Origin of the sequence: Streptomyces sp. NPDC058701 (assembly GCF_042715295.1) — a bacterium.
In the GTDB taxonomy this organism is placed as follows: domain Bacteria; phylum Actinomycetota; class Actinomycetes; order Streptomycetales; family Streptomycetaceae; genus Streptomyces.
In genome coordinates this window covers 113,790-170,148 of record NZ_JBHXSY010000005.1, presented here as the reverse complement: position 1 = coordinate 170,148, position 56,359 = coordinate 113,790, and the positions used below count along the sequence as shown (strand labels likewise).

At 74.6% G+C, this 56,359-nt stretch carries 47 protein-coding genes, 1 pseudogene and 1 riboswitch (2 of these 49 only partly in view); of the genes and pseudogenes, 27 read left to right on the top strand and 21 right to left on the bottom strand.

The features are described 5' to 3' along the window. Nucleotides 1-638: the 5' portion of a beta-ketoacyl-ACP synthase III gene (locus tag ACFWW8_RS07135; protein WP_386524747.1), read on the bottom strand. Its footprint begins 304 nt before the window's first position; 638 of the gene's 942 nt are visible here — the first part of the coding sequence; it begins with the start codon at nt 636-638; the stop codon falls past the left edge of the window. A gap of 204 nt (nt 639-842) precedes the next feature. On the opposite strand from ACFWW8_RS07135, the gene fdhD reads away from it, so the two are divergent. After that, on the top strand, nt 843-1,673 hold the full coding sequence (gene fdhD, locus ACFWW8_RS07130; RefSeq protein WP_386524744.1) for a formate dehydrogenase accessory sulfurtransferase FdhD: 831 nt from the start codon (nt 843-845) through the stop codon (nt 1,671-1,673). 32 nt (nt 1,674-1,705) lie between these two features. On the opposite strand, the gene ACFWW8_RS07125 is transcribed toward fdhD, so the two are convergent. Further along, nucleotides 1,706-2,137, bottom strand: coding sequence for a (2Fe-2S) ferredoxin domain-containing protein (locus ACFWW8_RS07125; RefSeq protein ID WP_386524741.1), 432 nt, complete (start codon nt 2,135-2,137; stop codon nt 1,706-1,708). Between the two features lie 9 nt (nt 2,138-2,146). Beyond that, complete coding sequence (locus ACFWW8_RS07120) at nt 2,147-3,181, bottom strand: bile acid:sodium symporter family protein (RefSeq protein ID WP_386524738.1); 1,035 nt, start codon at nt 3,179-3,181, stop codon at nt 2,147-2,149. Nucleotides 3,182-3,316: 135 nt separating this feature from the next. On the opposite strand from ACFWW8_RS07120, the gene ACFWW8_RS07115 reads away from it, so the two are divergent. The 7 genes from ACFWW8_RS07115 to ACFWW8_RS07085 all read left to right on the top strand — a co-directional run bounded on the left by ACFWW8_RS07115 (nt 3,317) and on the right by ACFWW8_RS07085 (nt 12,654). Further along, complete coding sequence (locus ACFWW8_RS07115; protein WP_386524735.1) at nt 3,317-4,168, top strand: LysR family transcriptional regulator; 852 nt, start codon at nt 3,317-3,319, stop codon at nt 4,166-4,168. A 199-nt stretch (nt 4,169-4,367) separates the two neighbouring features. Next, complete coding sequence (locus tag ACFWW8_RS07110; protein ID WP_386524732.1) at nt 4,368-6,191, top strand: AMP-dependent synthetase/ligase; 1,824 nt, start codon at nt 4,368-4,370, stop codon at nt 6,189-6,191. A 113-nt stretch (nt 6,192-6,304) separates the two neighbouring features. Next, nucleotides 6,305-7,570: an ABC transporter substrate-binding protein gene (locus ACFWW8_RS07105; protein WP_386524730.1), complete on the top strand. Its 1,266-nt coding sequence runs from the start codon at nt 6,305-6,307 to the stop codon at nt 7,568-7,570. Between the two features lie 15 nt (nt 7,571-7,585). Further along, the gene (locus ACFWW8_RS07100) at nt 7,586-10,486 is read left to right on the top strand and encodes an ATP-binding cassette domain-containing protein (protein WP_386524727.1); all 2,901 of its coding nucleotides are present in this window, start codon (nt 7,586-7,588) and stop codon (nt 10,484-10,486) included. Further along, complete coding sequence (locus ACFWW8_RS07095; RefSeq protein WP_386524724.1) at nt 10,483-11,253, top strand: ABC transporter ATP-binding protein; 771 nt, start codon at nt 10,483-10,485, stop codon at nt 11,251-11,253. The genes ACFWW8_RS07100 and ACFWW8_RS07095 overlap by 4 nt, the downstream gene beginning before the upstream one ends. Nucleotides 11,254-11,365: 112 nt before the next feature. Continuing rightward, nucleotides 11,366-12,214, top strand: a complete 849-nt coding sequence (locus tag ACFWW8_RS07090; RefSeq protein WP_386524721.1) for an aldo/keto reductase — start codon at nt 11,366-11,368, stop codon at nt 12,212-12,214. Nucleotides 12,215-12,234: 20 nt separating this feature from the next. Then, complete coding sequence (locus tag ACFWW8_RS07085) at nt 12,235-12,654, top strand: RICIN domain-containing protein (protein ID WP_386524718.1); 420 nt, start codon at nt 12,235-12,237, stop codon at nt 12,652-12,654. A gap of 194 nt (nt 12,655-12,848) precedes the next feature. Here ACFWW8_RS07085 and ACFWW8_RS07080 read toward each other — a convergent pair whose 3' ends face one another. Further along, nucleotides 12,849-13,154 (bottom strand): 4a-hydroxytetrahydrobiopterin dehydratase, encoded by a 306-nt coding sequence (locus tag ACFWW8_RS07080; RefSeq protein WP_386524715.1) that lies wholly within the window; start codon nt 13,152-13,154, stop codon nt 12,849-12,851. A gap of 181 nt (nt 13,155-13,335) precedes the next feature. On the opposite strand from ACFWW8_RS07080, the gene ACFWW8_RS07075 reads away from it, so the two are divergent. Then, nucleotides 13,336-14,127, top strand: a complete 792-nt coding sequence (locus tag ACFWW8_RS07075; RefSeq protein ID WP_386524712.1) for a helix-turn-helix domain-containing protein — start codon at nt 13,336-13,338, stop codon at nt 14,125-14,127. Here the strand turns inward: ACFWW8_RS07075 and ACFWW8_RS07070 are convergent. Beyond that, entirely contained in the window at nt 14,113-14,535 is a 423-nt protein-coding gene (locus ACFWW8_RS07070) for a hypothetical protein (RefSeq protein ID WP_386524709.1), read from the bottom strand. The two genes, ACFWW8_RS07075 and ACFWW8_RS07070, sit on opposite strands and share 15 nt — an antisense overlap. Nucleotides 14,536-14,911: 376 nt before the next feature. Here ACFWW8_RS07070 and ACFWW8_RS07065 point away from each other — a divergent pair, with 376 nt between their 5' ends. Then, the gene (locus tag ACFWW8_RS07065) at nt 14,912-17,071 is read left to right on the top strand and encodes a PIG-L family deacetylase (protein ID WP_386524706.1); all 2,160 of its coding nucleotides are present in this window, start codon (nt 14,912-14,914) and stop codon (nt 17,069-17,071) included. 87 nt (nt 17,072-17,158) lie between these two features. On the opposite strand, the gene ACFWW8_RS07060 is transcribed toward ACFWW8_RS07065, so the two are convergent. Then, the gene (locus tag ACFWW8_RS07060) at nt 17,159-18,649 is read right to left on the bottom strand and encodes a hypothetical protein (protein WP_386524704.1); all 1,491 of its coding nucleotides are present in this window, start codon (nt 18,647-18,649) and stop codon (nt 17,159-17,161) included. Nucleotides 18,650-19,059: 410 nt separating this feature from the next. Between ACFWW8_RS07060 and ACFWW8_RS07055 the strand changes: the two genes are divergently transcribed. The 5 genes from ACFWW8_RS07055 to ACFWW8_RS07035 all read left to right on the top strand — a co-directional run bounded on the left by ACFWW8_RS07055 (nt 19,060) and on the right by ACFWW8_RS07035 (nt 25,282). Beyond that, nucleotides 19,060-20,667, top strand: coding sequence for a hypothetical protein (locus tag ACFWW8_RS07055; RefSeq protein WP_386524701.1), 1,608 nt, complete (start codon nt 19,060-19,062; stop codon nt 20,665-20,667). A 222-nt stretch (nt 20,668-20,889) separates the two neighbouring features. Then, a complete protein-coding gene (locus ACFWW8_RS07050) occupies nt 20,890-21,915 on the top strand; it encodes a hypothetical protein (protein ID WP_386524699.1) in 1,026 nt (341 codons plus the stop codon). Next, nucleotides 21,912-22,478, top strand: a complete 567-nt coding sequence (locus ACFWW8_RS07045) for a toxin-antitoxin system, toxin component (RefSeq protein WP_386524696.1) — start codon at nt 21,912-21,914, stop codon at nt 22,476-22,478. Before ACFWW8_RS07050 ends, ACFWW8_RS07045 begins: the two co-directional genes overlap by 4 nt. A gap of 84 nt (nt 22,479-22,562) precedes the next feature. After that, nucleotides 22,563-24,089 (top strand): NAD(P)/FAD-dependent oxidoreductase, encoded by a 1,527-nt coding sequence (locus ACFWW8_RS07040; protein ID WP_386524694.1) that lies wholly within the window; start codon nt 22,563-22,565, stop codon nt 24,087-24,089. Continuing rightward, a complete protein-coding gene (locus ACFWW8_RS07035; RefSeq protein WP_386524691.1) occupies nt 24,086-25,282 on the top strand; it encodes an MAB_1171c family putative transporter in 1,197 nt (398 codons plus the stop codon). The genes ACFWW8_RS07040 and ACFWW8_RS07035 overlap by 4 nt, the downstream gene beginning before the upstream one ends. Nucleotides 25,283-25,365: 83 nt before the next feature. Here the strand turns inward: ACFWW8_RS07035 and ACFWW8_RS07030 are convergent, their stop codons facing one another. Continuing rightward, on the bottom strand, nt 25,366-26,211 hold the full coding sequence (locus ACFWW8_RS07030; RefSeq protein WP_386525101.1) for a bifunctional 5,10-methylenetetrahydrofolate dehydrogenase/5,10-methenyltetrahydrofolate cyclohydrolase: 846 nt from the start codon (nt 26,209-26,211) through the stop codon (nt 25,366-25,368). A 61-nt stretch (nt 26,212-26,272) separates the two neighbouring features. After that, nucleotides 26,273-26,366, bottom strand: a riboswitch (ZMP/ZTP riboswitch). A gap of 90 nt (nt 26,367-26,456) precedes the next feature. Between ACFWW8_RS07030 and ACFWW8_RS07025 the strand changes: the two genes are divergently transcribed. Then, complete coding sequence (locus ACFWW8_RS07025; RefSeq protein WP_386524688.1) at nt 26,457-27,218, top strand: class I SAM-dependent methyltransferase; 762 nt, start codon at nt 26,457-26,459, stop codon at nt 27,216-27,218. Nucleotides 27,219-27,433: 215 nt separating this feature from the next. Next, nucleotides 27,434-29,020 (top strand): RNA polymerase sigma factor, encoded by a 1,587-nt coding sequence (locus ACFWW8_RS07020; protein ID WP_386524686.1) that lies wholly within the window; start codon nt 27,434-27,436, stop codon nt 29,018-29,020. Here the strand turns inward: ACFWW8_RS07020 and ACFWW8_RS07015 are convergent. The 4 genes and pseudogenes from ACFWW8_RS07015 to ACFWW8_RS07000 form a co-directional block, all read right to left on the bottom strand. Continuing rightward, nucleotides 29,008-29,430 (bottom strand): annotated as a pseudogene (locus ACFWW8_RS07015) (hypothetical protein); the annotation flags it as partial. The gene ACFWW8_RS07020 and the pseudogene ACFWW8_RS07015 sit on opposite strands and share 13 nt — an antisense overlap. 13 nt (nt 29,431-29,443) lie before the next feature. Further along, nucleotides 29,444-30,886, bottom strand: coding sequence for an amino acid permease (locus ACFWW8_RS07010; protein WP_386524683.1), 1,443 nt, complete (start codon nt 30,884-30,886; stop codon nt 29,444-29,446). 75 nt (nt 30,887-30,961) lie between these two features. Next, nucleotides 30,962-33,142: a phage holin family protein gene (locus ACFWW8_RS07005; protein WP_386524681.1), complete on the bottom strand. Its 2,181-nt coding sequence runs from the start codon at nt 33,140-33,142 to the stop codon at nt 30,962-30,964. Between the two features lie 148 nt (nt 33,143-33,290). Continuing rightward, complete coding sequence (locus ACFWW8_RS07000; protein WP_386524678.1) at nt 33,291-33,695, bottom strand: hypothetical protein; 405 nt, start codon at nt 33,693-33,695, stop codon at nt 33,291-33,293. Nucleotides 33,696-33,832: 137 nt separating this feature from the next. On the opposite strand from ACFWW8_RS07000, the gene ACFWW8_RS06995 reads away from it, so the two are divergent. Both ACFWW8_RS06995 and ACFWW8_RS06990 read left to right on the top strand, forming a co-directional pair. After that, nucleotides 33,833-34,609 (top strand): MBL fold metallo-hydrolase, encoded by a 777-nt coding sequence (locus ACFWW8_RS06995; protein WP_386524675.1) that lies wholly within the window; start codon nt 33,833-33,835, stop codon nt 34,607-34,609. Further along, nucleotides 34,606-35,250 (top strand): DedA family protein, encoded by a 645-nt coding sequence (locus ACFWW8_RS06990; RefSeq protein ID WP_386524672.1) that lies wholly within the window; start codon nt 34,606-34,608, stop codon nt 35,248-35,250. Before ACFWW8_RS06995 ends, ACFWW8_RS06990 begins: the two co-directional genes overlap by 4 nt. 61 nt (nt 35,251-35,311) lie before the next feature. Here ACFWW8_RS06990 and ACFWW8_RS06985 read toward each other — a convergent pair whose 3' ends face one another. From ACFWW8_RS06985 to ACFWW8_RS06975, 3 genes are all read right to left on the bottom strand, one after another. Next, a complete protein-coding gene (locus ACFWW8_RS06985; protein ID WP_386524669.1) occupies nt 35,312-36,724 on the bottom strand; it encodes an amidase in 1,413 nt (470 codons plus the stop codon). 200 nt (nt 36,725-36,924) lie between these two features. Further along, the gene (locus tag ACFWW8_RS06980; RefSeq protein WP_386524666.1) at nt 36,925-38,142 is read right to left on the bottom strand and encodes an aminotransferase class I/II-fold pyridoxal phosphate-dependent enzyme; all 1,218 of its coding nucleotides are present in this window, start codon (nt 38,140-38,142) and stop codon (nt 36,925-36,927) included. 150 nt (nt 38,143-38,292) lie between these two features. Next, nucleotides 38,293-38,862, bottom strand: a complete 570-nt coding sequence (locus tag ACFWW8_RS06975) for a TIGR03086 family metal-binding protein (RefSeq protein ID WP_386524664.1) — start codon at nt 38,860-38,862, stop codon at nt 38,293-38,295. 192 nt (nt 38,863-39,054) lie between these two features. Between ACFWW8_RS06975 and ACFWW8_RS06970 the strand changes: the two genes are divergently transcribed. Then, nucleotides 39,055-39,873: a methyltransferase domain-containing protein gene (locus ACFWW8_RS06970; RefSeq protein WP_386524662.1), complete on the top strand. Its 819-nt coding sequence runs from the start codon at nt 39,055-39,057 to the stop codon at nt 39,871-39,873. A gap of 294 nt (nt 39,874-40,167) precedes the next feature. Here the strand turns inward: ACFWW8_RS06970 and ACFWW8_RS06965 are convergent, their stop codons facing one another. Together ACFWW8_RS06965 and ACFWW8_RS06960 are read right to left on the bottom strand one after the other, a co-directional pair. After that, on the bottom strand, nt 40,168-41,067 hold the full coding sequence (locus tag ACFWW8_RS06965) for an arginase family protein (RefSeq protein ID WP_386524660.1): 900 nt from the start codon (nt 41,065-41,067) through the stop codon (nt 40,168-40,170). 25 nt (nt 41,068-41,092) lie between these two features. Further along, on the bottom strand, nt 41,093-41,647 hold the full coding sequence (locus ACFWW8_RS06960) for a GNAT family N-acetyltransferase (RefSeq protein ID WP_386524659.1): 555 nt from the start codon (nt 41,645-41,647) through the stop codon (nt 41,093-41,095). A 35-nt stretch (nt 41,648-41,682) separates the two neighbouring features. On the opposite strand from ACFWW8_RS06960, the gene ACFWW8_RS06955 reads away from it, so the two are divergent. Then, nucleotides 41,683-42,423: a hypothetical protein gene (locus ACFWW8_RS06955; RefSeq protein ID WP_386524656.1), complete on the top strand. Its 741-nt coding sequence runs from the start codon at nt 41,683-41,685 to the stop codon at nt 42,421-42,423. 59 nt (nt 42,424-42,482) lie between these two features. Here ACFWW8_RS06955 and ACFWW8_RS06950 read toward each other — a convergent pair whose 3' ends face one another. The 4 genes from ACFWW8_RS06950 to ACFWW8_RS06935 all read right to left on the bottom strand — a co-directional run bounded on the left by ACFWW8_RS06950 (nt 42,483) and on the right by ACFWW8_RS06935 (nt 47,317). Continuing rightward, complete coding sequence (locus ACFWW8_RS06950) at nt 42,483-44,471, bottom strand: prolyl oligopeptidase family serine peptidase (protein WP_386524653.1); 1,989 nt, start codon at nt 44,469-44,471, stop codon at nt 42,483-42,485. Nucleotides 44,472-44,484: 13 nt separating this feature from the next. Continuing rightward, a complete protein-coding gene (locus ACFWW8_RS06945) occupies nt 44,485-45,843 on the bottom strand; it encodes a M20/M25/M40 family metallo-hydrolase (protein ID WP_386524650.1) in 1,359 nt (452 codons plus the stop codon). Next, on the bottom strand, nt 45,836-46,669 hold the full coding sequence (locus ACFWW8_RS06940; protein WP_386524649.1) for a M55 family metallopeptidase: 834 nt from the start codon (nt 46,667-46,669) through the stop codon (nt 45,836-45,838). The genes ACFWW8_RS06945 and ACFWW8_RS06940 overlap by 8 nt, the downstream gene beginning before the upstream one ends. A 204-nt stretch (nt 46,670-46,873) precedes the next feature. Continuing rightward, nucleotides 46,874-47,317, bottom strand: coding sequence for an SRPBCC family protein (locus tag ACFWW8_RS06935; protein WP_386524646.1), 444 nt, complete (start codon nt 47,315-47,317; stop codon nt 46,874-46,876). A gap of 190 nt (nt 47,318-47,507) precedes the next feature. Between ACFWW8_RS06935 and ACFWW8_RS06930 the strand changes: the two genes are divergently transcribed. Next, a complete protein-coding gene (locus tag ACFWW8_RS06930; RefSeq protein WP_386524643.1) occupies nt 47,508-48,569 on the top strand; it encodes an Rv2578c family radical SAM protein in 1,062 nt (353 codons plus the stop codon). Between the two features lie 112 nt (nt 48,570-48,681). Next, the gene (locus tag ACFWW8_RS06925) at nt 48,682-50,253 is read left to right on the top strand and encodes an alpha/beta hydrolase (RefSeq protein ID WP_386524642.1); all 1,572 of its coding nucleotides are present in this window, start codon (nt 48,682-48,684) and stop codon (nt 50,251-50,253) included. A gap of 32 nt (nt 50,254-50,285) precedes the next feature. Here the strand turns inward: ACFWW8_RS06925 and ACFWW8_RS06920 are convergent, their stop codons facing one another. Then, nucleotides 50,286-50,837, bottom strand: coding sequence for a HEAT repeat domain-containing protein (locus tag ACFWW8_RS06920; RefSeq protein ID WP_386524639.1), 552 nt, complete (start codon nt 50,835-50,837; stop codon nt 50,286-50,288). Nucleotides 50,838-51,229: 392 nt separating this feature from the next. On the opposite strand from ACFWW8_RS06920, the gene ACFWW8_RS06915 reads away from it, so the two are divergent. From ACFWW8_RS06915 to ACFWW8_RS06900, 4 genes are all read left to right on the top strand, one after another. Next, the gene (locus tag ACFWW8_RS06915; protein ID WP_386524636.1) at nt 51,230-53,026 is read left to right on the top strand and encodes a 3-hydroxyacyl-CoA dehydrogenase family protein; all 1,797 of its coding nucleotides are present in this window, start codon (nt 51,230-51,232) and stop codon (nt 53,024-53,026) included. Nucleotides 53,027-53,189: 163 nt separating this feature from the next. Further along, complete coding sequence (locus ACFWW8_RS06910; protein ID WP_386524633.1) at nt 53,190-54,002, top strand: TetR family transcriptional regulator; 813 nt, start codon at nt 53,190-53,192, stop codon at nt 54,000-54,002. A 420-nt stretch (nt 54,003-54,422) separates the two neighbouring features. Beyond that, nucleotides 54,423-55,760 carry a crotonyl-CoA carboxylase/reductase gene (gene ccrA, locus ACFWW8_RS06905; RefSeq protein WP_386524631.1) on the top strand — a complete coding sequence of 446 codons (1,338 nt, stop codon included), beginning with the start codon at nt 54,423-54,425 and terminating at the stop codon, nt 55,758-55,760. A gap of 28 nt (nt 55,761-55,788) precedes the next feature. Further along, nucleotides 55,789-56,359: the 5' portion of a protein meaA gene (locus ACFWW8_RS06900; protein ID WP_386524628.1), read on the top strand. 1,508 nt of this gene lie beyond the right edge of the window; only the first 571 of its 2,079 coding nucleotides appear in the window; its start codon is at nt 55,789-55,791; its stop codon lies beyond the right edge, outside the window.

Sequence of the window (56,359 nt, the reverse complement as noted above, 5' to 3'; positions counted from 1 at the left end):
CTGGTGGTCCACCGGTACACGGACTGGCCCTCCTGGGCGAAGACCGGCGGCGAGCCCTCGATGCGGACCGCGTTGCCCATCTCGGGTACGGAACCCCACAGCACCGGGCCGATGCCCGGCTCCTCGCAGGCCTCGACGACGGCCGCCCCCGCTCCGTCGCCGGTGAGGACGCAGGTGGTGCGGTCGGTCCAGTCGGTGATCTCGGTCATCTTGTCGGCGCCGATGACCAGCGCCCGCGTGGCCGAGCCGGCCCGGATCGCGTGGTCGGCGGTGGCCAGGGCGTGGGTGAAGCCCGAGCAGACGACGTTGAGGTCCATCACCGCCGGGTTGCCGCCCATGCCCAGCTTGGCGGCGACGCGTGCCGCCATGTTGGGCGAGCGGTCGATCGCGGTGGACGTGGCGACCAGGACGAGGTCGATGTCGTCCGGGGTCAGCCCCGCGCTGGCCAGGGCCTTGCCCGCCGCCTGGAAGGCCAGCTCGTCCACCGGCTCGTCCGGACCCGCGATGTGGCGGGTCTTGATCCCGGCCCGGGACCGGATCCATTCGTCGGTGGTGTCGACCATGGCCGAGAGGTCCTCGTTGGTGAGCACTCTCGCGGGCTGGTAGTGCCCTAGCGCCACCACGCGTGAACCGGTCATGGGCGGGGTCCCCCCTCGTCGACAGTCAGGATCACCCAGCTTCGCCTGCTACCGATGGGTACGAGTGCGCGTGATCCGACAGGATTCGGGCACCGGAATTTGGAGATTCCGGAGGATCTGGCTGCCGGGAGCGCCGCGGGAACCGGAACGGCGACAATAACTCTGTCGGCCGCGGCGGAAAACAGAGCGAGGTGGGGGAACACCATGGGACGCGTCACCGAGCGCCGCCGGGTCGTGCGGATCCGGAACGGGATCACCGGGGTGCGCCCGGACACGCTGGTGGCCGAGGAGCCGCTGGAGATTCGCCTGAACGGCAAGCCCCTGGCGATCACGATGCGCACCCCGGGGGACGACTTCGCCCTCGCGGTGGGCTTCCTCGTGAGCGAGGGCGTGCTCGGTGCGGCGCAGGACGTGCGGGCCGTCACCTACTGCGAGGGCGCCACCGAGGACGGGTCGAACACCTACAACGTCGTCAACGTGCAGTTGGCGCCCGGCGTGCCGGTTCCGGACATCACGCTGGAGCGGAACGTCTACACCACCTCCTCCTGCGGACTGTGCGGCAAGGCCAGCCTGGACGCGGTCCGGACGGCGAGCCGCTTCCCGGGCGCCGCCGCCGGAGATCCCGTACGGCTTCCCGCGGAGCTCCTGGCCCGGTTCCCGGACCGGCTGCGCGAGGCCCAGAAGGTCTTCGACCGTACGGGAGGGCTGCACGCGGCGGGGCTCTTCACCGCGGAGGGCGAGCTGCTGGACGTACGGGAGGACGTGGGCCGGCACAACGCGGTGGACAAGATCGTCGGGCGGGCGTTGCAGGCCGGGCGGCTGCCGCTGACGGGCGCGGTCCTGCTGGTGTCGGGGCGGGCGTCGTTCGAGCTCGTGCAGAAGGCCGTGATGGCGGGCGTCCCGGTGCTGGCGGCGGTCTCGGCGCCGTCCTCGCTGGCCGTGGACCTGGCGCTGGAGTCGGGGATGACGCTCGTCGGGTTCCTGCGGGGCCCGGACATGAACGTGTACGCGGGCGAGGAGCGGATCACGACGTAGCCCCGCCCCCGGTGCCGCTCCCCCGCCGTCCCTCAGCGGCCGCGACGGGAGCGGCGCGAGGGATTCGCGGCCGGTGCGGGCTCCGGCGGGTCGATGCGGTGGAGGTCCAGGGTGTCGGGGACCGGGGTGGTGCCGGGGCCGCCCGACCGGGCCCAGGCGATGATCTCGTCGGTCGCGGTGTCGTCCAGGGCCCAGCCGAACCAGGTCGCGCGGGCGCCGCGGCGGCGGGCTTCGCTGGTGGGCTGGACCACGATGACGTTCGCCTGCGCGCACGGGCCGAGGCACTCGCTCGTACGGACAGCCAGCCGGCCCCCGGAGTCGGCGGCGGCCGCGCGCAGCCGGGCGAGCTGGCCCGCGTGGTCGGAGCCGGGGTTCTTGCGGGGGTCCCCGCAGCAGCAGCCCCGGCAGACCACCAGGGTGCAGGGGCGTTCGGCGCGGGCGGCGATCGGGCGTATCCAGGTCACCGCCGCACGTTACCGGGCCCGGGGGGCGGGGTGTTGGAGCGCCCGGGAGACCTCCGCCACACGGTGGGGCGCGGGTTCGGAGTCGCGGGCCCTGCGGCGGGCCAGGACGGCGCAGACCATCAGCTGCATCTGGTGGAACAGCATCAGCGGCAGTACGGCCAGGCTCGCGTGCGCCCCGAACAGCACGCTGGCCATGGGCAGTCCGGCGGCCAGGCTCTTCTTCGAGCCGGCGAACTGGATGGCGATGCGGTCCGCGCGGTCGAAGCCGAGCCGCTCGGCGCCGTACCAGGTGACCAGCAGCATGACGGCCAGGACGGCGGCCTCGGCCAGCATCAGGGCGCCGAGGCGCGGGACGCTGACCTGGCTCCAGACGCCCGCGACCATGCCCGCGCTGAACGCCGCGTAGACGACGAGCAGGATCGAGCCGCGGTCCACGTAGCCGAGTGCGGAGCGGTGGCGGGTGAGGAGGCCGCCGACCCAGCGGCGCGTCACCTGCCCCAGGACGAAGGGCAGCAGGAGCTGGAGGGCGATCTTGAGGAGGGAGTCGGCGGAGAAGCCCCCCGCGTCGCCGGCGAGCAGCGCGGCCGCGAGGAGGGGGGTGAGGAGGATGCCGGCGAGGCTGGAGAAGGAGCCTGCGCAGATCGCGGCGGGGACGTTGCCCCGGGCCATGGAGGTGAACGCGATGGAGGACTGGATGGTCGAGGGGACCAGGCAGAGGAAGAGCAGGCCGCTGTAGAGCGGGGGCGTCAGAACGGTGGGCACGAGGCCGCGGGCGGCAAGGCCGAGGAGGGGGAAGAGCAGGAAGGTGCAGGCGAGCACGGTGAGGTGGAGCCGCCAGTGGCGCAGGCCGTCGAGCGCCTCGCGGGTGGAGAGGCGGGCGCCGTAGAGGAAGAAGAGCAGGGCCACGGCGGCGGTGGAGGCCCCGTCGGCGAGGGTGGCGACCGGGCCGCGGGCCGGGAGCAGGGCGGCGAGCCCGACGGTGCCGAGCAGGGCCGGCACGTACGGGTCCAGGGGCAGCCGGGCGGGGAGGTGCGGGCGGCGCATGCGCGGGGCTCACTTGCTGTCGGGGGCGCGGGGGCGGGGGCGGTGCCCTGCGATCCCATCGTCGGGGCCGCACGGTCATCGGGAAACCCGCACACCGAACTCACTGTCATCACGATCCGCGATAGCCTGGGCGCCATGTACGACCCGGTCCAGCTGCGGACGTTCCTCACGGTGGCCCAGACGCTGAGCTTCACCCAGGCCGCCGGGCGGCTCGGTGTGCGGCAGTCGACGGTCAGCCAGCACGTGCGGCGGCTGGAGGACGCGACGGGCCGGCCGCTGTTCGTCCGGGACACCCACAGCGTGGAGCTGACGGAGGACGGCGAGGCGATGCTCGGCTTCGCGCGGACGATCCTGGGGGCGCACGAGCGGGCGGCCGCCTTCTTCGCCGGGACGCGGCTGCGGGGCCGGCTGCGGTTCGGGGCCTCGGAGGACTTCGTGCTGACGCGGCTGCCGGAGATCCTGGAGGGCTTCCGGCACGAGCACCCGGAGGTGGACCTGGAGCTGACGGTGGAGCTGTCGGGGACGCTCCACGAACGGCTGGACGCGGGCCGGCTCGACCTGGTGCTGGCCAAGCGGAGGGGCCCGGGCGACGAACGGGGCCGCCTCGTCTGGCGGGACCGCATGGTGTGGATCGGGGCGGAGGGCCTGCGGGTGGACCCCGAGCGGCCGGTACCGCTGATCGTCTTCCCGCCCCCCGGGATCACACGGGCCCGGGCGCTGGAGGTGCTGGAGCGGGACGGCCGCGCGTGGCGCATCGCCTGTACGAGCGGCAGCCTGAGCGGCCTGATCGCGGCGGCCCGGGCCGGGCTCGGCGTGATGGCCCACACCCGCGGGCTGATCCCGCCGGGCCTGGTCCGGGTCGGGGGGCTGCCCGACCTGGGGCCGGTGGAGTTCGCGCTGCTCCAGGGGCGGCGCCCGACCCCCGCCTCGGAGGCCCTGGCCGCCGCCGTCCTCACCGGCGCCGACCGCCTGAGCCGCCCGGCCTGACGCCCCCGCCCCGACACCCCCGCCCCGGCGAACCATCGGCCACCCCACCGCCGGCCACCGGCCTACCGCGCGCCCCTCCCCGCTCCCGCACCCCACCCCCCGCGCCCCCTGCGGAGGTCTTGTGGAGGTGTTCGGCGGCTGATCAACTGCCGACAGGCGTGGGGTAGCGTCGCCGCGCTGTGCGGAGAGGAGCGGGGCCTTGCGCGAGTTCACCGTCCCACCCGCCGTCACGGGCCCGCCCGTAGGCGGCCTGGCCGACGTCGTCTTCCAGTACGCACACCAGGACCCGGGCCGCGTCGTGCTCGGCCGCAAGACGGGCGGCGAGTGGAGGGACGTGACCTCCGGCGCGCTGGCGGCCGAGGTGCTCGCCCTGGCCAAGGGCCTGCTGGCCCAGGGCGTGCGGTTCGGGGACCGGGTCGCGCTGATGTCCCGTACCCGGTACGAGTGGACGCTCTTCGACTTCGCGCTGTGGTCCATCGGGGCGCAGCCGGTCCCCGTCTACCCCTCCTCCTCCACCGAGCAGGTGCACTGGATCCTGGAGGACTCCGGCTGCGTGGCCTGCGTCGTGGAGAACGAGGACCAGGCCATGACCGTGGGTTCGGCCGTCGACCGGCTGCCCGGTCTGCGGCGGCTGTGGCAGCTCGACGCCGGTGCGCTGGAGGCGCTCGTCGCCGACGGGCGGGGGGTCGCGGAGGACGTGGTGCACCGGCACCGGGGCGCGGTGACGCCCGACGCCGTCGCCACCGTGATCTACACCTCCGGGACCACCGGCCGGCCCAAGGGGTGCGTGCTCACCCACGCCAACTTCATGTACGAGGCCGACACGATGGTGAGCCGCTGGGAGTCGGTCTTCCAGGCCGGTCCGGGCGAGCGGCCGTCCACGCTGCTGTTCCTGCCGCTGGCCCACGTCTTCGGGCGGATGGTGGAGGTGGCGGCCGTGCGGTCGCGGGTCAAGCTCGGGCACCAGCCGGTGCTGGCGGCCGCCGAACTGCTGCCGGACCTGGCCGCGTTCCGGCCGACGTTCGTGCTGGGGGTGCCGCACGTCTTCGAGAAGGTGTTCGCGGCGGCCCGGCGCAAGGCGGAGGTGGAGGGGCGCCGGGGTCCCTTCGACCGGGCGGTGGAGACGGCCGTACGGTACGCGGAGGCGCGCGAGGCGAAGGCGTTCGGAACCGGACCGGGGCCGTCGGCGGGGCTGCGCGTGCAGCACCAGCTCTTCGAGAAGCTGGTGTACGGGAAGGTCCGCGAGGCGATGGGCGGCCGGGTGCGGCACGCCATGTCGGGCGGGTCGGCCATGTCACGGCGGCTCGGGCTGTTCTTCGACGGCGCAGGGATCACGGTGTTCGAGGGGTACGGGCTGACCGAGTCGAGCGCGGCGGCCACCGCGAACCCGCCGGGGGCGACGAAGTACGGCACGGTCGGCCCGCCGATCCCGGGCAGTACCGTGCACATCGCCGACGACGGGGAGGTGTGGCTGCACGGCGGCCACGTGTTCTCCGGGTACCTGAACGATCCGCGGGCGTCGGAGGCGGTGCTGCGCGGCGGGTGGCTGGCGACCGGGGACCTGGGGCGGCTGGACGAGGACGGCTACCTCACCATCACCGGGCGCAAGAAGGAGATCCTGGTGACCTCCAACGGCAAGAGCGTCTCGCCCACCGCCCTGGAGGAGCGGGTGCGTTCGCATCCGCTGGTGTCGCAGTGCGTGCTGGTGGGCAACGACCGGCCGTACATCGCGGCCCTGGTCACCCTGGACGCGGAGGGCATCGCGCACTGGCTGTCGATGCGCGGCCTGGCGCAGCGGCCGCCCTCGGACCTGGTGCACGACCCGGAGCTGACCGCGGAGGTCCGCCGGGCGGTGGTGGCCGCCAACACCCTGGTCTCGCAGGCGGAGGCGATCCGGACGTTCCGGGTGCTGCCGGGGCAGTTCACCGAGGAGCTCGGCCTGATGACGCCCTCGCTGAAGCTGAAGCGGCGGGCGATCGAGGAGGCGTTCGCGTCGGAGGTGGCCGCGCTGTACCGGGCGTGAGCATCGCGACGCGGCGACCATCTGACGGACCGTCACTTTGCTTCGTCCATTATGTTGACGATCCGTCAGCTCGCCCACAGAATGCGGGGATCCCGACCGGAGGGAACCCCTCGATGTTGCGACCGATCCGCACCCTGGCCGCCGCGGCGGTGGCTCTCGCGCTCGTCTCCGCCTGCAACTCCGCCGCCACCCCCGACACGGCGGCTCCCGGCGCGTCCGGCGGGACCTCCCGCGGCGTCACCGCGGACTCGATCAAGGTCGGCGGCATCGTGTCGATGACCACCGCCAGCGGCTACAGCAAGAAGGACACCGACCTCGGGGCCAAGGCCCGCTACACGAGGGCCAACGCCGAGGGAGGGGTCAACGGCCGGAAGATCGACTACCTCGGGGCGGAGGACGACGGCCAGGACCCGGCGAAGAACATGGCGGCCGCCCGCAAACTCGTCCAGCAGGACAAGGTCTTCGCGGTCTCCCCCATGAGCTCGGTGACCTTCTCCGGCGCCGACTTCCTGGAGCAGGAGAAGGTCCCCACCTTCGGCTGGGGCACCCTGCCCTCCTTCTGCGGGCCCAAGTACATCTACGGCTTCAACGGCTGCCTGGTCCCCTCCCCCGGCGGCACCCTCAACCAGACGTGGCCCGAGGGCATCGGCCGGGTGCTCGGCGGGGCCGCCGGCAAGTCGGTGGCGGTCATCGCGAACGACAGCGACGCCGGGAAGTTCGGCATCCGCACCTTCCAGCAGGGTTTCGCCGGCGCCGGGTTCACCGTCGCGTACGCCAAGGCCTCCGTGCCCGCCACCGCCGTCCCGAGCGACTGGTCCGCGTACGTCAAGGAGATCATGGAGAGCAACGGCGGCAAGGCGCCCGACGCCGTCGTCTCCGTCATGCAGACGCCCAACAACATCGGGCTGTTCACCGCGCTCAAGCGGGCCGGCTACAAGGGCCTGATCTCCGACCCCACGGACTACGACCCCGGCCTGCTCGCCAAGGAGGCCACCAAGCAGGCCCTCGACGGGGTGCACGTCCTGCTCCAGTTCGAGCCCTTCGAGTCGGACAACCCGAAGATGGCGCAGTTCAAGGCCGACATCAAGGCGGCGGCGGGCGGCCAGGACCCGCCGCCCCTGAACATGCACATGCTCACCGGCTACATGTCGGCCGACCTCTTCCTGTCCATCGCGCAGAAGGCGGGCAGGGACCTGACCGTCGAGTCCTTCCAGACCGCCGCGCAGGGCTTCTCCGACACCGGCTCGCTCGTCGGCGACCGCGCGGAGCCCAAGGGGCAGAAGGACAGCTTCGGCTGCGGGGCGCTCGTCCAGCTGAAGGACGGCACGTACAGGGTGTCCGTCCCCTTCACGTGCTACGAACCCGTCCCCTTCTCGTAGGGGACGGGCAGCCGCATGGGAGATCTGCTCGTCTTCGTGCTGAGCGGTCTGGTCTCCGGCGCCCTGTACGCGCTGCTGGCCACCGGGCTCGTCCTGTCGTACTCGGCGTCCGGGCTGTTCAACTTCGCCCACGGGGCCACCGCCTACCTGTGCGCGCTGACCTTCTACGAACTGCACTCCGGGCTGGGCTGGCCGGCCGTACCGGCCGCGCTGCTGGTGGTGTTCGTGCTGGCGCCGGGGCTCGGGTGGGGGCTGGACCGGCTGATGTTCCGCCGTCTCGCACGGGTCGGCGAGACCGCGCAGATCGTCGCGACCATCGGACTGCTGGTCGCACTGCCTGCCGCCGGGCTGTGGGCGGTGGAGCTGCTCGCGGACGCGGGCGCGCCCGTCAAGCCGGCGGAGAACCAGTTCGGGCTGCCGGGCGTGGGGCCGAGCCCCGCGGTCTCCTGGCAGCTCGCCGAGGGGGTCGGCATCGACTCCGACCAGCTGATCACCTGGGTGGTGACGGCGCTGGTGGCGGTGGCCCTGTGGGTGCTCATGCGGCACACGCGGCTGGGGCTGCGGCTGCGGGCGGCCGTCGACAACCGCTCGCTGACGGAACTGCGCGGGATCAGCGCCGACCGGCTCTCGTCGGTGGCGTGGATGATCGCGTCCGGGCTGGCCGGGCTGGCGGGCGTACTGGCGACGCCGCTGCTGGGGCTCTCCGCGCACGACTTCACGCTGTTCCTGTTCGTGTCGGCGACGGCCGCGGTCATCGGGCGGTTCGCGTCGGTGCCGCTGGCGTTCGCCGGCGGGCTCGGCCTGGGCGTGCTGCAGAACCTCGTCGCCGGGTACGCCTCCTTCGCCGAGGACATCACCGGGCTGCGCACGGCGGTGCCCTTCCTCATCCTGTTCGGCGGGCTGCTGGTCCTGACCCGCAGGGCCCGGACCGCGGGGACCGCGGCCGTGGACGCGCCGCCGGTGGACCATCTGGCCGGGGCATCGTGGGCGCGGCGCTGGGGCGGGTGGGCGGCGGGAGCCGTGCTGCTGGGCACGGCGTTCTACACGGTGACGACGCCGTTCTGGAGCGGGCTGCTGGCCCAGGGACTGGCGATCGCGCTGGTGTTCACGTCCTTCACGGTGGTGACCGGGCTCGGCGCGATGGTGTCCCTGGCCCAGGGCACCTTCGTCACGGGGGCCGCGCTGGTGGCCGGGCTGCTCATGAGCCGCGGCTGGCCGTTCGTGGCCGCTCTGGCGGTGGGCACCTGCGTGGCCGCGGTGCTGGGGGCGCTGGTCGCACTGCCCGCACTGCGGCTGGGGGGCCGCTCCCTGGCCCTGGCCACGCTGGCGCTGGCGTTCCTCGCCGACCAGGTGCTGTTCCAGCTGCGGTGGCTGCGCAACGGGGACGCGGGGTGGTCGATCCCCCGGCCGGTGTTCGGGCCGGTGGACCTCTCCGACGACCGGGCGCTGGGAGTGGCCCTGGTCGTCCTGGTCGCGGCGGTCGCGGCGGGGCTGGGCGCGCTGCGGAACTCGCCGTCCGGGAGGGCGATGCTGGCCGTCCGGTCGGCTCCGGCGGCGGCGATGGCCTCGGGGGTGTCGGTGCTGCGGACGAAGCTGCTGATGTTCACCCTGTCGGCGGGGCTGGCCGGGTTCGGGGGCGTGCTGTACGCCTCGTACAACACCCGGATCACCGCGACCGACTTCACGGCGATGACGGGGCTGGTGTGGCTGGCCGTGGTGGTGGCGGCCGGGGTGCGCAGGCCGCAGTACGCGGTGGTGGCGGGGCTGGTGTTCGCCGTCGCGCCGCGGCTGCTGGCGGACTACGTGACGGAGTCGGCCCACCTGCCGGTGATCCTGTTCGGCCTGGCCGGGCTGGCGCTCGCGAACGATCCGGACGGCTACTGCGCCGCGCTTCCGGTGCGGTGGGCGCGAAGGCGGGCCGCGGGCACCGGCCGGGTCGGAGCGAAGCGGGCGGACGAGGTGGCGTGGGCGGACGGGACGCCGCGGGCGGCCGGGACGCCGCAGGCGGACGGACCGGAGCGGGCGGACGAGGTGCCGGAGCCAAACGGGACACCGCAGGCGGACGGGACGGGGCAGGCGGACGGACCCGCGGACCGGGCGGCGGCCGACCGGGCAGGCCGGACCGGGCCGGCGGGCATCTCCGCGGTCCCGCGTCCCGGCCCGGGTCCGGGCTCCGGCGCCCCGGTCCCCGCCCCCCGCCCGGCGGCGTCGCCGGCCGCGGCGCACCCCGCGCTGGAGTTGCGCGGGGTCACCGCCGGGTACGACGGCGGGCTCGTCCTGCACGGGGTGGACCTCGTGGTCCGGCGTGGCGAGATCCTCGCCGTCCTCGGCCCCAACGGGGCGGGGAAGAGCACCGCCTGCAAGGTGGCCGCCGGACTGCTGCCCGCCGCGGGCGGGAGCGTGCGGGTGGCCGGGCGGGACGCGACCCGGGACGGGCCCGTGCGCCGGTCCCGGGCCGGGGTGCTGCTCGCCCCCGAGGGCCGGGGGATCTTCCCCGCGCTCACCATCGAGGAGAACCTCGCGCTGTACCTCCCGGACCCCGGCGCCCGGACCGCCGTCTACGACCGCTTCCCCCGCCTCGGGGAGCGGCGCGGGATCGCCGCCGGGTCCCTGTCCGGCGGGGAGCAGCAGATGCTGGCGCTGGCACCGCTGCTGCAGCGGCCGCCCGAGGTGCTGATCGCCGACGAGCCCTCGCTCGGGCTGGCCCCGCGGGTCGTGGAGGAGGTGTACGCGCTGCTGGCCGAGCTCCGCGGGGCCGGGACGGCACTGCTGCTGGTGGAGGAGAAGGCGGCCGGGATCCTCGGGATCGCGGACACGGTCGCGTACCTCGCGCAGGGCCGGGTCTCCTGGTGCGGCCCGCGCGCCGAGGTGGAGGCGGACCGGCTCACCGAGGCCTACCTGGGGATGGCGACATGAGCGGTGACGTGTTCCGGGCGGTGGGCGTCAGCGTCCGGTTCGGCGGTGTCCGGGCCCTGACCGGGGTGGACCTCGGCGTCCGGGCCGGGGAGGTGTGCGGGCTGATCGGGCCGAACGGGGCCGGCAAGACCACCCTGTTCGACGTGCTGTCCGGCATCCGGCGGCCCGACCGGGGGCGGATCCTGCTCGACGGCGCCGACATCACCCGGCGCTCCCCCGTCTGGCGGGCCCGGCACGGGATGCGCCGGACCTTCCAGCGCCAGCAGCTCTTCGGGCAGCTCAGCGTGGCCGAGAACGTGCTGGTGGCGCAGGAGTGGCGGGGCGGCGGGGGCGGGATCGCCGCCGACCTGCTGGCCTTCCCCGCCCGGCGGGCCAGGGAGCGGGAGCGCCGGGCCCGGGGCGAACGGGTGCTGGCGGGCTGCGGGATCGGCGCGCTCGGCGCCTCGTACGCGGGCGGGCTGCCCGTCGGTCAGGCCCGGATGGTGGAGCTGGCCCGCGCGGTGGCCGACCCGCCGCGGGTGCTGCTGCTGGACGAGCCCGCGTCGGGCATGTCGGCGCCCGAGCGCGAGCGGCTCGCGGCGGTGATCCGGCGCCTCGCGCGGGAGGACCGCTGTGCGGTGCTGCTGGTCGAGCACAACGTGGCGTTCGTGATGGACCTGTGCACGCGGGTGGTGGTCCTGGACCTCGGGACGGTGCTGGCCGAGGGGACCGCGGCCGAGGTGCGGGCCGACCCGTCGGTGCGGGAGGCGTACCTGGGGTCCTCCTGACGGGGGTCCGGCCGTGCGGAGGGGGCCTCCGCGTGGCGGGAATACGTCGTACGGGAGGGCGGTTGCCGCCCCCGTACGACGCAACCGAACCGACGCGAGGGAACGGCCAGACGTGAACCAGGTCCCCACCATCAAGCTCGACAACGGCACGCTCATGCCCCAGCTCGGCTACGGCGTGTGGCAGGTGCCGGACGAGGAGGCGGAGCAGGCCGTCGCCACGGCGCTGGAAGCGGGCTACCGCAGTGTCGACACGGCGGCCGTCTACGGCAACGAGGCGGGAACCGGCAGGGCCCTCGCGGGCTCCGGCGTACCGCGCGGGGAGCTGTTCGTCACGACCAAGCTGTGGAACGACCCGTCGCGGACGTGGGGACGCGACGAGGTGCTCCGCGCCTTCGACGACTCGCTGGCGAAGCTGGGCCTGGACCACGTCGACCTGTACCTGATCCACTGGCCGCGCCCGATGCGCGACGACTTCCTCGCCATCTGGAAGACCTTCGAGGAGCTCGCGGAGAGCGGCCGCGCCAAGGCCGTCGGCGTGTCGAACTTCCGCCCGGCGGACCTGGACCGGCTCGCCGCGGAGAGCGCGCTGCTGCCCGCCGTGAACCAGATCGAGCTGCACCCGCTGTTCCCGCAGACCGAGCTGCGCGCCCTGCACGCGGAGCGCGGGATCGTCACCGAGGCCTGGTCCCCGCTGGGCCAGGGCAAGGAGCTGCTGACGCTGCCGACGGTGGCCGAGATCGCCGCCCGGCACGGGCGCTCCGCCGCGCAGGTCGTACTGCGCTGGCACCTCCAGCACGGGAACGTCGTGATCCCCAAGTCGGTGACCCCGGCCCGGATCCGGGAGAACCTGGACGTGTTCGGCTTCGAGCTGGACGCCGAGGACGTCGCGGCGCTGGACGCGCTGGGCGCGGGCGCGGCGGGCCGCCGGATCGGGCCGGACCCGTCCGTCTTCGACGCCTGAGGGCCGGGGGGATCGCGCGCGTGAACGTCCCGGACGGGACCTATCAGGTCCGCAACGTCGCCAGCGGACTCCTGCTCCAAGTGGAGGCCGGCAACCGGGTGGTGGTCGCGCCCGACGGCCCGGTGCCGGAGGCGGCGCGGTGGGAGGTCTCGCCCGTGCACGCGGGCGGGGGCCTGTTCCACGTCGTGAGCGTCCACAACGGCAGGCGGCTGGACGTGGCGAACGCCTCGACGGAGAGCGGCGCCCGCGTCCAGGTGTGGAGGGCGAACGCCTTCGGGGCGCAGGAGTGGCTGGTCGAGGAGCACCTCGACGCTCCCGGCGTCGTCTCGCTGGTCGCCGCCATCAGCGGTCTCCCGCTGGAGGCGGACCCGGAGGGCCGGGCCCGCCAGTGCGAGGACACCGACTCGCCGGGCCAGTGGTGGCGGCTGGAGCGGGTGTGACGGCGGCGGCCGGGCGGTGACGCCGCCGGTTCCGCGGCCCGGGTCCGGGAAGGGTGCGGGTGGACGCCGGGAGGAGGCCGAGGAACGCCGTGGCGCCGGCCCCCGCCCTCGGGGGGCCGCCGCGGGTGGCGTCGTAGGCCTCGGCCTCGGCGTCGTGGTCGAGCAGGGACCGGGCTGTCGGCCGCCGGGCCGGATCAGCTCGCGCCGTGGGCCGGGGCGAGGGACTCGACCCGTTCCGCGAGTGCGAAGTCGGTTTCGGTGACGGCGCCGCCGGCATCGTGGCTGTTGACCGACACGCGGACGGTGTCGTAGCCGAGCGTCAGGTCCGAGTGGTGGTTCAACTCGTCCTGGACGGCGGCGATGTGGGCGACCAGGGCGCTCGCGGCGACGTGCGTGCCCAGCCGGTAGGTGCGGATGATGCGGTCGTCCTCAAAGGCCCAGCCCGGGAGTTCCCGCAGCCGGTCCTCGATCTCCTTCTGCGACAGCGGCTCACTCGGCATCGGGCGGCTCCTTCTCCTCATGACGGGGTGTCAAGGTTCCCACAGCGTGCGCCGCGGCGCCCCTTTCCCGCCGTGGTGCGCCGGGGTGCCCTTCTGTCTTCCGAGCACCGGCGCGCCGGCTCGGTCCGCCGCACGTGTTCGCCCTCGGGTGAGGGCGGCGGTGCTCGGCTACCGTCGGGGCATGACGACGACGACCGGCGTGGGTGCGCTGTTGCGGACGTGGCGGGAGCGGCGCGGCATCAGCCAGCTGGAGCTGGCGGGCCGCGCCGAATCCTCGTCCCGGCACATCAGCTTCGTGGAGAACGGCAGGTCGCGGCCGAGCGAGGAGATGGTGCTGCGGCTCGCGGACCACCTCGACGTGCCGGTGCGCGACCGCAACGCACTGCTCGTGGCGGCCGGTTACGCGCCCCGGTACGCGCACACCCCGCTCGACGCCCCCGCGATGGCCGCTCTGCGCGAGGGGCTGGAGCGGCTGCTGACCGGCTACGAGCCGTACCCGGCCCTGATCGTGGACGGGACGTACACGGTGGTGGCGGCCAACCGGGGCATCGCGATGCTGCTGGAGGGCCTGCCGGAGCACCTGCTGACGCCGCCGCTGAACGCGATGCGGATCACCCTGCACCCGGAGGGTCTCGCGCCGCGGATCCACAACTTCGCCGAGTGGCGCGGTCACCTGCTGGCCCAGATGGAACGGCAGATCGCGCTGGCCCGCTCGCGGGAGCTGCGGGAGCTGTACGAGGAGGTGTCGGCGTACCCGGTGCAGGACCGGCCGGGCGACGCGGAGCCGACGGAGGCCGTCGCGTACGTCGCCCTGCCGCTCGTGATCGAGCACGACGGGCGCCTGCTGTCCTTCGTGTCGTCCATCTCCACCTTCAACACCCCGATGGACGTCACCGTCGCCGAGCTGGCCATCGAGACGATGCTCCCGGCCGACCCGGCGACGGCCAAGTACCTTCGTTCACTGGAGAGCTGACCCGGACCGCAGCGCCAGCTGCTGGAGCACGGCGAACGAGGCGACGGTGGCGGCCTGCGCCGGGATCCACACCAGGCCGGCCGCGGTGGGCGAGAACCAGACGACCAGCGCCACGAGGCTCAGGGCGGCCCAGGCGTAGTTCACCTCGACGACCAGCCGTACCGCGAGGCGGGGCGGCTGCCGCCGCGAGGCCAGCCATCCGACGCCGGCGCCGTACAGGGCCAGCAGGACCCCCAGACCGAGGAGCAGCCCCTGCCCGACGCCGAGCAGCCGTCCGATCGCGGCGGGGAAGGCCAGGTAGGCGACTCCGTTGGCGGTGGTGACCACGGCGTCGAGCGCGAGGAACCGGCGCAGCGCGACCTGCGGCTCGGGGGTGCGGGCGATGGTGCCGAGCAGGGTTGCGGACATGGCGGATCAGCCTCCGTCGAGGGGGGGGACGCACGGTTCGGGTGCGGGCCCCGGAGCCGAGTGCGCGACCCCGGAACCCGCACCCCCACTCTGCGCCGCCCCACCCGCCCGGTCGATTACCCGCCAGGTAAGGGTGGTGGTCCCGCGCCCCGGGGCTCGCCCCGGCAGCCACCCGGGCAACTCGTACCGAATGGGGCATCTCGACTAAATCGTGCATTCAATTTGATTTCGTTTCATATGCCGCTTGATGCTGTGTCAGCCACGAAAGCGTGGGGCACAATCGACCCCGGTCGCCTCCGGAAGCGGTGGAGCCCCAGGGCGCCGACCCGCCCCCTCAGCGGAATTTCGCACCGGACCGATCCTCAAGGCGTTCTCGATGTACCTGGCCAGCCGCACCCGCCTCGCGGCCCTGCTCGCCGCGCTCGCCGTCGGCGCCACCGGCGTGACCACCTGGGCCCACGGGCGCGATGGCGCGCCGGAGCCGACCGCGCTCGGGGCGGCGCTGCGCCCGAGTGTGACCGAGGGCACGGTCGTCCAGGTCGTCGCGCACCCCGACGACGACCTGTTCTTCATGAACCCCGACCTGAGCCGCTCCATATCCACCGGCGTCGAGGTCGCCACCGTCTACCTCACCTCCGGCGAGTCCGACGGCCGCAACGAGGCCCACAGCCCGCACCTGGAGGACCCCGCGGGCCCCGCCGACCGCGCCGCCTACGCGGAGGCCCGGCAGAACGGCATACGGGCCGCCTACGCGGAGATGGCCACCGGGGACCGCGCCGGCGCCTGGCGGCGTTCGGCCGTCCCCACCGTCGGCGGAGGCAGCGCGGAGGTGGACGTCCTCGTCGCGAAGCCCCAGGTCAGCCTGGTGTGGATGCAGTTGCGCGAGGCCCGCAGCATCTCCGACGACAATCCGGACAGCCTGCGCGGCCTGTGGGACGGCAGGGTCCCCGCCCTGGGCTCCCAGCTGACGTCCGGGACGCCGGTCGGGGCGCCGTTCTCGTACACGAGGGAACAGGCCGTCGAGGCGATCGCGGGCATCTTCGCGCGGTACCGGCCGACGACGATACGGACCCAGGACCCGACGCCGGGCCGGTCACCGGGCGGCGCGTTCCTCGACCACCAGGACCACGTGTACGGCGCCCGCTTCGTGCAGGCCGCGGCCGAGCGCTACGCCCGGTCGAACGGGACGGAGTCCGGGCGCGACGGCCTCGCCGGCCGGCCGCACTTCTCCGTCCAGAACTACGTGAGCTACCCGAACAGCTCCCTGCCGCCGACGCTCGGCCCGCAGGCGGCCGAGGAGAAGCTCGGCTACCTCAAGACCTACGCCTGGACGGACCACCGGGACTGGTGCGGCAGTCCCGCCGGCTGCGGCGACCGCAAGACCGCGACCCGGCCCACCGGCGCCGGATGGAACCAGGCCATCCGCTACAGCCGGGGCGAGGGCACCTCCTGGCTGACCGAGGGCGTCGCCGGCCGGTTGTGGGCCGTCGCCGTCCTGGACGGCCGGATGGCGTACTGGACGCGCGGCGGCCCCGGGTCCCCGTGGCAGGGGCCCCGGTTCCTGAACGGCGCGGGCCTCGACGCGGGTGCGACGGCGGCCCGGCTCCCCGACGGCAGGATCGCCGTCTTCGGCACCCGCACCACCCTGGGCGCCACGCCCCAGGAGTACGGGCGCTCAGTCGTGTACGCCGTCCAGGCGGCGCCCGACGGGCCCTTCGGCCCGTGGCAGTCCCTGGGCACCCCCGACACGAAGGACATACCCGGCACTTCGGCCATCAGCGCACCGGCGGTCGCCGTGGACCCGGCGGGCCGGCTGACGGTGTACGTGCGCGACTCCGCACGCACCCTGCGCGCCCGCGCACAGGCCGCCCCGGACGGCCCCTTCGGCGCGTGGCAGGCCCTGGGCGGCACCGGACTGCGGGGTGACCCGGTCACGGCCACCGACTCCTCGGGGCGGCGCCACGTCTACGCGGCCACGGCCCGGAGCGTCGTGGCCTGGGTGCGGCCGGAACCGGACGCCCCCCTGCGCGGCCCGTTCCCCACCGGGCTTCCGGCCATCACCGGCCCGCTCTCGGCGCACGCGCGGGGCGGCGGGGTCGGGCTGTACTTCCGTCAGCCGGGCACCGGCGCCGTCGGTGTGACCCTGGCCACGGCCGACGGGCCCGCACCGGTGTTCTCCCCGGTCACCGAGGAGGGCGGCGAGGGCGGTTACGGCGCCGTCGGCGTCGCGGGCCACCTGCTGACGGGCCGTGCGGGCACGGGCACGGTCGGCCTGTCGGCGGGCGGCCCCGGCGGCGCACCGCCCTGGTCCGAGTCCCGGATGCTCTACACGGGCGCACCGGCGGCCGTGGCGCAGCCCGACGGCACGGCCGTCGCCGCCGCCCTCGGCCTGGACGCCGCCCTGCACGTCACGACGGCTCCCCCGGCCGGGTCCGCACCGGTCGGCGGCCTCCCGCCGTCCTCCCCGTGGCACGGCGCGGTACCGCCCTCGACGCTCGCGCAGGCCGCGCGCGCCGTCTCCGGGTCGCATCGCTGACCGTCGGCCCGGCGGGGCCGGTGACGGGGCGGCCCGCCGTCCCCGCCGCGGGGGCGGGTCCCGTCCGGGCCGCCGCGGGTGCGGCCGTCACTGCGGCGGGGGCGGTGTCGGGAGCGGCGTGCCGTCGAGGGCCACGAGGGCCAGGACGGCGATCGAGCCCGTCCACGCGAGGGGCGCGACCGAGGACGGCCTGCCCCGCCTGTCCACCTTCTCCGGCAGCTCGCCGAGCGAGTTCTGCTTGGACAGGACCCACTCCAGGACCGGTCGCGCCTTCCCGTGCTTCCCCGACGCGGCCCAGGCGAGGGCGAAGAAGGCCGTACTGGGCGTCCAGGCGCTCCCGCCCCACGGCGCCGCGGGGTCGTTCCCGGGGGTCAGCCCCCCGCTGGGCAGGAGCAGCGCCCGGTACGTGGCGTCCAGCGCGCGGGGCAGGTCCGCGGGGGCCGCGTTGAAGGGCGGCGCCATGAACGCCACCGCGCTGTCGTGGCCGTGCCGGCCGTCGGCGGTGCGCTGGTAGCCCACGGGGGCGAAGCGGGCGGCGATCCCCGCGGAGAGCCGCCGCGCGGCGGTGGACCAGCGCGCGGCCTCGGCCGGCCGGTCCGCCTCACGCGCGAGGTCCGCGGCGGCGTTGAGCCCGGCGAGCAGGGGCGCCGCGGTACCGATGTTCGCGGCGGGCGTCGTCAGCTCCCAGTAGTCGGGGGAGGCCGGGGGCAGTCCGTCCGCCCGCAGGGAGCCCGCGGCGTGGTCGGCGGCCTTGCGGACCATCGGGTAGAGGGCGGCCAGCCGGACCGTACGGGTGGCCGGCGGGGCGGTGCGGTACCACTGCCAGGCGGCCCAGGGCACCCAGCCGTCGGCATCGAGCTGCCGGCGCCGGCCGTCGGGCGGGCCCGTTCCGTCGAGCTTCGTCCGCGCCTCCCAGGTGCCGTCCGCGCGCTGGGTCGCGGCGCTGTAGCGCAGGATCCGGTACGCCTCGGCGTCGTGGCCGGTGTGCGCGAACGCGGCGGAAGCGAAGCTGGAGTCGCGCGGCCAGGAGTACTTCCAGCCCGGGCTCCACCCGGCGGCCATGGCACCGTTCGGCCGGAGCAGCGCGCGCATGGCCAGGAGCGCCCGCTCGGCGGCGGTGCGCTGGGCCGGCGTACGGCCCGGGACCCGGCCGGAGGCCAGCCAGTCGCGGCTCCGGGCGATCTGCCACCACGCCGGCAGGTGGTCGGCGGCGACCACGGCCGACGCGGTCCGGTCGGCCGGAAGGTACATGAGGCGGCCGGAGGCCAGCCGCAGGACATTGCTGCCCGGGACGTAGCGGGCGCCCTCGGCGACGGACGCCGGGACCCCTTCGGCGGCGGTCGTGTTGGACAGGACGCCGACGGTGGGGACGGCCTGCACCGCCTCGGGCCCGTAGAGGCGGGCCGCCCCGCGTCCGGCCGCGCCCCGGTCGTGGTGGCCCTCGGGTCGCAGGAGCGCCGACCGCGCCGGGCCGGTGTCCCGCCCCGCGGACGGCGGCCCCGCGGTGCACACGGGGACGGCGGCGCACGCCAGGGCCGCCGTGACGGCCGCCCATCGGGCGAGCAGGACACCGGGCACCGACACTCCCTCCGCCGGGTCCGCGCGGCAGGCCGACCTGGAGTCCCCATCCTGGGAGACCGGTACGGAGGCCGCCACGGATGGCCCGCCGCCCGGGTGAGGGACGCGCTCCCCGGGCCGGGCGGGTCCGGGAGATCCGGGCGGGTCCGGGAGATCCGGGCGGGTCCAGGAGATCCGGGCGGGTCCAGGAGATCCGGGCGGATCCGGGAGATCCGGGCGGGTCCGAAAAGTACCGACAAGTGCCGAGAAGCCGGGGAGCCCGCCGCCCGGTGCCCGGCCTGGCCCACCCCCGGATGCCGGGGGTGTCGGGCCGTGTGCATCATGGGTGTTCGACGGGCCGTGCGATTACCGCCGTCGGTGGGGCGCACCGGCCGCCCCTCCGGCCGGGCCCCACGGCGAAGGAATGGTGGATGACCACTGCTGCGGTCGAGGACGAGGACGAGGGCGTCCGAGCCCCTTCAGCCGGGAAGGGCCGGCGCACCGGCCGCCGAGCCCCGCTGCGCGGAATCCTCCCGGTGGCCGGGGCGGCGCTCGTCGCCGCGGCCGGCGCCCTGACGGCCGTCGGCTGCTTCCTCGGCCTGTACGTGCGGCCCACGTCCGACGACTGGTGCGCCGCCTGGAAGGCCCGGGACATGGGGGTCCTCGGCATCACGGCGGACTTCTACTCGACCCAGAACGGCAGGATCGCCAACGCCTTCCTGAGCGGCGTCGTGTACGGCGACGGACTGGCCGGGACGAAGGTCCTGCCGACGTTGATCGTCATCTCCTTCACCATCGGACTGGTCCTGCTCGGGCGGCACTTCGCCCGCTTCCTGGGCGGCAGGCCCCCGGTCCTCGTGCTGACCGCCTGCGCCCTGGTCGTGCAGGCACTGCTGTACTTCGCGGGCACCCGCAGCTACCAGGTGCTGTTGTGGGCCCCCGCCACGATCTCCCACACCGTGCCGAGCGTCATCGGCGTGTGGGCACTGCTGCTGGCCGTCCGGACGGTCGGCCATCCCCGCGCGGGCGTCCGTACGGCCGGATGCGTCTCGGGGTTCCTCATCGCCTTCGCGCTCGGCACGCTGAGCGAGCCGTTCGCGCTCGTCAGCGGGCTCCTCGCCGCCCTGGTCGGAGTGCTCTGCCTGCCCCGCCTGGGGCTGGCCCGCACCCGGCGCCCCCTCGTCTGGTGCCTGCTCTGGTGCTCCGGTCTCCTCTGCGGCCTGGTCGTGCTCTACACCTCCCCGGGCGCCCGCTGGCGGCGGGCCCAGCAGCCGGAGAAGGAGCCGCTGCTCTCCGCGGGCGAACTCAGGGGCACCGTCCGGGACTGGCTGTACATGTGGGACACCGTCAGCGGCCGGTGGGCCTACCTCGGAGCCGTCGCCGTGGGCGTCCTCCTCGGCCTGGCGATCCGGCGCCGCGGAAGCGGGCCCGGGAAGCGGTCCGAACGGTCCGAGCCGGGAGAGCGGGGCGAGAAGGCGGGGCGGGCCGCGGGCGACCGGCGGCGGACCGTGCCGCGCACCACGCTCGCCGCCCTGCTGCTGCTCCCGGTGCCCGTGGTGGTGCTGGGGTCGCTTGCGGTGGTGGTGGGCCTGCGCAGCGGGTACGGCCCGAGCGGGTGGACGTACGCCCGTACCTGGACGAGCTACCTGGTGCCGATGGAACTGGCGCTGTGCGGGTACGGCGCCCTGCTGGGCGCGTGGGCCGCCCGGTGGCTGCCGGGCCGGCTCGGCCGGCGCACCGCCGAAGCGGTCCTGGCGGGCGGCGCCGTCGTCGCGGCCTGCCTGGCGATGGCCTCCGTCGCCGTACTGGTCCCGGACGTCCAGCGGCTGACGACCGCCACCGTCACCCGTTCCGTGGCCTGGGACGCCCAGAACGCCCGCATCCGCGAAGAAGCGGCCCGGGGCGCCGCGGACGTGGGCTACCGGCCCCTGCACATCGGCAACCTCGCCGAGCCCTTCTTCACCGGGAGTTACGAGCGGGACTGGGTCGCCGCCTGCGTGGTGCAGTGGTACGGCGTCGACCGGATCCACCGCGACTGATCCGCGGCCCGGAACGCGGAGCGCGGAACGAGGAGCCGGGGAAGGGGACGCGGAGGGGGCGGAAGGTCGGGCAGGGCGGGTCGGCAAACGGGCGCGCCGCAACGTTCCTTGAGTCGGAGATCAGGAAACGTTGGGGTTTTCCTGGTTCCGCCCGGGGCGGGCGGCTAGGCTTCACACAGCCAGACCGCTCGAACGCCCTGTCGACTTACGGAGCATCAGCCGGTGCCAGACCCCGCCCGACCCGACCTCGCCGCCCGCTGGCGCCGCGTCGGGGAACTGGCGCGGCGACGCGGACCCGGCGCGCGCGACCCGCTGGACGCGGAGCGGCTGAGCCACCTCAGTGGCGTCGAACCCGCCCGCATCCCGGGGGTGGTGGCGGGCACCGCGCCCGCGACGCCGCTGGAGCGGCGCGTGCACCAGCGGTTCCTGCGGCTGCGCGCCACCCGCCTCGACAAGCACGGCCGGGAGTGGCCGCTCGCCGCCATCGCCGAGGACTTCGACGCGCCCGGCGCCTCCCTCGGCCCGCTCAACGCGGGCACCGGGCTGCCCCGGCTGGGCCACGCGGCGGGCGTACAGCGGTTCTTCGGGGTGCACGCCGGCTTCCTGCTGGCCGACGCCAAGAGCGCGGTGGAACGGGCCCTGGCCCTGTCCGGTGCCGCCGCCCCCGAAGGCCCCGACGGGCTGGCGCGCCTCTCGTACCTGACCGGGATCACCCCCGGGGACATCCGCCTCACCCTCGACGGCCGGCCGCCTCGGATCCCGTTGAAGGAGCAGGTGCACCAGCGGTTCGAGCACCTGCGGCGCACGCGTTTACGGGAGGACGGGCACCCCCACTCCCTCTCCGCCATCGCCCGGTCCTTCGACGCGTCCGGCCAGTCGCTGACCCGCCTCGCCCAGGGGGAGGGACTGCCGAACCTGGCGGCGGCCGCGGGGATCCAGCGGTTCTACGGCGTGGACGGCGGCTTCCTGCTGGCCGAGGACACCGAGGCGCTGGCCACCGCGCTCACCGCGATCGAGCACGAACTGCGCTGCGCGGAGCGGCCGGAGGAGAACCCGCTGCTCGCCGTCCTGCGGGCGCACGACGTACGGAGCATCGTCGCGCGGGCCGGCCGGCTCTCCCCCCGGGGCTGGAAGTCCCTCGCCGACCACCTGGACGACCTGCTGGCGCGTGAGGGGCAGCTCGGCCGGCCCGCCGGGGACGACGCGCCCGCGGCCGGCGGCAGAACCGCCGAGGGGGAAGCACCATGAGGACCACACGGGCGATGCGCAGGCTCGGCCGCGAACTGCTCGCGGGCGCGCGGCTGGCGCCGCCCACCGACGCCGGCGGGATCATCGGTGGACTGTGCGCCGCTTACGGGCGGCGCCGCGGCAGCGGCCGGAAGGTCGACTTCCGGTTCGCCTCCTTCCCCCCGGACACGGCCAGCGGCCTGTGGCTGGACATGGACGAGCGCGACCTCCTCGTCATCGAGGAGCGCACCCGGCCCGAGCACCAGCTGGTCATCGCCTGCCACGAGTTGTGGCACCTGGACGAGGGCACCTGCGACCGTCACGGGCCGGGCCCGGCGGTCGCCGCGCGGCGGACCGGGCACCACGGCGGCCTGGAGGAACTGCTGCGCGGGGAGACGGGGTTGAGCACCGCCGTCCGGCACGTCGCCGCCCGGGCCGACCGGGGGGACCCGGCGGAGATCCGGGCCGAGATCTTCGGGCTGCACCTCGGCAAGATCCTCAAGCCGTACCTGCCGCCACCCCGGGAAGAGCAGTTCCCCGAGGCGATCGAGCGCATCAAGACCTCGCTCGGCTGGGGCCGCTGAGCGTCACCCCCGTGACCTCGGCCGCCCCGCGCCGCACCCTTCGCGCCGATGCCTCCGCACGGCCCTGACAGAGAGCACCACACGATGACCCAGTCTTCTCCGCCCCGCCGCGCCGTCGTCATCGGCGGCAGCATGGCGGGCCTCCTCGCGGCCGCCGTCCTCGCCGAGCACGCGACGGTCACGATCATCGACGCGGACACCTTCCCGGACAGCCCCGCACCGCGCCGCGGGCTCCCCCAAGGCCGGCACGTGCACGTCATGTGGTCCGGCGGTGCGCGCGCGATCGAGGAGATACTGCCGGGCATCACCGGCGACTGGACGGCGGCGGGCGCGATCCGCCGCAGCCTCCCCACCGACCTGGTCACCAAGACCGCCCAGGGCTGGATCCCCCGGTACGGCGAGAAGCAGTTCAACGTCTCGTGCAGCCGCGACCTCCTGGACTCGGTGGTCCGCTCCCGGGTGAACGCCCTGGAAGGCGTCACCACCCTGGAGCGGAGCCGGGTCCGGAGCCTGGAGGGCACGGCCGCCCGCGTCACCGGCGTACGCGTCGACACGCCGGACGAGGAGGGCGCGCTGATCAGCGCCGACCTCGTGGTCGACGCCAGCGGGCGCGGCTCCCGGGCCCGCACCTGGCTGCGGGAGCTCGGCGCGGGCGACATCAGACAGGCCGAGGTCGACTCCGGCCTGGTCTACGCGACACGGATCTTCGAGGCACCCGCCGGAGCCCACGCGCTGGGCTTCCCCATCGTCAACGTGCAGTCCGACCCCCGCGTGCCCGTCCCGGGCCAGACGGCCACGATCGTGCCCATCGAGAACGGCCAGTGGCAGGCCACCCTCTCGGGTACCCGGGGCGGCCAGCCCACCGGCGACCCCGAGCAGTTCATCCCGTTCGCCAAGAGCATCCGGGACCCGATCGTCGGGGAACTCCTGGAAGGGCGCGAGCCCCTCACGGACGTGGCCGTCACCCAGGGCACCGCCAACCGGCGGGTGTACTTCGAGAAGGCCGACCTGCCCGACGGGTTCTTCGCCGTCGGCGACTCGGTCGCCACCTTCAACCCGCTGTACGGGCAGGGCATGACGGTCGCCGCCAAGGGGCTGCTGGCCGTCCGCGCCCTGCTCCGCGCCAAGGGGCTCTCCCACCCCGGCTTCGGCCGCGAGGCGCAGCGGGCGATCGCCCCGCAGGTGGGCACCGCGTGGGAGCTGGCCACCTCGCAGGACATCCTCTACCCGGGCGCCACGGGCGTGAAGCCGCGCGCCGGCACCGGGGCGCTCAACGCGTACGTCAGCCGGTTGATGACCGGCGCGACCACCCGCGAGGCGCTGACCGCGGCCTTCCTCCAGGTCATCACGATGAGCAGCGCGCCGACGCACTGGCTGAGCCCGTCGGTGGTCTGGCAGGTCCTGCGGGCCTCGGACCGGGGCGCGCTGAAGGCTCCGCCGCTGACCGCGGCCGAACGCACCGTGGCCGGGCTCGACCGCGGGGCCGCGGGGTCCCGGAGCGCCGGGACCGCGCCCACCGCCGTCACCGGGCCCGTTCCCGATCCCGAACCCGGGGCGGGTGAGGCGGCCGGTCAGGCGGACCCCGCCGACCCCGTCGGCCGGGCCCGATGACGGACGGTGTCATCCTCTACGCGCCGGGCGCGGTGCTGAGCCTGGTCCTGCTCGTCAAACTGCCGACGCTGCGCCGGGGCTGGGACCAGCCGCTGATGCGGGCCGTGTGCGCGCTGCTGCTGGTCGGCTGCCTGGTCATGGTCCTTGCGGCGCCGCCGACGATCGCCGCGGTCAACCGCCTCACCGGCGTGGTCAACTTCTCGGCCCCGCTGGTGTTCGGCACGCTGACCGCCTTCTCCGGGTCGTGCGTCGTCCTGGTGCTGCACTGGGCCGGCGGTCCGCCGGCGGCGGTGCGGCGCGCCACCCGGCTGACCGTGGCCGTGTTCGGCACCGTCACCCTGCTGATCGTGGTCCTGTTCGTGATCGGCGACGCCCCGGTGGAACGCCTCCGGGACCTGGACACGTACTACGCGAACACCCCGTGGATCCGGGAGATGATCGTCTGCTACCTGCTGGCGCACACCGTGGGCACCTCGGCGCTGACCGGGCTGTGCGGGATGTGGCTGCGGCACGCCGACACCTCGCTGCGCCCGCTGCGCACCGGTCTGGCCCTGATCGTCCTGGGCGGGCTGCTGGACCTGGGCTACAACGCGGCGAAGTGGGCGGCGCTCTGCGCCCGCTGGACCGGCCGCGACTGGGACCGGCTGTCCACGGACCTGGCGCCGCCACTGGCCTCGGCGGCGGCGTTGATGGTGGGCTCCGGCTTCATCGTGCCGCTGATCGGCGGGTCCGCGGCCTGGCGGGACTTCAGCCAGTACCGGCGGCTGCACCCGCTGTGGCAGGAGCTGCGCCACTTCGCGGCGTCCCAGGTCCGGACGGTCCCGATGGCCTGGTGGTCGCCGGCCGGCATCCGGCTGATTCACCGCGAGTCCGTGATCGACGACGGGATCCTGGCCCTCGCGCGCTGGTTCGATCCCGCCGTCCGGTGCGCCGCGTACCGGGCCGCGCGCGCCCAGGGCCTCGGCGAGGAGCGGGCCGCCGTCGTCGCGGACGCGGCGGTGCTCGCCGCCGCCAGCCGCGGCCGGGCCGCCGGGGAGGACCCGCACCCGGAGCCGTACCGGCTGGACTGCCAGGCCCTGACGGACCTGGCGCGGGAGTTCCGCTGCTCCCCCGTCGTCGCGGCCGTCCGGGGCCGCGACGGGGCCGCACAGGCCCGTCCGGGGCGTCTCAGGCCGTCCCGGCCGCCCCCGTGAGCGCCCGGCCCGCGGGGTTGCCCCCGGATGCGGAACGCCCCGGACCGAAGGGCCCGGGGCGTTTGCCGTGCGCGCGGAACGGGTCAGAGGTCCGCGAGGTCCAGCCCGGCCTGCTCGGCGGCCGCCCGTACGGTCTGCTCCAGCAGGACGGCGATGGTCATCGGGCCGACCCCGCCGGGCACCGGAGTGATCAGCGAGGCGACGGCGGCGGCCGACGCGAAGTGGACGTCGCCGACGTTGCCCTCGTTGTACCCGGCGTCCAGGACCACGGCGCCCGGCTTGATGTCCTCGCCCCGGATGAACTCGGCCTTCCCGACGGCGGCGACCAGCACGTCCGCCTGGCGCACGATCGAGGGGAGGTCGACAGTGCGGGAGTGGCAGTAGGTGACGGTGGCGTTGCGCTCCAGCAGCAGCATTCCGGCCGGCTTGCCCAGGATCGCGCTGCGGCCGACGACGACGGCGTGCTTGCCGGTGAGGTCGACGTCGTAGGCCTCCAGCAGGCGCATGATGCCGCCGGGGGTGCAGGAGACGAAGCCCGGCAGACCGAAGCCCATGGCGGCGAAGGAGTGCATGGTGACCCCGTCGACGTCCTTGCCGGGCGCGATGGCCTCGAAGGCGGCGCGCTCGTCGATGTGGTGCGGGACGGGGTGCTGGAGCAGGATGCCGCTGACCTCGGGGTCCGCGGAGAGCGCGGTGAGGGCGGCCACCAGCTCCTCGGTGGTGGTCCCGGCCGGCAGCTCCACGTGGCGGGAGGTGATGCCGGCCTTGGCACAGCGGTTCTGCTTCATGCGGACGTACGTCACCGACGCGGGGTCCTCGCCGACCAGCACGGTCGCGAGGCACGGCGCGGTGCCGGTGCGGGCGGTGATCGCGGCCGCGAGTTCGGCGGTCCGCTCCGAGATGCGGCGGGCGAGTGCGGTGCCGTCCATGAGCTGGGCACTTGCGGTCTGGGCAGTCGTCACGGGGTCTCCTGAACGTCGCTGCGGGATAGCGGTTCGCCCAGGCGCGCGGCAGTCGGCGCACACGTGTACGCCGGGCCGCTCCCCGGTGGTGATCCACCCGAACGCCAGTCACGGCCCGGCGCCCACTGTAGTCGACGTACCCGGTGGTTCCCCGGTCCGCGCAGTCGGGATACCCGGTGGTTCTCCGGTCCGCGGCCTGGGACGATCGAGGCATGACGCGCACTTTCGACCATCTTGTCGCCGAGGCCGAATCCGTCTCGGTGGACGGCTGGGACTTCTCGTGGCTCGACGGCAGGGCCACGGAACAGCGCCCCTCATGGGGCTACCAGCGGCTCGTGGGCGAGCGGCTGACCCGGGTGGGGTCCGTCCTCGACATCCAGACCGGCGGTGGCGAGGTGCTCGCCGGGGCAGGCCCGCTGCCCCCGCTGACGGTGGCCACCGAGTCCTGGCCGCCCAACATCCGGAAGGCGACGCAGCTGCTGCACCCGCTGGGCGCGGCGGTGGTCGCGGACGCCGACGAGCCGCCGCTGCCGTTCGGCGACGAGGCCTTCGAGCTGGTGACCAGCCGGCATCCGGTGACCGTCTGGTGGGACGAGATCGCGCGGGTCCTGAAGCCGGGCGGCACGTACCTCTCCCAGCAGGTCGGTCCGGCGAGTGTCTTCGAACTCGTCGAGTTCTTCCTCGGCCCGCAGCCGGAGGAGATCCGGCGCGGCCGGCACCCCGACGACGCGGTCGCTTCCGCCACGGGGGCGGGCCTCGAAATCGTCGAGCTGCGCTCCGAACGGCTGCGGACGGAGTTCCACGACATCGGAGCCGTGATCTACTTTCTGCGGAAGGTGATCTGGATGGTGCCCGGCTTCACGGTCGGGCAGTACCGGGACCGCTTGCGCGAGCTGCACGAACAGATCGAAAGCAACGGCCCGTTCGTCGCGCAGACCGCCCGCTTCCTGATCGAAGCCCGCAAAACGGGCTGACGAAAAGGGCGGACGGATCCCCGCCGGATCGGTTGCGCGGCCACAGCGTGGCGCAGGTCACTCAATTCAGCGCGTAACGAATCGACTCGGGCATGCGATGAACCGACAGGTGTCCTCGCGCGGCCCCGGAATACAGACCCCCCTCGGGTCTGTTTCCCGAGTTCGCGCGATGATGTCCCGCCCACCCCTTATTTGTTCGCAACGAGAGGCTCCTTGTGTCGCTCAGCCCGTCCCGTACGTTCCCTCCGGAGATCGCCGAATCGGAGGCCCTCGTCGCGCTCGTCGAGCGCGGCCGCGAGCAGGGTCACATCAACGGTGACGACGTGCGCCAGGCCTTCGAGGCCGGTCGCATCCCGGTGGACCAGTGGAAGCGGGTCCTGCGCAGCCTGAACCAGGTCCTGGACGAGGAGGGTGTCGCCCTTCACGTCAGCGCGGCCCCCGCCACGAAGGCCGCGGCCAAGAAGCCCCGCAAGGCGGCCGCCGCCCCGGCACGCGCCGTGACCAAGAAGGCGGCCGCCCCGCCCCGCCCCATCGGCGCGCGCAAGACCTCGGCCAGCGCGGCCGCGGCCACCGCTGCGGCGATATCCGCTTCGCCGGCCGCCGCGACCGAGGACGAGGTGACGGCGGACGCCGCCGCCGAGCCGAAGAAGCGCACGGTCAAGAAGGCCGCCGCCAAGAAGACGGCCGTGAAGAAGACGGCCGCGGCCGCCAAGAAGACCGGTGCCAAGGACGCCGACGAGGGCGAGACCCCCGCCGTCGGCGAGGACTGGGCGGCCGAGGACCTCGCCGACGAGGCCGAGGAGGAGACCCCCAAGCCCGGCGGCACCGCGGGCTTCGTCCTGTCCGACGACGACGAGGACGACGCCCCGGCGCAGACGGTCATGGTGGCCGGTGCCACCGCCGACCCCGTCAAGGACTACCTGAAGCTGATCGGCAAGGTGCCGCTCCTCAACGCCGAGCAGGAGGTCGAGCTCGCCAAGCGCATCGAGGCGGGCCTGTTCTCCGAGTACAAGCTCGAAGAGGAGGAGGACCACAAGCCCGCCTTCAAGCGCGAGCTGGAGATCCTCGTCGCGGACGGCCGCCGGGCGAAGAACCACCTGCTGGAGGCCAACCTCCGCCTCGTGGTCTCCCTCGCCAAGCGCTACACCGGCCGCGGCATGCTCTTCCTGGACCTGATCCAGGAGGGCAACGTCGGCCTGATCCGCGCCGTGGAGAAGTTCGACTACACCAAGGGCTTCAAGTTCTCCACGTACGCGACCTGGTGGATCCGGCAGGCGATCACGCGTGCCATGGCCGACCAGTCCCGTACGATCCGCATCCCCGTGCACATGGTCGAGATCATCAACAAGCTCGCCCGCGTGCAGCGCCAGATGCTCCAGGACCTGGGCCGGGAGCCCACTCCGGAGGAGCTGGGCAAGGAACTCGACATGACCCCCGAGAAGGTCATCGAGGTCCAGAAGTACGGCCGCGAGCCGATCTCCCTGCACACCCCCCTGGGTGAGGAGGGCGACAGCGAGTTCGGCGACCTCATCGAGGACTCCGAGGCGGTCGTGCCCGCGGACGCGGTGTCCTTCACGTTCCTCCAGGAGCAGCTCCAGTCGATCCTGGGCACGCTCTCGGAGCGCGAGGCGGGCGTGGTCTCCATGCGCTACGGCCTCAACGACGGCCAGCCGAAGACGCTGGACGAGATCGGCCGCGTGTACGGGGTCACCCGTGAGCGCATCCGCCAGATCGAGTCCAAGACCATGTCGAAGCTGCGCCACCCGTCGCGCTCGCAGGTGCTGCGCGACTACCTCGACTGAGTCGGCCCGGCCTCCCGGGCCGGCCGGAAGACCGGCCCGGGGAGTGAAGGCAGGGAGGCGCCCTGCGGAACCAGGAAGGCGTGCTCGCGCCGGATCCGCAGGGTGTCGCCCTGTCCGTCCGTGACCACCAGCACCGGGGCGCCGGGTGAGAAGTCCCCCGCCCGCTGCAGCAGGTCGATCGCCGGCTGCAGGGCGGTGCCGCCGCGTCCCCGGACCCGTACCCGGCCCGCGATCTCCGCCGGGTGGCCGCGCTCCCCCGCCTCGTGCAGGTCGAAGCCTTGGACCAGGCAGCACCGGTAGAACCCGCCGAGGTCGGTGTACGGGCGCTGCGCGCCGTGCGCGAGCGGCTCGCCCAGGACGTCCCCGGAACCCTTCCCGCGCAGCATCGTGCGCCGCCGTGCGCGGCGGACCGGCGGCCCCCTGTCAGACCGCGGTGGCCGGGCGCCGTCTCCGGGCCGACATCACGGCGTACACGAGGACTCCGGCGAACAGGAAGAGCACCCCCTGGTAGACCGCGGCGTACCCGGAGCCCGCCACCAGCCACAGCGAGAAGCCGAAGGCCAGGCCGGCGAGGGCGGTGTCGCGGGCCAGGCGGCCTCGGTGCACGCGCTCGGACTGGCCGGAGAGCAGGAAGTAGATCTGCGCGGCGGCGGACAGCAGGTAGGGGACGGTCGCCGTGAAGGTCGTGACCAGGACCAGGACCTCGAAGACGCCCTGCGGGCCGGCGGCGTGGTGGTAGACGGTCAGGGCCGAGGCGAGGGTGACCGTGACGAGGACTCCGGTCACCGGGACGCCGCGCCTGCGCTTCGCGAACACCTCGGGGAACAGCCCGTCCTTGGCTGCGGCGTACGGGGTCTGCGCGCTGAGCAGGGTCCAGCCGTTCAGGGCGCCGACCATCGAGACCACGGCGGCGCAGGCCACCAGCGTGCCGCCCCAGGTGCCGCCGAACATGGCGTTGACCGCGTCGGTGAAAGGGGCCTGGGAGGTGACCAGGGTGTCGTGGGCGACCAGGCCGAAGACGGAGAGGGTGCCCAGGAGGTAGACGGTGGCGGCTCCGACGGTGCCGAGGATCGTGGCCCGGCCGACGTTGCGGGCCGGGTCGCGGACCTCGCCGGCGCTCACGGCGGCGGACTCGACGCCCAGGTAGCTGAAGAGCAGGATCGCCGCCGAGGCCGAGACGGCGCCGGCCGCGCTCTGGTCGGTGGCCCGGAAGGGGCCGAGGTGGGCGGGGTCGAAGAAGAAGAGCCCGCCCACGGCGACGAGCAGCAGCGGGGCGAACTTCATTACGGTGGAGACCAGTTGGACGGCGCCCACGTAGCGCGTGCCCGCGAGGTTGGCGAGGGCCGGGAGCCACTGTACGGCCAGGGCGGCCAGGCACATGGACCACGCGTGCGCGCCGACCGCCGGGAACAGCACGGAGAGGTAGCCGACGGCCGCGACCGCCAGCGCCGCGTTGGAGACCCAGGTGGTGATCCAGTAGCTCCAGGCGGCGAGGAAGCCCGCGAAGTCGCCGAACGCGGCCCGGGCGTAGACGTACGGGCCGCCGGTCCGCGGATGGCGCCGGGCGAGGCGGCCGAAGACGAGGGCGAGGGCGATCGCACCGACGGTGAGCACGGCGAAGGCGACCAGGCTGATGGTGCCGAACGGGGCGACCGCGGCGGGGAGGAGGAAGATCCCGCCCCCGATGATGTTGCCCATGACCAGGCAGGTGGCGACGGGGAGGCCGAACCGCCGGGCGTGCCGGTCCCCCTGCGGGCCGGGCTCCGGGGCGGCGGGGCCCGCGGCGGCGGGGCCCGCGGCGGCTCCCCGGGGCGCGCTGTCCTGCGGGGTGTCGCCCCGGGGTGCTGGGGTTGCGGTGCTGGTCATCGGGGGGGCGCCTCGGAATGTCTCACATGGTGGGCAGGTCGATCCATGGTTGACCACCGTGTGGAGCGCACCAAATCAGCGGGTTTCGTCCCGTACGGCACCCTCGACGGAAGGAAAGGTTCCGCCTGCGGCCCCCTCCGGCCGGTGATTCTCCGCCGCCGGTTCGGACGCCCCGCCGACGCCCCTGCCGACCACCCCGCCGATCACCGCGCCGGCCACCCCGCCCGCTTCCCCCGGCAGGACCACCGGTACCTGCGGACCGTCCGCCTCGCGCACCCAGCGCCGCAGTACGGCGTGCACCGCCTCCGCGCCCACCAGGCCCCCGTCCGGCTCGGACAGCACGGTCGGCCACATCAGGAACGGGTGACCCTGTTCCCCGCCGAGCCCGCCGTGCGAGCCGATCTGCTCCTCGAAGGCGTGCACCTCCCCCGTCCGCGGGTCGTACGCCGAGTTGACCATCACGTCGGCCACGTGCGGGAAGGTGTCGGTGCGCCGGACCGCCTCCGCCGCGCCCGGCCCGAAGGGGGCCAGCAGTTCCTCGGCCGCGCCGGGGACGTCGAGCCGGGCCTCGGCCCCGCCCGCGCCCAGCACCACCCCGTCGACCAGCAGGAAGCCCACGCCCGGGTGGTTGGCCAGGGTCGTCAGCAGGGCCGGGTGCGCGCGCTCGATCCGCTCCCGCGTGGCGCGGCCCGGGACGTCCGGGAAGGAGATCAGCCCGAGGTTGCCGGACGCGAGGACCACCGGGTCGGAGCCCGGCCCCGGGCGGGCCTCCTCCCCCTCCTCCACGGGCCGGTGCAGGGCCGCGAGGACGGCGGCCCGGGCCTCGGCGCCGCTGCGGGTGCGGCCCGCCCGGCGGGAGACCGGCAGTCCGCAGCCCGCCCGGACCAGGTCCTTGAGGGAGAGCCCGTACCGGCCGAGGAAGGTCTCCCCCGGGCTCTGGCCGTGGTCGGAGAGCAGGACGAGCCGGTACGCGCGCGGCGCGTGCTCGGCGACCCGGCCGATCAGCGCGAGGCTGCGGTCGAGCCGGGTCAGCACCTGGTCGGTGTCCCGGCCGCGCGGGCCCGAGTGGTGGGCGACCTCGTCGTAGGCGACCAGGTCCGCGTAGACCGCGGCGCGGCCGGCCAGCATGTCGCCGATCACCGCCGCCACCACCACGTCCCGTTCGACGACGGTGGCGAAGGCCCGGATCAGCGGATACCACCCGCCCCGGCCGATCCGCGGCTCCTCCTCGCGCAGCCGTGCCCGGACGGACTGGCCGATCTCGCGGCCCACCTCGGCGACGAAGGACAGCGCGGTGCGGACCGCGTTGGCCGGGTCGGAGAAGTACGCGAAGTAGCCCGCGCGCGACCGGTTGGCGGGGCCGCGGCGGGCCGAGACGGAGAGGACGAGCGCCAGTTGGTCGGCGCCACCGCTGAACAGGTTGCCCCGGCTGGCCCCGTCCAGGGAGAGCAGGCCGCCGTCGCCGGTGCGCTCGACGGCGCGGCGCTGGAGCTCGGCGGCGCTGGTGGGCCGGTTGCAGACCACCACCTCACCGGTGTCCTTCTCGTACCAGCGGAAGGCGGGCACGTCGAAGGTGGACCCGTGCAGGATGCCGAGCTGGCTGGCGCCGGTCTGGCTGGACCAGTCCGTACGCCAGGACGTGACGCGGTGGGTGCTGTCCAGCAGGCCGGCCACCGCCGGCATCAGCCCGCTGCCCGCCGCCCGGCGCAGCACCTCGTACCCGACGCCGTCGAGCTGGAGGAAGACCAGTCCGGGCGGGGCCCCGTCGGCCCCGCGCGCGCCGGACCGGCGCTGGCGCCGGCGACGCCGGTCGGCGAGGCGGTAGAGGCGCCTGCGGTACGCCTCGTCGTCGCGCACCGCGAGCGCCGTGGAGGTCGCCGACGCCACCGCGGACATCACCGCGGCCACCACCACCGCGGTCTCGGGGGCGACCTGGCCGCCGGAGGGGACCAGGCTGAGCGCGATCAGCAGCAGCGAGCCGTTCAGGAAGAAGACGAGCAGCCCGAGCACCAGCGCGGGGACCAGCAGCAGGCCCCGGACGAGAACGGGCCAGACGAGCGCGCTCAGCAGGCCGAAGGCCCCGGCGCCCCAGGCGGCGGTCACCCCGATCTGGGTGACGCTGTCGCCGTCGCCGGACCGGAGCCGGAAGTCCGGCAGGATCCCGGCCAGGGCCATCATCGTGAGCGTGGACACCGCCCACACGAGGACCACCCGTACCAGTGCGGCTCCCGTCGTCCGCCACCGTCCTCGCAACACGCCGTACCCGCCTCACCGTCCCGCCCCTTGGGCCCGGCCTCCAGGCTCGCACAACCGCGCTCACCCGGCCGGGCGACACCGGCCGCGCACGGATGTACGGCAGCCGCCGGTCAGGTGCCGCGCGTCGCGCCGCGGCCGACGGGGCGGGTCAGGTGCCGTCGTACCCGGCGGTCGGCATGGACAGCCTGCGGTGCACCTCGGCCTTCATCCCGGAGGTGTAGCCGGGCTCTTCGTACCCCGCCGTCTCGAGCCGTACGCCGCGGCGCGCGCATTCGGCGGCGAACTCCTCCACGGAGCGCAGCGCCCGGGCCAGGACCCGTTCGTTGGCGGCGACGAACAGGTCGACCTGGCCCGCGTCGACGCCGGACCAGAGCCCGCAGTGGTCCGGACGCATCCCGTAGACGAGCAGGTGACGCGTCACCACGTAGCCGTGGTCCGCGGCCCAGCGCGCGCACATGGCGTGCTGGCCGCGGGTGTCCACGGCGAAGGGGTCGGCGTCCAGGTGCTCGAGCGGGGTCAGGCTGGCGATCGCGGCCACGCGCAGCTCTTCCATGGCCCCCGACCCTACTCGGATCCGGCGCCGGGCAGGAGGGGTCCGCCCGGTCCGGTCCGGGCGGCGCCCGGTTCGGGGCGCTTCGACGGGGGCACCCTTTAGGCTCGGTGACGGACGAGCGAGGGAGGGAGGCCCGCGTGCCGGTCGAGATCACCTGGTGGGGACACGCCACGTGCACGGTCGAGGACTCCGGGGTGCGGCTGCTGACGGATCCGCTGTTCACGCGGCGCCTCGCGCACCTGCGGCGGCGGCGCGGCGCGCTGCCCCCGCCCGAGGCGGCGCTGGCGGACGCCGTGCTGGTGTCGCACCTGCACTCCGACCACCTCCACCTCCCCTCCTTGGCACGGCTCGCGCCCGGAACCCGGCTGCTCGTTCCGCGCGGCGCCCGCAGGGCGGTGCCCGGGCTGGCGCGGACCGCCGGGCAGCGGGACCTGGCGGTGACGGAGGTGGCGCCGGGCGACGAGGTCTCCGTACGGGCCGGGGTCGTCGTACGGGCGGTCACGGCCCGGCACGACGGCCGGCGGCTGCCGTTCGGTCCGCGGCTCTCCCCGGCCCTCGGGTACGTGGTCGAGGGCGCGGCGCGGACCTACTTCGCCGGGGACACCGGGCTGTTCGACACGATGGCCGAGGAGGTCGGCCCGGTGGACGTGGCCCTGCTGCCGGTGGGCGGCTGGGGCCCCTACCTGGGACCCGGGCACCTGGACGCCGGGCGGGCGGCGCAGGCACTGGCCGAGCTGGCTCCGGCGGCGGCCGTCCCGGTGCACTACGGGACGTACTGGCCGATCGGCATGGACGCGGTGCGTCCGCACGAGTTCCACGCGCCGGGCGAGGAGTTCGTGCGCCGCGCGCGGCGGCTCGCGCCCAAGGTGACCGTACGGGCGCCCGCGCACGGTGAGCGGGTGCGGCTGCCGTGACCCCGCTCGACCTCGCGGTGGCGGCCGGCCAGGTGCCTCCGCAGGCCTCCCAGCAGGCGCTGGGCTACCCGGCGCTGTTCGTCCTGGTGGCGCTCGGCGCGCTGGTACCGGTGATCCCGACGGGGGCGCTGGTGAGTTCGGCGGCGGTGGTGGCGTTCCACCACCAGGTGCTGCCCTTCGGGGTGCTGCTGGTCGTCGGGGTGGCGGCGCTGGCCGCGTTCGCGGGCGACGTCGCGCTGTACTGGCTCGGGCAGCGCGGGGTGCGGTCGCGGAACGGCTCGCGGTGGCTGGTGCGATTGCGCGGCCGGGCCACGCCCGAGCGGCTGGAGCAGGCGCAGACGAAGCTGGACGAGCACGGGGTGCTGGTGCTGGTGGTCTCCCGGCTGCTGCCGGCGGGCCGCATCCCGGTCATGCTGGCCTCCCTGCTGGCCGAGCTGCCGCTGGGCCGCTTCGCCCGCGGCGACGCGGCGGCCTGCCTCGCCTGGGCGGTCACGTACGGTCTGATCGGCATCGTCGGCGGCTCGCTCTTCCCGGAGCCGTGGAAGGGCGTGGCCCTGGCGGTCGCCCTGACCCTGCTGATCAGCGCGGGCCCGGCGCTCTGGCGGCGGATCAGGGCGCCCCGACCGGCCGGATCGGCCTGACGGGGAGGGCTTGACGGGGGGGACCTGACGGGGCGGCGCCGGCGGGGTCCGGCGGCGGGCGTCACTCCGCGAGGACGGGCCTGCGGTCCGCCCACGGCCGCACGGTCTCCAGCTGCGCGGCCACCCGTACGAGGGTGGTCTCGTCGTGTTCCCTGCCGACCAGCTGGACGGCCAACGGCATCGCGTCCGCGCCGAAACCGGCGGGCACCGAGGCGGCGGGATGTCCCGTGACGTTCCACAGCGCGGTGTAGGCGACCATGGGGAACGACCGGACCATCGCCCGGAGCAGGCCCGCGCCGTCCAGGGCGCCGACGCGCCGCGGCCGTTCGGCGAGGGTCGGGGTCAGCAGCACGTCGACCTCCTCGAAGACCCGGTTCGCGCGCGCGGCCATCCGCTCCCCGGCGCGGATGGCCCGTTCCACGACGGACTCGGGCGCCAGCCGGGCCACGCGCAGCGTCTGGCGGGTGCGCCGCTCCAGGAGCTCCGGCCGCTCCGCCGCCGCCGCCTCGGACCGGACCCCGCCGCCGAACTGCGGGAGGAACGCGGCCGTGGTGTCGGGGTAGCGCGGATCGACGGGCCGCACGTCGTGGCCCAGTTCGCGCAGCGCCCGCACGGTCTCCCGCAGGGCCCGTACGTGGTCGGGGTGCGGGCGCACGCCGGGCACCGCCGCCTTGGTCGCGTACCCGATCCGGAGCCTGCCGGGGTCGGTGGACGCCGCCTCGGTGAAACTCGTACGGGTGGGGCGTGCGGTCCAGCGGTCGCCGGCGACCGGCCCGCTGAGGACGTCGTACAGGACGGCGCTGTCCAGCACCGTACGGGTGAGCGGTCCCACCGTGCCCAGGGCGTACCAGAGGTGCGGGTGGGGGGCGGTGGATACGCGGCCCCGCTGCGGCTTGAGGCCGAACAGGCCGCAGCAGGCCGCCGGGATGCGGATCGAGCCGCCCCCGTCGCCGCCGAGCGCGGCCGGGACCAGTCCGGCCGCGACGGCGGCGGCGCTGCCGCCGCTCGATCCGCCGGTGGTCCGGGAGGTGTCCCAGGGGTTGCGGGTGTAGCCGTGGGCCGCCGACTCCGTGAACGGCCACTGGCCGAACTCAGGCATGGCGGTCTTCCCGACGATCACCGCGCCGGCCGCCCGCAGTCTGCGCACCGCCTCGGAGTCGCGGACGACGGGGGTGTGGTGGGCGGCGCCGCCGAAGGTCGTCACCTCGCCTTCGACGTCGAGCTCGTCCTTGACCGCGATCGGCACGCCCTCCAGCGGTCCGCCGCCGGCGCCGGACGCGCGTGCGGCGTCCCGGGCGTCGGCCTCGGCCAGGGCCCGCTCGGCGCGGACCACGCGGAACGCGCCCAGGTGGCCGTCGATCCGCTCGGTGCGGCGCAGCGAGGCCTCCACCAGCCGCCGGGCGGTCACCCTGCCCGCACGGACGAGCTCGGCCTGCCGCACGACCCCCAGGTACAGCAGCTCGGTGTCGTCCATGTGCGCGCCTCCCGGAGACGGACCGGATCCCCCGAGCGGTTCCGTGCGTACGCGTGGCCCGGCAGGGGTGATCTTGAGCAGCGAACGGAGCGTATCCGTCGTGCGGTACGCGCACAACGATGGGGACCGGCCCGGGCCGCGGGCGCCTCGGCCCCGTACGTCCCGCGCGCCCGGGAGCGCTCAGGCGCGCCCGGGAGCGGTCAGGCGAGCCCGCGCAGGACGGACCCGAGCAGTTCCAGCGAGCGCCGTACGTGCGGGAGCTCCAGCGGGTCGCGGGCGGTGAGCGCGGCCAACCGCTCCTCCGGGTCCGCGCCCAGCAGCGGCCCGGTCGACAGCCTGACCCGCAGCGCGACCGGCTCGTCCGCGAACCGCTGCCCGCCGGGGGTGGGCGCGCCGAGCCGGCCGCCGAGCCAGTCCTCCAGCTCCATGGCGTCGCCGACCCCCTGGCGGGCGAGTCCGGCGCGCAGGGGGGTCAGGTCGGCGTACAGGTGCCGGCCGGCCTGCGGGGGCCGGGCCAGCGCCCCGACGGCGAGCAGCTCCCGGTGGGCGGCGGCGGCGATCGAGCCGTGCAGGGCCGCGGCCGAGCGGGCCCGTTCGGCGACGGCGACCGGCTCGTCGAGGGCGTACGCGGCGGCGCCCGCGACCGGTCCGGCCGTGCGCGCGCCGGTGGCGGTGAGGACGTCGAGGGTGCGGGCGCGCAGCCACGTCCCGCGCGGGGTGTCGGGGAAGCGGACCACGGCGGCCGGCCAGCCCGCGGGCAGCAGCGCCCCGGCCAGGTCGACGAGGACGGCGGCACGGTCCGGAAGCATCTCGGCGGGGCTCAGGACCAGGTTCTCGCGCGGCCGGTGCAGGGTGTCGCGCCAGCTCTCGTCGCTGACGACGAACAGCCCCGCCGACTCGGCGGCCTCGCAGGCCTCACGGAGCATCTCCGGGGGCGGCACGGTCGCCGTCGGGTCGTCGGCGACCGACAGCAGCAGGACCCGCGGGTCGCCGCCCTCGGCGCGCACCCTCCGTACGGTCTCCAGCAGCGCGTACGGGTCCGGCACGCCGCCGCACTCGGCCGGGGTCGGCACGTGGTGGGCCCGCCGTCCGAGCAGCCGGAGCTGCGGAGTCCACCAGGCGGGACACGGGCGGGGCAGCAGGACGTCGCCCCCGTACGCGCCGATCAGCGCGAGGAGCAGCGCGGGCGCGCCGGGACCGGCCGCGACGTTCTCCGGGGCGGTCGCGAGCCCGCGGCGGCCCCAGTAGCGGCAGGCGGCCTCGCGTACCGGCCTCCCGCCGCCGGGAGGCTCGGGCGCCGCGCGTCCGGCGGCCGCGGCGAGCACGGACACCAGCTCGGGCAGCACGGGCAGGCCCGGCTGGGGTGCGGGAGGGCCGTACCGGACCGGACCGCGGCCTTCCGCCGTGATGTGCTGCATCCCCGCCACCGCGTCCCGCCGCCTTCCGGACTCGCCGCTCGGCCCGCCCTCACACGGACCTTTATACGATGGTGTGCCCGGCGGTGCCCGTTGTCGCGCCGCGGACCGGCCGCGACGGGAAAGGCGCCGCGGCGGGGTCCGGCGCCGCGCTCAGCCGCGGCGCCCCAGCAGCCCGAGCAGCCGGGTCTGCGCGTCCGCTCCGGCCGGGACGGCCACCGGCTCGTCGTACATGCCGCTTGCCGCGAGGCCGTCGGCGTAGGGCATGACCTCCTCGACGGAGAACTCGACGAGACCGTCCGGCAGCCGGTCGTCGGCGCCGATGCCGCGCGACAGGTCCCAGGCGTGCACCACGCAGTCGGCCGTCAGCTCCGAGCAGTACGCCCGCCCCAGCGCGGGCCCGTACGAGAGCCGCACGGTGCGGTCCAGGACGCCGGGCGCGGCGAAGGCGGCCGTGGCGGCGGCCGCGGCGCGCTCCCAGGCGGCGACGGGATCCGCGCCCAGCAGGTCGCCCGCGAGCTCGTCGCCGACGTCGTCGACACGGCGGCCGGCGATCAGCGGCACGACCCACAGCTGTTCCCCCGTGACGTGGTTGACCAGGTCCCGCACGGTCCATTCGACGCACGGCGTCGGCGCGTCCCACTGGTCGTCCGCGACGGCCCGCACCCGCCCGCCGAAGAAGCGCAGCGCCTCGGCGTGCCGTTCGAGCAGCGTGTCCGGCATGGCTCTCACCGTCCTCCGCCAGATGCCCCTTGCCCCCGCGTCCCACTCTCCTCGCCCCCCGAACCGCCTGCCAGCGGCCGGCCCGGTCCCCTTGGCACACAGGAGTTGCGTCCAGATATCGAAACACTCATCTCACATGACGGCCACGTCCCCTACGGTGGAAGGCATCGCTGCGAAGACGAGGAGCCGGCCATGGACGCCGCCAAGGAGACTGCTGTCTACACCCACGGCCACCACGAATCGGTGCTGCGCTCGCACCGGTGGCGGACCGCCGAGAACTCGGCCGCCTACCTGATCGGCGAGCTGCGCCCCGGCATGTCCGTCCTGGACGTGGGCTGCGGGCCGGGCACGATCACGGCCGACCTCGCGGAACGGGTCGCGCCGGGCGGCCGGGTCACCGGCGTCGACGCCGCCGCCGGCATCGTGGACCAGGCCCGGCGGTACGCGGCCGAACGCGGCCTGACCGGCGTCGAGTTCGCCACGGCCGACGTCCACGCGCTGGACTTCCCCGACGACTCCTTCGACGTGGTCCACGCCCACCAGGTGCTGCAGCACGTCGGCGACCCGGTCCGGGCCCTGCGCGAGATGCGGCGGGTGTGCCGTCCGGGCGGGATCGTGGCCGCGCGGGACGCCGACTACGCGGCCATGACCTGGTACCCGGCCACCCCCGGCCTGGACGCGTGGCTGAGCCTGTACCGCCGGGTCGCCCGCGCCAACGGCGGCGAGCCGGACGCGGGCCGCCGGCTGCGCGCCTGGGCCCGGGATGCGGGGTTCACCGAGGTCGCCTCGTCGGCGACGTCCTGGTGTTACGCCACGCCCGAGGAGGCCGCCTGGTGGTCGTCCCTGTGGGCGGACCGCACCACCGCCTCCGCGTACGCGGACACCGCCACCCGCGGCGGCCACGCGACACCCGCGGAGCTGGCCTCCCTCGCCGCGGCCTGGCGCGCGTGGGGCGCCGACCCGGACGCCTGGTTCTCGGTCCTGAACGGCGAGGTCCTCTGCCGGGCGTGACGCGCCGCCGCGCGGCGTGACAGCCGTACGCCGCTCCCCGGGGCGCACCGGGCCGCGCCGCGCCGGGCCGGGGCGCTCTACTCCGGCGGCCGCATCCGGACGTCGTAGCGGGCCGGCAGCGGCCGGTCGGTGAGGGAGACCCCGGCCTCGCCGAGGGTCTCCTCCCCTTCCCGCAGGTCCGGGATCTCGAACCCGTTCCCGAAGACCCGCCGGGCCGTAGCCGTCCGCCGGCACGGGACCGCGAACGGGGGCCGGGAACGGGGGCCGTGAGCGGGCGTGAGCGGGGGCTCGCGCCTACGCGAAGGCTCCCGCGACCAGGTCCGCGAGGAGCACCCCCGCCCGCCCGTCCGGGTCGAGGTCCGGGTCGTAGATGGTGACGTTGAGGCCGACGCAGCGCGGCGAGCGCACCAGTACCCCGAGCAGTTCGGCGAGTTCGTCGGGGACGAGGCCGCCCGCGTCCGGGCTGTCCACCGCCGGCATCACGGTGGGGTCCAGCACGTCCGCGTCCAGGTGCACCCAGAAGCCGGCGGTCTCCGGCGGGTGCAGCCCGTCCAGGGCGGCGCGCGCCACCGGCCCGGCGCCGCGCTCGCGGATCTCCCCCACGGTGGCCGTCCGGATCCCGGCCGCCCGCAGCTCGGGGAGGTCCGCGTCCCCGTCCCGCAGCCCGAAGAGCCGTACGTCCTCGTCGCGCAGGTACGGTCCCAGGCCCTCCAGGTCCGCGATGTCGGCCTGTCCGCGCCCCGTGCCCAGGGCGAGTTCCTCGCCGCCGGCGGCGCCTACCGGGCCGTTCACCGCTTCGTTGCCCGGGTGGCGGAAGTCGGCGGAGCCGTCGATCGCCGCGAGACCGTACCGGCCGATGCGGCGCATGGCCAGCGAGGCGCCGAGCTGGATGGAGCAGTCCCCGCCGAGCACGACGGGGAACTCCCCGGCCCGCAGGTGGCGTTCGACGCGGTCGGCGAGGGCCACCGTGTACGCGGCGAGGGCGGCGGCGTTGAACACGCCGTCGCCCTCCTTCCAGTCGCCGCGGTCGTAGCGCGGCGGGACCACTACCCCGCCCTCACGGGCGCCGAGACGGGCCAACAGGCCCTGTTCCCGCAGGGCGCCGGCGAGTTTGTACACCCCGGGCACGGTGCCGGGAGCGGGCGGTTTCAAACCGAGGTTGGACGGGGCGTCGAGGAGCACCAGGGATCGCATGAACTTATCCTGCGCCACACCGCGCTCAGCGGCGCGGCATGGAGGCCGTGATCGCCCACCGCTCGTGGTCGCGCCAGGCACCGTCGACGTGGAGGAAGTCCGGGGACAGCCCCTCCAGCCGGAAGCCCGCGCCGCGGACGAGGGCGATCGAGGCGGCGTTGCCGGGCTGGACGTTGGCCTCCAGGCGGTGCAGCCCGAGCCCCTCACCCTCCGGCGCGAAGGAGTGGGCCAGGACCAGCGCGAGGGCCTCGCGGAAGAGGCCCCGGCCGGCGGCGTGCGCGAAGGCGCCGTAGCCGAGGGCGCCGCACTGGAAGGCTCCGCGCACGATGTTGTTGACGTTGACGAAGCCCGCGATGGCGCCGGTGGCGAGTTCGCAGACCAGGAACCCGGCGCGGCCGTCGCCCCCGGTGAGGCGGGCCGCGTACGGCTCGAACTCCTCCGGGGTGACGGGCGGGAACAGCCACGGGCGGTGGAGCCGGCGGCTCTCGTGGGCGCGGGCCGTGAATTCGGGCCCGTCGGCGGCGCGGACGGGGCGCAGGCCCACCCGGGAGCCCTCGCGGAGATACGGGGAAAAGGACATCCGCCCAGGTTAGAAGGTGTGGCAGGATCCCCGGCGTGACCACCATCCCCGATCTTCACGGGCTGCGGCTCGCCGCGGCGCTCGACAACGCCGCGTGGTGCGACGCCGTCTGCCGCTCCCACGGGCTCCCCGGCGTGTTCGCCGGGAACGCCTGGACCAGCCCGCGGCGGACCCCGCCCCTGTACCCCGACGCGGTCACGCTCTCGCCGGACGGCGTGTCGGCGGCCGCGCTGGTGGCCGCGCTCGACACCGGCTCCCCGGGCTGCTCGGTCAAGGACAGCTTCGCCTCGCTCGACCTGGGCCCGGAGGGCTTCCGGGTGCTGTTCGAAGCCCAGTGGATCCACCGTGCCGCGGAGGCGCCGGCCGCGGCGGCCGGACCGCTCCTGGAGTGGTCCGAGGTCGCCGGTGCCGGGGAGTTGCGGCAGTGGGAGGCCGCCTGGGCCGACGGGGAACCCTCCGGCCTGTTCCGCCCGGACCTGCTCATCGGCGGGACCACCGTCTTCCTGACGGGCCGTGCCGGCGGCGGGCGTGCCGACGGGCGGATCGTCGCCGGGGCGGTCGCACACCGCAGCGGCGACGTCGTGGGCGTTTCCAACCTGTTCGCCCGCGGCGGGGTGTCCGCCGGAGCCGCCTGGGCGGGCACCCTCACCGCCGTCGCGGCCCGCTGGCCGGGCCTGCCGGTGGTGGGCTACGAGTCGGGGGAGGACCTCGACGCCGCCCTCCGGGCCGGCTTCACCGTCCTCGGCCCGCTCCGCGTCTGGATCGCGGCGGCCTGAGCCGCGGCCCCGGCCGCACCGCGCACACGGCGCTCACCGCACCACCGCGGCCGGTGCGCTCACGGCTCCAGCCGCAGCAGCGGCACGTCGGCGCGCTCGATCCCGAAGACCTGGGCGTACAGCGACAGTTCCGCCTCCAGCGCGCGGACCATCGTGTCCGCCCGCCGGAATCCGTGGCCCTCGCCCGCGAAGGTGACGTACGCGTGCGGCACCGGCCGCCCCCGCAGCGCGGCGAGGAACCGCTCGGCCTGGGCCGGCGGGCAGACCGCGTCGTCCAGCCCCTGGAGCAGGACGAACGGGGCGGTGATCCGGTCGGCGCGGGCCACCGGCGAGCGCTCGCGGGAGCGGACCGCAAGGGTCTGCGGCGGCCCCGCCAGGCCGTCGATGTAGCGGGACTCCAGGTCGTGGGTCTCCTCCGCGAAGCCGAGCAGGTCCAGTACGGGGTAGATGATCGCGGCGCAGGCGTACAGCGGGGTCGCGGCCAGCGAGGCCGCCGCCGTCCAGCCGCCGGCGCTGCCGCCGCGGATGGCGAGGCGGTCCGGGTCGGCGGTGCCCTCGGCGGCCAGCGCCCGGGCCACCGCCGCGCAGTCCTCGACGTCGACCACGCCCCACTGCTCGCGCAGCCGCTCGCGGTAGGCACGGCCGTAGCCGGTGGACCCGCCGTAGTTCACCTCGACGACGCCGATGCCGCGGGAGGTGAAGTAGGCGATGTGCAGGTCGAGTACGGGCGGCACGTGGTCGGTGGGGCCCCCGTGCGCCCACACCACGTACGGGGGCAGTTCGTCGGCAGCGGCCCGCCGGGCGGGGTGGTGGGGCGGGTAGACGTGGGCGTGGATCTCCCGGTTGTCGGGGCCGGGGAAGGTGCGGCTCTGCGGCTCCGGGTAGTAGGCGGGGTCCACCGGGTCGACGCCCTCCGCGCCCACCACGCGGGCGTGCCCGGTGGCGGTGTCCAGCTCGACCACCTCGTAGGCGCTGCGCGGACTGGCGGCGACCCCGTAGACCCGGGTGCCGCTCACGGCGAGCGTCGGCTGCCAGGCCGTCCAGGGTCCGGCGGCGTCCACCAGATCCCCGCTGTCGGGGTCCAGGACCCCGAGCACCGAGGACCCCTGTCCGTGCAGCACGGCGACGAGCCCGTCGGGGAGCGCGGCGATCCAGCGCAGCCCCGGCTTCCACAGCGGGCCGCCGAACTCCTCGTCCCGGGGGCACAGGTTGACGGCGTCGCCGCTCTCCGGGTCCACCCGGTACGGGTTCCACCAGCCGCCGCGGTCGCTCACCGCGAGGAGGGTGCCGCCGGGCGTCCACTCCACCTGGGCGACGGATTCCTCCGGGCCGCCGAGCACGGTGCGGGCCCCGGTCAGCTCCCCGTCGGCGGTGATGTCGGCGAGCCGCAGCTCGGTGCCGTCCCAGGGCATCCGGGGGTGGTCCCACACGAGCCAGGCGGCCCGCCGCCCGTCCGGGGAGAGCCGGGGCCCGGTGGAGAACCGGTGCCGTGCGTCGGTGAGTTCGCGCACCCGGGAGCGGTCCGCGGCGGCCGATCCGTCGAGCGGGACCGCCGCCAGCACCCGGCGCACGTCGGTGGGCGCGGGCCCGGTGAACTCCTCCAGCACGCACCACGCTTCGCCGCCGCGCAGGACCGGGTCGACCCAGCGCAGCCCGCCGCCGACCGAGGACGGCGGGGTCAGGGGCCGGGGGCCCGGGCCGCCGGGGGCGTCCGGCTCGAACGCGTACAGCCGCTGGTCGGCGAAGTGCACGAAGACCACCAGGGGCCCGTCCGCGGGCCGTTCGGCGCCGGCCCAGGGCCGGCCTCCGTACTCGGTGAACCGGCTCCGCACGTTCCACGGCGCGGGCAGCGCCGTGACCTCGGGTCCGGCGTCGGCGGGACGGCGGCGCACCAGGGTCCGGCGGCCGCCCTCCTCGGGCCGGGGCTCGGTCCACCACACCTCGGAGCCGACCGTGCCGACGTATTCGGGGCGCCCGTCGAGCGAGGCGGCGAGGGCCGCGTCGATCGGCGAGGGCCAGCTTCCGTAGGGCCGGGTCACCGCCGCCATCACAGGGTCTCCCTCACAGGGTCCGCAGCGCGTGGTCGAGGACGCGGACGCCGAAGTGCAGGGCCTCGACGGGCACCCGCTCGTCCACTCCGTGGAAGAGGGACCAGTAGTCGAATCCGGGCGGCAGCTTCAGCGGCGAGAAGCCGTAGCCGGTGACGCCGAGCCGGGAGAACTGCTTGGCGTCGGTGCCGCCCGCCATGCAGAAGGGGACCACGTGCCCGTCGGGGTCGAACCGTTCGACGGATTCGCGCAGGATCCCGTACGTCCGGCCGTCCACCGGCGCTTCGAGGGCGACCTCCCGGTGGTGGAACTCCCAGCGCACATCCGGTCCGGTGAGCGCGTCCAGGGTGGCGATGAACTCGGCCTCGCCGCCGGGCAGCATCCGCCCGTCGACGTAGCCGACGGCCTGGCCGGGGATCACGTTCAGCTTGTAACCGGCGCTGAGCATCGTCGGGTTGGCGCTATTGCGCAGGGTGGCCTCGACCAGGGCGGCGGCGGGACCGAGTTCGGCGAGGACCGCGGCGAGGTCGAAGCCGGGGGCCCGCGGGTTGACCGACAGCCCCTGGAGGCCGGCGAGTTCGGTGATGCAGGCGGTGACGGTGTCGGTGAGCCGGACCGGCCAGGCGTACTCGCCGATCCGCGCGACGGCGGCGGCGAGCCTGCTGACGGCGTTGGCGCGGTTGGGCTTGGAGCCGTGCCCGGCGGTGCCGTGGGCGGTCAACTTCAGCCAGGCGGTGCCGCGTTCACCGGCGGCGATCGGGTAGAGGGCCCGTCCGGGTCCGGCGTGCACGGTGAAGGCGCCGGACTCGCTGATGCCCTCGGTACACCCCTCGAAGAGATGCGGGTGGTGGTCGGCGAGGAAGCCCGCGCCGTCGACGGCACTGTCCTCCTCGTCGGCGGTGTAGGCGATGACCACGTCCCGGCGCGGCCTGACCCCGGCGCGGGCCCAGGAGCGCACGACGGCCAGGACCATCGCGTCCATGTTCTTCATGTCGACGGCGCCGCGGCCCCAGACCACGCCGTCGCGGACCTCGCCGGAGAAGGGGTCCACGCTCCAGTCGGCGGCCTCGGCCGGCACCACGTCGAGGTGGCCGTGGACCAGCAGGGCCTCGGCCGAGGGGTCGGTGCCCTCGATCCGGGCCACCACGTTGGTGCGGCCCGGGGTCCGCTCCAGCAGGAGCGGCTCCAGCCCGGCGGCGGCGAGCCGCTCGGCGACGTACTCGGCGGCGGGACGCTCGCGGCAGTCGCCGCCGCCCCGGTTGGTGGTGTCGATCCTGATGAGGCCGGAGGTGAACTCGACGGCCTCGTCGAGCGCGACCCGGTCCACGGCGGCGGCCGGGGCCTCGGCGGTGACTGCGGGCATGTCAGCCATACTGCTCCTCCACGGCCGCCGAGACGACCGTCGTGACCGCCTTGAAGGCGCGGATCCCCTCGTACATCGTCTCGCTGGCGTACGCGACCCTGCGCTCTCCGCACCGCTCGACACCCGGCACCACCGTGGCCGCCATGGCCAGGTGCTCGGCGTCGAACTCCAGCTCCACGGCGAAGGGGCCGCCGCGCACGGGCTCGTGGCACACCGCGAGGGCCGCGGCCTCCTGGGCGGCGGCGCGGATGTCGGCGGCGGTGCGGGCGGGGGTGCGGCAGACGGCGGCGTAGCGCGAGACGTGGTCCTTGACCGCGACGGTCACCGCGGCGGGGGCGTAACCGGCGGCGTCGACGCAGGTCAGGTCGTCGCCGGTGACCAGGACGACCGGTACGCCGTACTCGGCGACGACGTGCGCGTTCAGCAGGCCCTCGCTGGCGCGGACCCCGTTGACCCAGACCCCGGTGATGGAGTTGGCGAGGTAGGTGTGGGCGAGGACGCCTTCGGCGCCGGCGCCCGTGTGGTAGCCGACGAAGGCGACGCCGTCGACGTCGCCGTGCTGCACGCCCTCGACCATGGAGAGGGTCTTGTGGCGGCCGGTGAGCATCTCGGCACGGGCGTCGAGCTTCTCCAGCAGGAGGTTGCGCATCGTCCAGTGCGCCTCGTTGATGACGACCCGGTCCGCGCCGCCGTCGTAGAAACCGAGGACGGCGGCGTTCACGTCGGAGGTGAACAGCGACCGGCAACGCTCCCACTGGGGCGTACCGGGCAGCACGTCGGCGGGCCAGGTGACGCCGGTGGCGCCTTCCATGTCGGCGGAGATGAGGATCTTCATCGGGCCCCCGGGCGGTCGGTCGCACGCGTGCGACGGCACGCGCGCAGGGCCCCACCCTAGCCGCCGGGCCCGCCGGCGCCCCGGGGGCCACGCCAGGCTTCCGAGGGGGCGGGCCGGTCCGCCACCGGGCCGGGAAGTCCACCCGAACCGGTGAGCCGCCGTGTCGCGGCGCGGGCGCCGCGGACGCGCGGGCGCCGCGGGTGCTCAGCCCTCGACTTCGGCGGCCAGGTTCGCCAGCAGGGTGTCGTAGATGCGGCCGAGGCCCTTGGGGGCGAAGGTGCGCTCGAAGAAGCCGCCGACGCCGCCCGCGCCGTTCCACACGGTGGAGACGACGACCTTGGACTTGCCCTCACCGGCCGGGGTGACCACCCAGGTGGTGACCATGGAGGAGTTGCGGTCGGTCTCGACCAGCTGCCCGTCGGTGGGCTCGGTGACCTCCAGCAGGCAGTCGCGCACGCGCTTGCTGGTGGCCTGGAGCTTCCAGTGCACGAGGGTGCCCTCGCCGTCGCCGCCCTCGCGCACCTCGTACTCGCTGAAGTGCTCGGGCAGCAGCTTGCCCCGGGTGCCGGCGTAGTCCGCCAGCGCGTCGAACACGGTCTCCGCGTCGGCCGCGATGATCCGCTCCGTGGTGGCCTCGACCTGCGCCATGGCTGTTCCTCCAGCAGTTGTGATCGCTCGTCCAGTGGTGATCGCTCGTCACGGCGAAGCCAACCACCTCCGGCCCGGGCGCCCAAATCCGGGTCCCCACCGGCACCGCTCCGGGCACCCCGGATCCCCGTCCGCACGATCATGGGAACGTTTGTTCTATTCTCGCCCCAGAGCCACCAAGGGAGGCGTCATGCGCTGGGACCATCTGACCGAGGAGTCCGGGGACGGGCGGAGGGCCGCCGGCCCGGCCGCCCTCTTCGCCGCCGACACCGTCGTCACCCGCACCTTCGACACCCCCGAGTTCCACGGGATCACCTTCCACGAGGTACGGGCCCGCTCCATCGTGAACCGGGTGCCCGGCGCCTCGCGGATGCCGTTCGAATGGACGGTGAACCCGTACCGGGGGTGCAGTCACGCGTGCGTGTACTGCTTCGCCCGCAAGACCCACTCCTACCTCGACCTCGACACCGGCCTCGGCTTCGACTCCCAGATCGTGGTCAAGGTCAACGCCCCCGAGCTGCTGCGCCGCGAACTCGGGTCCCGCCGCTGGACCGGCGCGCACATCGCCATGGGCACGAACGTCGACTGCTACCAGCGCGCCGAGGGCCGCTACCGGCTCATGCCGGGAATCATCGAGGCGCTGCGCGACCGGGCCAACCCGTTCTCCGTCCTCACCAAGGGCACGCTGATCCTGCGCGACCTCCCGCTCCTGCGGCAGGCCGCCGAGGTCACGGAGGTCGGGGTGTCCGTCTCCGTCGGCTTCACCGACACCGCCCTGTGGCGGACCGTCGAACCCGGCACCCCCTCCCCCGCCGCCCGGCTGAACGCCGTGCGGACCCTCACCGACGCCGGGATCGAGTGCGGGGTGCTGATGGCCCCCGTGATCCCCTTCCTCGGGGACGCACCGGAGCAGCTGCGGGCCGCCGTACGGGCCGTCGCCGCGTCCGGCGCGACCTCCGTGACACCCCTGGTACTCCATCTGCGGCCGGGCGCGCGGGAGTGGTTCACCGCCTGGCTGACCGCGCACCACCCGCACCTGGTCGAGCGGTACGCGCGGATGTACGCGGGCGGCTCCTACGCCCCCACCTGGTACCAGCGGCAGATCACCCGCCAAGTCCACGAACTGGCGGCCGAATTCGGCATCGGCCCGAGCGGCCCCGGTGCCGCCCGCCGCGTGGTCCTCCCGGAGCGTCCCGCCGGTGGTCCGGGCGCGCCCGGACCCGGGGAGCCGACGCAGCTCGCACTGCTGTGACCCCGCAGGCCCGCCGGGGGGTCATCACATCGGGCCAATGAACCGCCCAATCCCGCTTTCCGGCCGTGGTTTCCGGGACGATTCCGCCCAGAACCCTCGGCTGGGAGGCCCCATGCTGCACCCCTTGAAGACGCGCGCCGCTGTCCTGCTGTCGATCTCCACCGTGGCCGCCGCCCTCGCGAGTCCCGTCACCGCCGCGCCGGCGCCGGCCGGGGCCCCCGCCGCGGCCGGGGCGGCCCTGACCTGGACCGGCTGCGCGACCCCCCGCTACCCCACTCTGCAGTGCGCCTCCCTCAAGGTCCCCCTCGACCACGACCGCCCCGGCGGCCGGCAGATCTCCCTCGCCCTGACCCGGGTCCCGCACACCGCCGCCTCCTCGCAGGGACCGCTGCTGGTCAACCCCGGCGGTCCCGGCGGCAGCGGCCGCGCCCTGGCCGGGTTCGTCGCCTCCGCCCTCCCCCAGGACGTCGCCGCCCAGTACGACGTGATCGGCTTCGACCCCCGGGGCGTCGGAAAGAGCGAGCCCGTCCTCGACTGCGCGGCCGGGCACTTCAAGCCCGCACGGCCCGACTCCGTACCGCGCGACGCGGCCACCGAGCGGGCCAACCTGGAGCGGGTCCGCTCCTTCGCCGAGTCCTGCGGGACCCGGCACGCGGACGTGCTGCCGCACGTGGGCACCGTCTCGGCCGCCCGCGACATCGAGGCGGTGCGCACCGCGCTCGGCGCGGAGCGGATCAGCTATTTCGGCTACTCGTACGGGACGTACCTGGGCGCGGTGTACGCCAAGCTGCATCCGGGCCGCGTGCACCGCCTCGTCCTGGACTCCGTGGTGGACCCGGCGGGCGTCTGGTACGAGGACAACCTCGCCCAGGACCGGGCCTTCGACGCCCGCCACAAGGCGTTCCTGGCCTGGGTGGCGAAGTACGACGCCACGTATCGGCTGGGCACCGACCCGGAGGAGGTCGAGGAACGCTGGTACGCGATGCGGGAGTCGCTGCGCGCGGCGCCGGCGGGCGGCAAGGTGGGGCCGGCCGAGCTGGAGGACACCTACATGCCGGGCGGCTACTACGACGGCTACTGGCCGAACCTCGCCGAGGCCTTCGCCGCGTACGCGCGCGACGGGGACCCGAAGCCGCTGGTGGCGGCGTACGAGCGGTTCGGCGCCGTGGAGCCCTCGGCGGGCAACGGCTACAGCGTCTACACGGCCGTGCAGTGCCGGGACTCGGCCTGGCCGAAGAACTGGAACCGGTGGCGTGCCGACATGTGGCGCACGCACGCCGAGGCGCCGTTCATGACGTGGAACAACGCCTGGTACAACGCCCCGTGCGCGTTCTGGCCGACGGAGTCGCTGCGGGCCCCGGACGTCACCAACGCCGACCTGCCGCCGGCGCTGCTCCTTCAGGCGACGGAGGACGCGGCGACCCCGTTCGGGGGCGCGCTCAGCATGCGCGACCGGCTGAAGGGCTCGGCGCTGGTGGTCGAGGAGGGCGGCGGCAACCACGGGATCGCGCTCAGCGGCAACAAGTGCCTGGACGAGAAGGTGGCGGCGTACCTGAGGACGGGGACGGCCGCCGACGCGACCTGCCCCGCCCGGCCGGCCCCGAAGCCGGCGACGGCGACCCGCGCGGTCCCGCCCTCGGCGGGCGGCGCGGCCCTGCACGGCCTGCTGGGCTTCCGCGGCTGAACCGCGGCTGAACCGCGGCCCAAACGGCGCCGTCAGCCGAGCTCCCGCAGCGCCGTGGTCGCGGCCACGGCGAGGCGGGGGTGGGACTGGGCGCGGACCAGCAGGTCGCGGGCGCGCGGGTCGCCGAGGCTGCCGAGTCCCTCCACGCAGGCCAGGGCCACCCGCCAGTACGGGTCGTGCGGCGACAGCAGCCGGGAGAGCGTGGTCATCAGGGCCGGTACGGACTCGGGTGCGCGCAGCGCGGTGAGCAGCCGGACCGGGTGCAGGGCGTAGGCGGTGCGCAGGGAGTTCGTGGCGAGGGCGGCCGCCGCGCGGGCGGTGCGCGGGTCGGCGAGCACGGCCAGGGCGGTCGCGGCGGCCGCGCAGCGGGGCGGGTCCCGGTGGTTGAGCAGCAGCACGAGGGACTCGAAGGCGCGCGGGTCACCCGCCAGTCCCAGCCGGTACGCGGCCAGTTCGCGGGCCCACAGGGGCAGGCCGGCCGAGGTCAGGGAGGCGGCCAGGGCCTCCGGCTGCGCCGTGCGCAGCACCTCGTACTCCGGTGACTGCCCGGCCTCCGCCCGCAGGCGCTCCAGCACGTCGTTCACCCGGCCACCCTAGGGGTCCGCGGGAGCCCGCACCCGTGGTTCCGGAGATGCCGTTGATCGATGATCGATGATCGGTACATTTGGGCGGTACAGGTCACATCTCCGCGCTCTGGCGGACCAGTTACCGACGGGTTACTGTCCTTACAACACGTACGAGGGCGGCCTGGTGACGCAGCCGCCCCGTGCCAGTCGGTTCTGTACGACCTCACGGCGCGGCCCCGGGACAGGGTCTCGCCGCTTCTCCCCCCGGGCGTCTTCGCCTCCGGGCCCCTCGGCCCCGGGTGCGGCCCCGCGGGTCCTCGCCGCGCGGATCTCTCTCCGTACGGCCCCCGCGTGCACCGTGCGCCACGCGCGTCCCCTCAGTCGTCACCCTCTTCCACTGGAGTCCCTCGATGGACCGTCAGTCCAGTCACTCCTCCCTCCAGACCATCGCCGTCGTCGGCCTCGGCACGATGGGCTCCGGCATCGCCGAGGTCCTCGCCCGGGCCGGTCACGAGGTCATCGGCATCGACATCAGCGAGGCGGCCGCCCGCCGCGCCGCGGCCTCACTGGAGGCGGCCACCGCCCGCTCCGTCACCCGCGAGCTCCTCACCGAGCAGGAGCGGGCGGACGTCCTGGCCCGCTTCCGCACCTTCGGCGACCTGGGCGCCGCCGCCGAGGCCGACCTCGTCATCGAGGTCGTGCCCGAGTCGTACGAGGTCAAGCAGCGGGTGTTCCGCGAGCTCGACGCGGTCGTCCGGCCCGACACGATCCTGGCCACCGGCACCAACGCGCTGTCGGTGACCCGGCTCGCGGCCGAGTCGCAGCGCCCCGAGCGCGTGCTCGGCCTGCACTTCTTCAACCCGGCGCCGGCGATGAAGCTGGTCGAGGTGGTCTCCTCGGTCCTGACCGCGCCGCCGGCCGTCGAGGCGGTCACGGCACTGGCCCGGGCACTCGGCAAGGAGCCCGTCTCGGTCGGCGACCGGCCCGGCTTCGTCGCCGACGGCCTGCTGTTCGGCTACCTCAACCAGGCCGCCGCCATGTACGAGTCGAAGTACGCCTCCCGCGAGGACATCGACGCCGCGATGCGGCTCGGCTGCGGCCTGCCCATGGGCCCGCTCGCGCTGCTCGACCTGATCGGCGTGGACACCGCCCGTACCGTCCTGGAGGCCATGTACGCCTCCTCCGGCGACCGGCTGCACGCCCCGGCGCCGATCCTCGGACACCTCGCCGAGGCCGGCCTGACCGGACAGAAGTCCGGCCGCGGCTTCTACACGTACGAGGCCCCCGGCAGCTCGGCGGTCGTCCGCGACCCGCAGACCCCGGCGGACGGCGCGGGAGCGGGCGGGGGCCGTCCCGTGACCTCGGTCGGCGTGGCCGGCTCGGGCACGATGGCGAGCGGGATCGCGCAGGTCTTCGCGCAGTCCGGGTTCACCGTGGTGCTGGCCGCCCGCAGCCAGGAGAAGGCCGAGGCCGCGAAGGCCGCGATCGGGAAGTCCCTGGGCCGTGCGGTGTCCAAGGGCCGCCTGACCGAGGAGGCCGCCGCGCAGACCCTGGACCGGATCACCCCGGCCGGCTCGCTGGACGCCTTCGCCGAGGTCGACCTGGCCGTGGAGGCGGTCGCTGAGGACCTGGCCGTGAAGCAGGAGCTGTTCGCGGCCCTGGACAAGGTGTGCAGGCCGGGCGCGGTGCTGGCCACGACGACCTCCTCGCTGCCGGTGATCGCGGTGGCCCGTGTGACCTCGCGGCCGCAGGACGTGATCGGCATGCACTTCTTCAACCCGGCGCCGGCGATGAAGCTGGTCGAGGTGGTCCGCACGGTGCTGACCGCCGACGACGTGCACGCCACGGTCCGCGAGATCTGCGTGAAGGTGCGCAAGCACCCGGTGGACTGCGGGGACCGGGCGGGCTTCATCGTGAACGCGCTGCTGTTCCCGTACCTCAACAACGCGATCAAGATGGTCGAGCAGCACTACGCGAGCCTCGACCAGATCGACGCGGCGATGAAGCTGGGCGGCGGCTACCCGATGGGGCCCTTCGAGCTGCTCGACGTCGTCGGCCTCGACGTCTCACTGGCCATCGAGAAGGTCCTCCACAAGGAGTTCCGCGACCCCGGCCTGGCCCCGTCCCCGCTGCTGGAGCATCTGGTGGCGGCGGGCTGCCTGGGGCGGAAGACCGGCCGCGGTTTCCGTGAGTACGCCCGCCGGTAAGCCGACGGGCCACGAGCCGGATGCGTGGGGAGGGCTGCTCGGGTCCGCCGGACCCTCACGGCGGACACACCCTCCCGAGCCCAGTGCGGGCTCTCCCCCGCATCCACCCCCGCCCCGCCCCCCGCAGGCGCGCTCCCCTGCGCGAATGAAGTACTTTCGCTCTATGTCCCAGCCCGCCAAGACCTCGCCCCGCGCCTCCTCGGCCTCCGACGCCCCGGAGAGCCCGGCCGGCACCAAGGCGGCCGCCCAGCGGCTCAAGATGCGCCGCGAGCTCGCGGCGGCGGCCATGGAGCTGTTCGCGACCAAGGGGTACGAGGCGACGACGGTCGACGAGATCGCGGCGACCGCCGGGGTGGCGCGCCGGACCTTCTTCCGGCACTTCCGGTCCAAGGAAGAGGCGATCTTCCCGGACCACGACGACACCCTGACCCGCGCCGAGGCCGTCCTCGACGTGGCCCCGGCGCACGAGCACCCGCTCGACACGGTGTGCCGCGGGATCAAGGAAGTCATGAAGATGTACGCCGCCTCGCCCGCGGTGTCGGTGGAGCGCTACCGGCTGACCCGCGAGGTGCCGGCGCTGCGGGAGCGGGAAATCGCCTCGGTGGCCCGGTATGAGCGGCTGTTCACCCGCTACCTGCTGGCCCATTTCGACGAGCACGAGCAGCACGACGGCAATGACGACCCGCTGCTCGCCGAGGTGGCCGCCTCGGCGGTGGTCACCGCCCACAACCACGTGCTGCGGCGCTGGCTGCGGGCGGGCGGCCAGGGCGACGTGGAGGCGCAGCTGGACCACGCCTTCTCGATCGTGCGCAAGACCTTCGGCTCGGGGATCGGCGCGGGCCGGACCCTGACGACGGCGCCGACCGCCCCGGCGGCGGTCCGCACGCAGGGCGAGGTGCTGGTGGCGGTGGCCCGCACGGACGCCCCGCTGGACGAGGTCATGCGGACGATCGAAGAGGCGCTGCGCGGCATGTGACCGGCGCACGAGACGACACACAGGGCGACACGCGTCACAGAGGGCCGCTCCCGTTCCGGGAGCGGCCCTTCACGTTTGTCCGGCTTGCCCCTACTCGCGGGTAACTCTGATCGATCATCGCTCATCTGCGCAGGTCAATCGGCAAATGAGAGAAAGTTTTGGCACGCGGTGCCTTGCTGAGTGACACCGGGTGCCATACGTTGAATCTGTCCGGATGTCCCCGCGACCCACGCCCACTCGGCACGGAACGCGCCCCGGATGCCTGCGTCACCAGGCACGGCACGCCTCACCACGGGCACGCCCCGCACCACCGCACCAGCCGGAACCGACGGCACGCAGCACCTCGAAGCAACCACCCACACGCACGCAACGCGTATCCCCCAGCGCACCCTCATCAGCGCTCATGCCGGAGGCTCTACCGTGAAGGACATCCTGGACGCGATCCAGTCGCAGACCGCTACGGCCGCGGACTTCGCGGCCCTGCCGCTCCCCGACTCGTACCGCGCGATCACCGTGCACAAGGACGAGGCGGAGATGTTCTCGGGGCTCACCACCCGCGAGAAGGACCCCCGCAAGTCCCTGCACCTCGACCAGGTCCCGGTTCCCGAACTGGGTCCCGGCGAGGCCCTGGTGGCCGTCATGGCCTCCTCGGTCAACTACAACTCCGTCTGGACCTCGATCTTCGAGCCGGTGTCCACCTTCAGCTTCCTGGAGCGCTACGGCCGCCTGTCGGAGCTCACCAAGCGCCACGACCTGCCGTACCACGTCATCGGCTCCGACCTCGCGGGCGTCGTCCTGCGCACCGGTCCCGGCGTGAACGCCTGGAAGCCGGGCGACGAGGTCGTCGCGCACTGCCTCTCGGTCGAGCTGGAGTCCTCCGACGGCCACAACGACACGATGCTCGACCCGGAGCAGCGCATCTGGGGATTCGAGACCAACTTCGGCGGCCTGGCGGAGATCGCCCTGGTCAAGTCGAACCAGCTGATGCCCAAGCCGGACCACCTCAGCTGGGAGGAGGCCGCCTCCCCCGGCCTGGTGAACTCCACCGCCTACCGCCAGCTCGTCTCCCGCAACGGCGCCGGCATGAAGCAGGGCGACAACGTCCTGATCTGGGGCGCGAGCGGCGGCCTCGGCTCCTACGCCACCCAGTTCGCGCTGGCCGGCGGCGCCAACCCGATCTGCGTCGTCTCCAGCGCCCAGAAGGCGGACATCTGCCGGGCGATGGGCGCGACCGCGATCATCGACCGCAGCGCCGAGGGCTACAAGTTCTGGAAGGACGAGCACACCCAGGACCCGAAGGAGTGGAAGCGCTTCGGCAAGCGCATCCGCGAGCTGACCGGCGGCGAGGACATCGACATCGTCTTCGAGCACCCGGGCCGCGAGACCTTCGGCGCCTCCGTGTACGTCACCCGCAAGGGCGGCACCATCACCACCTGCGCCTCGACCTCGGGCTACATGCACGAGTACGACAACCGCTACCTCTGGATGTCCCTCAAGCGGATCATCGGCTCGCACTTCGCGAACTACCGCGAGGCGTGGGAGGCCAACCGCCTGATCGCGAAGGGCAAGATCCACCCCACCCTCTCGAAGGTCTACTCGCTGGAAGAGACCGGCCAGGCCGCCTACGACGTCCACCGCAACCTCCACCAGGGCAAGGTCGGCGTCCTCGCGCTGGCCCCCGAGGAGGGCCTGGGCGTGCGCGACCACGAGATGCGCGCGACGCACCTCGACGCCATCAACCGCTTCCGCAACGTCTGAGACGTCCGAGGCCAAGGGACAGCCTGAGATGACAGAGCGCCAGAAGGACCGTCCGTGGCTCATGCGGACGTACGCCGGCCACTCCACGGCCGAGGCGTCCAACGAGCTGTACCGCCGCAACCTCGCCAAGGGCCAGACCGGCCTGTCGGTCGCGTTCGACCTGCCGACGCAGACCGGCTACGACCCGGACCACATCCTCGCCCGCGGCGAGGTGGGCCGGGTCGGGGTCCCGGTCTCCCATCTGGGCGACATGCGGCGGCTGTTCCAGGACATCCCCCTGGAGCAGATGAACACCTCGATGACGATCAACGCCACCGCCATGTGGCTGCTGGCGCTCTATCAGGTGGCCGCCGAGGAGCAGGGGGCGGACATCTCCCAGCTCCAGGGCACCACCCAGAACGACATCGTCAAGGAGTACCTCTCGCGCGGGACGCACGTCTTCCCGCCGGGACCGTCCCTCCGCCTGACGACGGACATGATCGCGTACACGGTCAACCACATCCCGAAGTGGAACCCGATCAACATCTGCAGCTACCACCTGCAGGAGGCCGGGGCCACCCCGGTCCAGGAGATCTCGTACGCGATGTCCACGGCCATCG

Bases quoted from the DNA above. Each gene is read 5' to 3' on its own strand.
- ACFWW8_RS07065 (WP_386524706.1), top strand. From the start codon at position 14,912: ATGTACCTGGCCAGCCGCACCCGCCTCGCGGCCCTGCTCGCCGCGCTC.
- ACFWW8_RS06950 (WP_386524653.1), bottom strand. From the start codon at position 44,471: ATGGCGGCGGTGACCCGGCCCTACGGAAGCTGGCCCTCGCCGATCGAC.
- fdhD (WP_386524744.1), top strand. From the start codon at position 843: ATGGGACGCGTCACCGAGCGCCGCCGGGTCGTGCGGATCCGGAACGGG.
- ACFWW8_RS07010 (WP_386524683.1), bottom strand. From the start codon at position 30,886: ATGACCAGCACCGCAACCCCAGCACCCCGGGGCGACACCCCGCAGGAC.
- ACFWW8_RS06970 (WP_386524662.1), top strand. From the start codon at position 39,055: ATGGACGCCGCCAAGGAGACTGCTGTCTACACCCACGGCCACCACGAA.
- ACFWW8_RS07025 (WP_386524688.1), top strand. From the start codon at position 26,457: ATGACGCGCACTTTCGACCATCTTGTCGCCGAGGCCGAATCCGTCTCG.
- ACFWW8_RS07120 (WP_386524738.1), bottom strand. From the start codon at position 3,181: ATGCGCCGCCCGCACCTCCCCGCCCGGCTGCCCCTGGACCCGTACGTG.
- ACFWW8_RS06980 (WP_386524666.1), bottom strand. From the start codon at position 38,142: ATGCAGCACATCACGGCGGAAGGCCGCGGTCCGGTCCGGTACGGCCCT.
- ACFWW8_RS07075 (WP_386524712.1), top strand. From the start codon at position 13,336: ATGACGACGACGACCGGCGTGGGTGCGCTGTTGCGGACGTGGCGGGAG.
- ACFWW8_RS06930 (WP_386524643.1), top strand. From the start codon at position 47,508: ATGCGCTGGGACCATCTGACCGAGGAGTCCGGGGACGGGCGGAGGGCC.
- ACFWW8_RS07105 (WP_386524730.1), top strand. From the start codon at position 6,305: ATGTTGCGACCGATCCGCACCCTGGCCGCCGCGGCGGTGGCTCTCGCG.
- ACFWW8_RS06945 (WP_386524650.1), bottom strand. From the start codon at position 45,843: ATGGCTGACATGCCCGCAGTCACCGCCGAGGCCCCGGCCGCCGCCGTG.
- ACFWW8_RS07030 (WP_386525101.1), bottom strand. From the start codon at position 26,211: ATGGACGGCACCGCACTCGCCCGCCGCATCTCGGAGCGGACCGCCGAA.
- ACFWW8_RS06925 (WP_386524642.1), top strand. From the start codon at position 48,682: ATGCTGCACCCCTTGAAGACGCGCGCCGCTGTCCTGCTGTCGATCTCC.
- ACFWW8_RS06940 (WP_386524649.1), bottom strand. From the start codon at position 46,669: ATGAAGATCCTCATCTCCGCCGACATGGAAGGCGCCACCGGCGTCACC.
- ACFWW8_RS06975 (WP_386524664.1), bottom strand. From the start codon at position 38,862: ATGCCGGACACGCTGCTCGAACGGCACGCCGAGGCGCTGCGCTTCTTC.
- ACFWW8_RS07055 (WP_386524701.1), top strand. From the start codon at position 19,060: ATGACCACTGCTGCGGTCGAGGACGAGGACGAGGGCGTCCGAGCCCCT.
- ACFWW8_RS06910 (WP_386524633.1), top strand. From the start codon at position 53,190: ATGTCCCAGCCCGCCAAGACCTCGCCCCGCGCCTCCTCGGCCTCCGAC.
- ACFWW8_RS06915 (WP_386524636.1), top strand. From the start codon at position 51,230: ATGGACCGTCAGTCCAGTCACTCCTCCCTCCAGACCATCGCCGTCGTC.
- ACFWW8_RS07080 (WP_386524715.1), bottom strand. From the start codon at position 13,154: ATGCCGAGTGAGCCGCTGTCGCAGAAGGAGATCGAGGACCGGCTGCGG.
- ACFWW8_RS06965 (WP_386524660.1), bottom strand. From the start codon at position 41,067: ATGCGATCCCTGGTGCTCCTCGACGCCCCGTCCAACCTCGGTTTGAAA.
- ACFWW8_RS07100 (WP_386524727.1), top strand. From the start codon at position 7,586: ATGGGAGATCTGCTCGTCTTCGTGCTGAGCGGTCTGGTCTCCGGCGCC.
- ACFWW8_RS07035 (WP_386524691.1), top strand. From the start codon at position 24,086: ATGACGGACGGTGTCATCCTCTACGCGCCGGGCGCGGTGCTGAGCCTG.
- ACFWW8_RS07040 (WP_386524694.1), top strand. From the start codon at position 22,563: ATGACCCAGTCTTCTCCGCCCCGCCGCGCCGTCGTCATCGGCGGCAGC.
- ACFWW8_RS07070 (WP_386524709.1), bottom strand. From the start codon at position 14,535: ATGTCCGCAACCCTGCTCGGCACCATCGCCCGCACCCCCGAGCCGCAG.
- ACFWW8_RS07115 (WP_386524735.1), top strand. From the start codon at position 3,317: ATGTACGACCCGGTCCAGCTGCGGACGTTCCTCACGGTGGCCCAGACG.
- ACFWW8_RS06960 (WP_386524659.1), bottom strand. From the start codon at position 41,647: ATGTCCTTTTCCCCGTATCTCCGCGAGGGCTCCCGGGTGGGCCTGCGC.
- ACFWW8_RS06985 (WP_386524669.1), bottom strand. From the start codon at position 36,724: ATGGACGACACCGAGCTGCTGTACCTGGGGGTCGTGCGGCAGGCCGAG.
- ACFWW8_RS07000 (WP_386524678.1), bottom strand. From the start codon at position 33,695: ATGGAAGAGCTGCGCGTGGCCGCGATCGCCAGCCTGACCCCGCTCGAG.
- ACFWW8_RS06935 (WP_386524646.1), bottom strand. From the start codon at position 47,317: ATGGCGCAGGTCGAGGCCACCACGGAGCGGATCATCGCGGCCGACGCG.
- ACFWW8_RS07045 (WP_386524696.1), top strand. From the start codon at position 21,912: ATGAGGACCACACGGGCGATGCGCAGGCTCGGCCGCGAACTGCTCGCG.
- ACFWW8_RS07095 (WP_386524724.1), top strand. From the start codon at position 10,483: ATGAGCGGTGACGTGTTCCGGGCGGTGGGCGTCAGCGTCCGGTTCGGC.